Source organism: Vibrio sp. 10N.222.55.B11 (genome assembly GCF_041473705.1).
GTDB lineage: Bacteria > Pseudomonadota > Gammaproteobacteria > Enterobacterales > Vibrionaceae > Vibrio > Vibrio crassostreae_C.
On sequence record NZ_JBFRST010000010.1, the window covers coordinates 1 to 57,671 of the forward strand.

General features: G+C 44.8%; 38 protein-coding genes (1 of these 38 running past the window's edge). 25 read left to right on the forward strand and 13 right to left on the reverse strand.

Annotated elements, in window-relative coordinates; genetic code table 11:
* Positions 1-260: 260 nt before the first annotated feature.
* From AB4503_RS05390 to AB4503_RS05405, 4 genes are all read left to right on the forward strand, one after another.
* Positions 261-809, forward strand: a complete 549-nt coding sequence (locus AB4503_RS05390; protein WP_017066579.1) for an ECF-type riboflavin transporter substrate-binding protein — start codon at positions 261-263, stop codon at positions 807-809.
* A 6-nt stretch (positions 810-815) separates the two neighbouring features.
* Positions 816-2,510 (forward strand): ABC transporter ATP-binding protein, encoded by a 1,695-nt coding sequence (locus AB4503_RS05395; RefSeq protein ID WP_017064242.1) that lies wholly within the window; start codon positions 816-818, stop codon positions 2,508-2,510.
* The gene (locus AB4503_RS05400; protein ID WP_102428531.1) at positions 2,507-3,346 is read left to right on the forward strand and encodes an energy-coupling factor transporter transmembrane protein EcfT; all 840 of its coding nucleotides are present in this window, start codon (positions 2,507-2,509) and stop codon (positions 3,344-3,346) included. Before AB4503_RS05395 ends, AB4503_RS05400 begins: the two co-directional genes overlap by 4 nt.
* A 222-nt stretch (positions 3,347-3,568) precedes the next feature.
* Complete coding sequence (locus AB4503_RS05405) at positions 3,569-4,033, forward strand: TetR/AcrR family transcriptional regulator (RefSeq protein WP_136973659.1); 465 nt, start codon at positions 3,569-3,571, stop codon at positions 4,031-4,033.
* 98 nt (positions 4,034-4,131) lie between these two features.
* Here AB4503_RS05405 and glgB read toward each other — a convergent pair whose 3' ends face one another.
* The 3 genes from glgB to AB4503_RS05420 all read right to left on the reverse strand — a co-directional run bounded on the left by glgB (position 4,132) and on the right by AB4503_RS05420 (position 11,306).
* On the reverse strand, positions 4,132-6,312 hold the full coding sequence (gene glgB, locus AB4503_RS05410; protein WP_372113880.1) for a 1,4-alpha-glucan branching protein GlgB: 2,181 nt from the start codon (positions 6,310-6,312) through the stop codon (positions 4,132-4,134).
* 174 nt (positions 6,313-6,486) lie between these two features.
* The gene (malQ, locus tag AB4503_RS05415; protein WP_372113882.1) at positions 6,487-8,667 is read right to left on the reverse strand and encodes a 4-alpha-glucanotransferase; all 2,181 of its coding nucleotides are present in this window, start codon (positions 8,665-8,667) and stop codon (positions 6,487-6,489) included.
* A 185-nt stretch (positions 8,668-8,852) separates the two neighbouring features.
* Positions 8,853-11,306, reverse strand: a complete 2,454-nt coding sequence (locus tag AB4503_RS05420; RefSeq protein ID WP_372113884.1) for a glycogen/starch/alpha-glucan phosphorylase — start codon at positions 11,304-11,306, stop codon at positions 8,853-8,855.
* 567 nt (positions 11,307-11,873) lie between these two features.
* On the opposite strand from AB4503_RS05420, the gene malT reads away from it, so the two are divergent.
* The 7 genes from malT to sstT all read left to right on the forward strand — a co-directional run bounded on the left by malT (position 11,874) and on the right by sstT (position 21,119).
* Positions 11,874-14,582 carry an HTH-type transcriptional regulator MalT gene (gene malT, locus AB4503_RS05425; protein ID WP_372113886.1) on the forward strand — a complete coding sequence of 903 codons (2,709 nt, stop codon included), beginning with the start codon at positions 11,874-11,876 and terminating at the stop codon, positions 14,580-14,582.
* Between the two features lie 606 nt (positions 14,583-15,188).
* On the forward strand, positions 15,189-16,109 hold the full coding sequence (locus tag AB4503_RS05430; protein WP_017064236.1) for a DUF368 domain-containing protein: 921 nt from the start codon (positions 15,189-15,191) through the stop codon (positions 16,107-16,109).
* A 203-nt stretch (positions 16,110-16,312) separates the two neighbouring features.
* Positions 16,313-16,753, forward strand: coding sequence for a hypothetical protein (locus AB4503_RS05435; protein WP_372113888.1), 441 nt, complete (start codon positions 16,313-16,315; stop codon positions 16,751-16,753).
* A complete protein-coding gene (locus AB4503_RS05440; RefSeq protein WP_004732104.1) occupies positions 16,750-17,346 on the forward strand; it encodes an SCO family protein in 597 nt (198 codons plus the stop codon). The genes AB4503_RS05435 and AB4503_RS05440 overlap by 4 nt, the downstream gene beginning before the upstream one ends.
* Positions 17,347-17,431: 85 nt before the next feature.
* On the forward strand, positions 17,432-17,890 hold the full coding sequence (locus AB4503_RS05445) for a copper chaperone PCu(A)C (protein WP_372113890.1): 459 nt from the start codon (positions 17,432-17,434) through the stop codon (positions 17,888-17,890).
* Positions 17,891-18,380: 490 nt separating this feature from the next.
* Positions 18,381-19,445 carry a ribosome small subunit-dependent GTPase A gene (gene rsgA, locus AB4503_RS05450; RefSeq protein WP_372113891.1) on the forward strand — a complete coding sequence of 355 codons (1,065 nt, stop codon included), beginning with the start codon at positions 18,381-18,383 and terminating at the stop codon, positions 19,443-19,445.
* A gap of 459 nt (positions 19,446-19,904) precedes the next feature.
* Positions 19,905-21,119: a serine/threonine transporter SstT gene (gene sstT, locus AB4503_RS05455; protein WP_004732110.1), complete on the forward strand. Its 1,215-nt coding sequence runs from the start codon at positions 19,905-19,907 to the stop codon at positions 21,117-21,119.
* A 164-nt stretch (positions 21,120-21,283) separates the two neighbouring features.
* Here the strand turns inward: sstT and AB4503_RS05460 are convergent, their stop codons facing one another.
* The 3 genes from AB4503_RS05460 to AB4503_RS05470 all read right to left on the reverse strand — a co-directional run bounded on the left by AB4503_RS05460 (position 21,284) and on the right by AB4503_RS05470 (position 25,333).
* Entirely contained in the window at positions 21,284-22,504 is a 1,221-nt protein-coding gene (locus tag AB4503_RS05460; protein WP_193840975.1) for a tetratricopeptide repeat protein, read from the reverse strand.
* A 343-nt stretch (positions 22,505-22,847) separates the two neighbouring features.
* Entirely contained in the window at positions 22,848-23,450 is a 603-nt protein-coding gene (locus AB4503_RS05465; RefSeq protein ID WP_048609831.1) for a response regulator transcription factor, read from the reverse strand.
* Between the two features lie 11 nt (positions 23,451-23,461).
* A complete protein-coding gene (locus AB4503_RS05470) occupies positions 23,462-25,333 on the reverse strand; it encodes a PhnD/SsuA/transferrin family substrate-binding protein (RefSeq protein ID WP_372113893.1) in 1,872 nt (623 codons plus the stop codon).
* 221 nt (positions 25,334-25,554) lie between these two features.
* Here AB4503_RS05470 and dsrO point away from each other — a divergent pair, with 221 nt between their 5' ends.
* The 5 genes from dsrO (at position 25,555) to AB4503_RS05495 (ending at position 32,867) form a co-directional block, all read left to right on the forward strand.
* Positions 25,555-26,391, forward strand: a complete 837-nt coding sequence (gene dsrO, locus AB4503_RS05475) for a sulfate reduction electron transfer complex DsrMKJOP subunit DsrO (RefSeq protein ID WP_229648270.1) — start codon at positions 25,555-25,557, stop codon at positions 26,389-26,391.
* Positions 26,388-27,539, forward strand: coding sequence for an NrfD/PsrC family molybdoenzyme membrane anchor subunit (nrfD, locus tag AB4503_RS05480; RefSeq protein WP_372113895.1), 1,152 nt, complete (start codon positions 26,388-26,390; stop codon positions 27,537-27,539). The genes dsrO and nrfD overlap by 4 nt, the downstream gene beginning before the upstream one ends.
* A 14-nt stretch (positions 27,540-27,553) precedes the next feature.
* Positions 27,554-30,646 carry a tetrathionate reductase subunit A gene (locus AB4503_RS05485; protein WP_372113897.1) on the forward strand — a complete coding sequence of 1,031 codons (3,093 nt, stop codon included), beginning with the start codon at positions 27,554-27,556 and terminating at the stop codon, positions 30,644-30,646.
* A gap of 508 nt (positions 30,647-31,154) precedes the next feature.
* Positions 31,155-31,796 (forward strand): c-type cytochrome, encoded by a 642-nt coding sequence (locus AB4503_RS05490; RefSeq protein ID WP_017064226.1) that lies wholly within the window; start codon positions 31,155-31,157, stop codon positions 31,794-31,796.
* A gap of 9 nt (positions 31,797-31,805) precedes the next feature.
* Positions 31,806-32,867, forward strand: a complete 1,062-nt coding sequence (locus AB4503_RS05495) for a c-type cytochrome (protein WP_372113899.1) — start codon at positions 31,806-31,808, stop codon at positions 32,865-32,867.
* 141 nt (positions 32,868-33,008) lie between these two features.
* On the opposite strand, the gene AB4503_RS05500 is transcribed toward AB4503_RS05495, so the two are convergent.
* Together AB4503_RS05500 and AB4503_RS05505 are read right to left on the reverse strand one after the other, a co-directional pair.
* On the reverse strand, positions 33,009-33,938 hold the full coding sequence (locus AB4503_RS05500) for a LysR family transcriptional regulator (protein ID WP_017058846.1): 930 nt from the start codon (positions 33,936-33,938) through the stop codon (positions 33,009-33,011).
* Positions 33,939-33,964: 26 nt separating this feature from the next.
* On the reverse strand, positions 33,965-34,405 hold the full coding sequence (locus AB4503_RS05505; RefSeq protein WP_009845852.1) for an Lrp/AsnC family transcriptional regulator: 441 nt from the start codon (positions 34,403-34,405) through the stop codon (positions 33,965-33,967).
* Between the two features lie 141 nt (positions 34,406-34,546).
* Here AB4503_RS05505 and AB4503_RS05510 point away from each other — a divergent pair, with 141 nt between their 5' ends.
* A complete protein-coding gene (locus AB4503_RS05510) occupies positions 34,547-35,131 on the forward strand; it encodes a LysE family translocator (RefSeq protein ID WP_017064223.1) in 585 nt (194 codons plus the stop codon).
* A 55-nt stretch (positions 35,132-35,186) separates the two neighbouring features.
* On the opposite strand, the gene AB4503_RS05515 is transcribed toward AB4503_RS05510, so the two are convergent.
* Complete coding sequence (locus tag AB4503_RS05515) at positions 35,187-35,576, reverse strand: DUF1294 domain-containing protein (protein ID WP_017064222.1); 390 nt, start codon at positions 35,574-35,576, stop codon at positions 35,187-35,189.
* A 156-nt stretch (positions 35,577-35,732) separates the two neighbouring features.
* Between AB4503_RS05515 and AB4503_RS05520 the strand changes: the two genes are divergently transcribed.
* The 3 genes from AB4503_RS05520 (at position 35,733) to AB4503_RS05530 (ending at position 43,583) form a co-directional block, all read left to right on the forward strand.
* Positions 35,733-37,505, forward strand: a complete 1,773-nt coding sequence (locus AB4503_RS05520; RefSeq protein WP_372113901.1) for an alpha-amylase family glycosyl hydrolase — start codon at positions 35,733-35,735, stop codon at positions 37,503-37,505.
* 353 nt (positions 37,506-37,858) lie between these two features.
* The gene (pulA, locus tag AB4503_RS05525) at positions 37,859-41,557 is read left to right on the forward strand and encodes a pullulanase-type alpha-1,6-glucosidase (RefSeq protein ID WP_372113903.1); all 3,699 of its coding nucleotides are present in this window, start codon (positions 37,859-37,861) and stop codon (positions 41,555-41,557) included.
* A 259-nt stretch (positions 41,558-41,816) separates the two neighbouring features.
* Complete coding sequence (locus AB4503_RS05530; RefSeq protein ID WP_372113905.1) at positions 41,817-43,583, forward strand: alpha-amylase family protein; 1,767 nt, start codon at positions 41,817-41,819, stop codon at positions 43,581-43,583.
* A 154-nt stretch (positions 43,584-43,737) separates the two neighbouring features.
* Here AB4503_RS05530 and AB4503_RS05535 read toward each other — a convergent pair whose 3' ends face one another.
* On the reverse strand, positions 43,738-44,655 hold the full coding sequence (locus AB4503_RS05535) for a LysR family transcriptional regulator (protein ID WP_372113907.1): 918 nt from the start codon (positions 44,653-44,655) through the stop codon (positions 43,738-43,740).
* A gap of 194 nt (positions 44,656-44,849) precedes the next feature.
* Between AB4503_RS05535 and AB4503_RS05540 the strand changes: the two genes are divergently transcribed.
* From AB4503_RS05540 to AB4503_RS05550, 3 genes are all read left to right on the forward strand, one after another.
* Positions 44,850-46,481 (forward strand): alpha-glucosidase, encoded by a 1,632-nt coding sequence (locus tag AB4503_RS05540; RefSeq protein ID WP_372113909.1) that lies wholly within the window; start codon positions 44,850-44,852, stop codon positions 46,479-46,481.
* A gap of 367 nt (positions 46,482-46,848) precedes the next feature.
* Complete coding sequence (gene malE, locus AB4503_RS05545) at positions 46,849-48,027, forward strand: maltose/maltodextrin ABC transporter substrate-binding protein MalE (protein WP_048610530.1); 1,179 nt, start codon at positions 46,849-46,851, stop codon at positions 48,025-48,027.
* Between the two features lie 30 nt (positions 48,028-48,057).
* Complete coding sequence (locus tag AB4503_RS05550) at positions 48,058-50,883, forward strand: amylo-alpha-1,6-glucosidase (protein WP_372113911.1); 2,826 nt, start codon at positions 48,058-48,060, stop codon at positions 50,881-50,883.
* A gap of 76 nt (positions 50,884-50,959) precedes the next feature.
* Here the strand turns inward: AB4503_RS05550 and AB4503_RS05555 are convergent, their stop codons facing one another.
* The 3 genes from AB4503_RS05555 to AB4503_RS05565 all read right to left on the reverse strand — a co-directional run bounded on the left by AB4503_RS05555 (position 50,960) and on the right by AB4503_RS05565 (position 54,166).
* Positions 50,960-51,787, reverse strand: coding sequence for an alpha/beta hydrolase (locus tag AB4503_RS05555; RefSeq protein ID WP_372113913.1), 828 nt, complete (start codon positions 51,785-51,787; stop codon positions 50,960-50,962).
* Between the two features lie 111 nt (positions 51,788-51,898).
* Positions 51,899-52,765, reverse strand: a complete 867-nt coding sequence (locus tag AB4503_RS05560; protein WP_372113915.1) for a MalM family protein — start codon at positions 52,763-52,765, stop codon at positions 51,899-51,901.
* An 81-nt stretch (positions 52,766-52,846) separates the two neighbouring features.
* Positions 52,847-54,166, reverse strand: coding sequence for a carbohydrate porin (locus tag AB4503_RS05565; protein ID WP_372113917.1), 1,320 nt, complete (start codon positions 54,164-54,166; stop codon positions 52,847-52,849).
* Between the two features lie 434 nt (positions 54,167-54,600).
* Here AB4503_RS05565 and glgX point away from each other — a divergent pair, with 434 nt between their 5' ends.
* A complete protein-coding gene (gene glgX / locus AB4503_RS05570) occupies positions 54,601-56,586 on the forward strand; it encodes a glycogen debranching protein GlgX (RefSeq protein ID WP_372113919.1) in 1,986 nt (661 codons plus the stop codon).
* A gap of 240 nt (positions 56,587-56,826) precedes the next feature.
* Positions 56,827-57,671, forward strand: partial view of a diguanylate cyclase gene (locus AB4503_RS05575; protein ID WP_372113921.1) — the beginning only. It continues 898 nt past the right edge of the window; the window shows 845 of its 1,743 coding nt (coding positions 1-845); its start codon is at positions 56,827-56,829; the stop codon falls past the right edge of the window.

Genomic DNA, 57,671 nt, shown 5'->3' on the forward strand with positions numbered 1-57,671 from the left:
ACTATTGGGGGTCAGTTCATCTGTTCTGGCTTTTTTGTTGCTTGATTAACCATAAAGTTGTGCTTTTTACGCCACATTAGCCTACTAAGGTGGAATTTTAGACATCTAGACACTTATCTTCCCTTATGGAAGGGTTCTACTGTATAATGCGCGCCTTATTTTTTATATTTGCCCAAAAAATGTTCTCATTGAGACGCATATTACTAATGGCGAATATTCGTTCTTTATCATGCTTTATCTTTCAGTATTCGAGGTTATCTATGAACTTTTCAGCTAAAACAGTGGTCGTTATCGCCATTGGCGCGGCACTGTACGGCATTGGTGGTTTACCTATGTTTGGTGTCCCAGTGTTTGCTAACACGACATTGAAACCAGCAATGGCAGTTCTAGCACTGTTTTCTGTTTTGTTCGGCCCTATTGTTGGCTTCTTAGTTGGCTTTATCGGTCACTGGGTAACGGATCTGTTCGCAGGCTGGGGTGTGTGGTTAACTTGGGTTTTAGGCTCAGGTATCGTAGGCATGGTTATCGGCTTATTCCCGATGTTGACCAAGAACCGCCTTCAGCAAGGTGAGTTGCCTATGAAGGACTTCGCGCTGTTTGTGGTACTTGCCCTTGCCGGTAATGTGGTTGGTTACGGCTGCTCTGCATTCCTAGATACCATCCTTTATGCAGAACCGTTTACTAAAGTCTTCACTCAACTCTCTATCATTGCTGCGGGTAACACCGTTCTGATCGCTGTTGTTGGCTTACTGATCCTAAAATCAGTCGCTAAACGCAACAAACAAAGCCGTAACCTGACTGAGGCATAAGCGATAATGACTATAGCATTTTCGAACTTCTCTTTTAGATATGAGTCGCTGGATAAACCGACGCTAAAAAATATCAATCTAAGGATAGAGAAAGGAGAGAAAATCGTCATTATTGGACCAAGCGGTAGTGGTAAATCTACCCTAGGTCAATGCCTTAACGGTCTGATTCCTCATGCTATCAAAGGTGAGGTGACTGGCTCTCTAGAGATCAACGGTAAGAACATTTCTGATTTTTCTATGCACGACTATACCGAGCAGGTTGGCACAGTATTACAAGATACTGATAGCCAATTTGTCGGTTTGAGTATTGGCGAAGACATCGCATTCGCACTGGAAAATCAGTTAGTGTCGAACATTGATATGTACCCTCTGGTTAAGTCGACAGCAAAAATGGTCGACTTAGCAGATATGCTTGATCGCTCGCCACATGATTTATCCGGCGGCCAGAAACAACGCGTGTCATTAGCGGGCATCTTAGTTGATGACGTTGACATCCTGTTGTTTGATGAACCTTTGGCTAGCCTTGACCCGAAAACGGGTAAAGCGACTATCGAAATCATCGACCAACTTCATAAAGAAACCAACAAGACTATAGTCATCATCGAGCATCGCCTTGAAGATGTACTACATCGCGATATCGATCGAGTGATCTTGATGGAGCGCGGTGAAATTGTCGCGGACATGACACCCGATGAAATCTTAGCTTCTGAACTGCTTGAAACACACGGTATTCGTGAACCACTTTATTTATCTGCTCTGAAGGCAGCGAAAGCACCTTTGACCAGTGAAGATAAGCTATCAAACCTCAAAGCTCTCGATTACAAAAGATTCCGCCCTGCGGTTCAGGCTTGGTTTGCAGAGCGCCCGACTCCAGTTGCCGAGAAGCAGTACCAACCTTTACTTGAGGTCCACGGCCTGACTTACTCTTACGATGGTGAAAAGAACGCTCTCGAAGATGTCAGCTTTAAGATTGGTAAGGGTGAGTTCGTTTCAATCTTAGGCAAAAACGGTTCAGGCAAATCTACCATCACTAAACTCATCATGGGTGTGATCGATGCCGATTCAGGCTCTTCCTATCTAAATGGTGAAGACCTATCTGAGCTTTCTATCTTTGAAAGAAGCCAGAAAGTCGGTGTCGTGATGCAGAACCCAAATCATATGATCTCTCATCATATGATTTTTGATGAAGTTGCATTCGGTCTGCGTAATCGTGGGGTTGCAGAGCAGGAAATCAAAGAGAAGGTGGAAAACGTTCTTGAGCTGTGTGGCTTGAGCAAGTTCCGCCACTGGCCAATCGAAGCGCTAAGCTACGGTCAGAAAAAACGCGTAACGATCGCTTCTATCTTAGTATTGGAGCCAGAGCTTCTGATCTTGGATGAACCAACAGCGGGTCAAGATTACCGCAACTACACCTCAATGCTGGCGTTTATCCAAAAGCTTAACCGCGAGTTAGGTATCACCGTCGTGATCATTTCACACGACATGCACCTTGTTCTAGAGTACACCACACGCTCAATTGTCATTGCTGACAGCAAGCTGATTGCCAATGCCGCGATGACGGAAGTATTCAGTCAGCCATCACTTCTAGAACGTGCAAATCTTTGTACCACCAGCATTTATGAACTCGCGACTATGATGAAAATCGACGACACCAATGCGTTTATGCAGTACTTCATCGACTACGAGAGAAGCGCTCAATGAACGCATCAAAAGTAAAATTCGGCATCAATTACATTGATACAAAATCACCGCTTCATGCACTTAACGGCATCACCAAATTTGCGCTCTTCTTAGCTTGGGTAACCGTGGTCTTAACTACGTTCGACCTAAGATTGATTGCACTGCTTATTGTGACTGGTTTATACCTGCTAAAGCTGACCAATGTGCCTGTACGCGTATATAAGCCTCTGTTATTGGGTACGGCGAGTGTATTGAGCCTAAATGCTTTGTTCATGTATCTGCTGGCTCCACAGCAAGGTACTGAGCTCATCGGCAGCAAAACCTTATTGCTGACATTGCCGGGTAACTACTCGTTGAGCCAAGAGACTCTGTTTTACTTGGTTACTGTGACGCTCAAATACATGAGCATGTTCCCGATAGCGTTGATTTTTGTCTTCACAACGCATCCGACTGAGTTTGCAGCTAGCCTCAACCGTATCGGTGTTCCTTACAAGATCGCCTATGCGGTCAGCTTAACACTGCGTTACTTGCCAGAAGTTAAGAAAGACTTCATCAATATCATGCATGCTCAACAGGCTCGTGGTGTAGAGCTCTCAAAGAAAGCGCCTCTAATTACTCGAATCAAAAATGTGGCTAAGGTTCTAGGCCCGCTCATTTTCTCTAGCTTGGACCGAGCAGACGAGATCTCTAACGCAATGACGTTACGAGGTTTTGGCCGACACAAAGCTCGCACTTGGTATAGCTATGCACCTTTGAAACGTATCGACTTTGTTTGTTTAGGTGTCATCGCTTTTATCGTGGTGTTAGCCATTGCGAAACGCATTCTAGAGCCGCAGTTATTTTGGTATCCGTTCTAGTCATCTGAATTAGCATAGATAAACAAAGACTTTAAATAACACACCGCTCAATAGGGCGGTGTTTTTGTTTATGCCAAATCTGATTGATAATTGAACCAATGACACAATACTGACTATATTTAACGATAAATTGACCAGTTATTTACCCTTGGAGTTTGAGATTTAATTCATAAGCTCTTAATATACTCGTTTACAGAATGTTACACTCAATAGAGATTTGTAATGGCTCGAATTACTCAAGTACAGAAACTAGAAAATCAAAAAAACTACGATGAGATCGTACTAAACCTTTTTCTGGCTGAAGGACATGAAGCACTAACTTATGCAAGGATTGCTCAAGAGATTGGCATTAGTTTAACGACGCTTCAGGGCTATTATCCGTCGACCCGCGCTATTCGCTCAGTACTTCACGAACACATGCTATCGATCGTTATAGACAGTCTAGACTTTTCATCGGAAGCGCTTTTTATCCAATCTTGGCAAGCCGCTCTAGATAATGAGCAGTTTCGATACGTGATTAAATTGATGTTTTTCCATGCTTCGCAAATAAAGAACCCTGAGCAATTTAACCTCAGCTCGAACGGCGAATTTCGTGAAAAGATGTTGGACAGTTTAGGCAACGACTCAGTTCGAATCCTTGAAATGGTAGTCGGACGCTCAATGTTCTATCTCACCAACTTCAAGTAACGCTAACCGGCTTACTGAAATAGAAAAAGGGAACCCTAGGGTTCCCTTTTTTAGACTTTCAGAAAAGTGAGCAGCGATGACCTGCTCAACTTATAGACCTAATTTAGCTTGTAAAAAACGGTCGATAACGGCGGCAAACGCAGCTCAATCGATGCGTCTAGCCCTTCGCTCTCTACAGATTCAATCTCAGCAGTCTGCTTCACTTCAAAACCGCTGCCTGCATAGTCGACAGAGTCTGTATTCAACAACAATGCGTATTCACCTTTTGCAGGAACACCTAAGCGGAAATGCTCGTGAGGCACTGGCGTAAAGTTAGACACTATCAATACTCGCTCACCAGATTCACTGATGCGCTCGTGCGCAAGAATGCTCGCTTCAGCAGAGTCCTGTAGACGCCATTCAAAGCCTTTCGGATCAAAATCAAGATCGTGCATTGCAGCTTCAGAGCGGTACAGATTGTTCAGGTCTTTCGTTAAACGCTGAACACCTTGATGACGCTCGTAATCCAGCAAAAACCATTGCAGCTGGTCGTCATGGTTCCATTCAGCCGTCTGACCAAATTCTGCACCCATGAAGTTCAGCTTCTTACCTGGTTGCGCATACATGTAACCCATATAAGCACGTAGGTTTGCCGTTTGCTGCCATTCATCACCAGGCATCTTGTTGTGGATAGAACCTTTACCGTAAACCACCTCATCGTGAGACAGAGACAATACATAATTCTCACTGTGTGCGTAAACCAGTGGGAAGGTAATCGTATCGTGGTGATATTTACGGTTGATTGGGTCTTCTTGAATGTAAGACAAGCTGTCGTGCATCCAACCCATGTTCCACTTAAAGCCAAAGCCTAAGCCGCCCATAAAAGTCGGTGCTGAAACACCAGGGAAAGCCGTTGATTCTTCAGCAATCGTCATCGCATTCGGGAAGTGTTTATACACTTCTTCGTTCATCCACTTAAGGGTTGCGATAGCGTCGTAGTTTTCGTTGCCGCCATCCGCATTCGGGATCCATTGGTCATGGCTACGCGAATAGTCGAGGTACAACATCGAAGCAACCGCATCAACACGGATGCCATCGATATGGAATTGTTCGAACCAGTAAAGAGCGTTTGCTACCAAGAAACGACGAACATGCTCTTTGCCTAAATCGTAAATGTACGAGTTCCAGTCTTGATGCCAACCACGACGTGGATCTGGATCATGGAACAATGGCGTACCATCGAAGTTTGCTAGGCCGTGATCATCACTTGGGAAGTGAGCAGGAACCCAGTCCAGAACAACGCCAAGACCCGCTTGGTGACATTGATCGACGAAGTATTTGAAATCATCTGGAGAGCCAAAACGGCTAGTCGGTGCAAATAGACCTACAGGCTGATAGCCCCAAGAACCGTAGAATGGATGTTCTGAAACTGGCATTAGTTCAACGTGCGTGTAGCCAAGCTCCGTTAGATATGGGATCAGCTCTGCCGCAAGCTCGCGATAATTTAAGAATTCACCTTCAGCGTTACGCTTCCAAGAACCTGCATGCAATTCATAGAACGAAAGCGCTTCTTTGCGCTTTTGCGTTACCGGGCGATTTTGCCATTGAGTATCTTGCCACTGGTAACGAGCGTGATCGTAAGTTACAGATGAGAACGATGGGTATTGCTCAGAGTAGAAACCCCATGGGTCAGCTTTGTGTGGTAAGCCTTCGCCATTTGGTCCTTTTAATTCAAACTTGTATTGAGCGCCTTCTTCCAGTTCAGGAATGAATAAGCCCCACATACCGTAATCTAGGCGTTGCATTGGGTGGCGGCGACCATCCCAAGCGTTGAAGTTACCCACCAAGCTTACCGCAGTTGCATGCGGTGCGTACACCAAGAAACGCGTACCTGAAATCGTCTGTCCATCACGCTCTAGCGTAATAAACTGAGCCCCCATGTGATGATACATATCTTTCGGTGTATGAAGATCTTCATAACTCGCGTACAGATCGTGGTACTGGTAAGGATCATCGATGATCTGTTCTACGCCAGCCCAATCAACCGCAAGCTTATAGTGAGTAAAACGTAAGTCTCTCTCTTGCTTAAGAATGAAACCACTTTCACCCTCTCGCGCTAACTCAATACGAGGTTCCTTTCCAACAATCAACTCGACTTTATCTGCCCCAGGAATCCACACACGTAATGCACCTTGCTCAGAAGGTAGGTATGGCCCTAAAAACGCGAATGGGTCTGTGAAACAAGCCTGTGATAGTTGGGTATATATTTGTTTTTGCTTTGAAATCGAACTTAGTTCCAAAACGTTTCTCCCTAACCAAACATCCAAAAAACATAATACAAAAATGCCCGCTATTAGTGCGGGCAATATAACGACGGTTTATTCTACCAGATGAGCATTCATTATTGAGTGACCGAGGTTGTAGTTTCGTACGGCGTAAGCAAAAAACCACCTAATTTCAAGTCACTCACGTCATTACTTACCGGCTTTTTCTCGAACGTCAGTCAGCTTAGAAGCGATACGATTAACGCCTTCGTGAGCAAATATTTCGTCCAAGTTCATTGATAGTTTACGACGCCAGTTAGGGTATTCATCAACCGTGCCAGGAATGTTTACTGGCTTGTCCATCTCTAGCCAATCTTCTAGCTGAACGCTCAGTAGTGTTGAACCACCAGCCGCTACGTGCAGTTGAAGTGCCTCAGCAAGGTAAGAGTCCATCGGTACTTGGCTCGCATCGCGGCCCACACCTTCTGGTAGGAAACCATGCCATGCTACTGAATCTAAGATACCTTGCTTGCACTCTAGGCGGTCATCGAACAAGGTTTCTAATTGTTCTGCATCTGGGTATAAGCCAATCTCTTGGCCCATTTTCAGGTCATCACAGTGCCAGAACCCACGAAGCGTTGGCATATCGTGAGTACACAGTGCCGCCATCGATTGTGATGCGTAGTGTTTTGGTGAGATGAAACCACCGTCATCTTCTGATGTTTCGAAGAAGAACACTTTGTAAGAGTGCACGCCAGCATCTGCAAGGATGTCGACAATCTCATCCGGTACCGTTCCTAAATCTTCACCGATAACGCTACATTGGTAACGGTGAGATTCAAGCGCCAGAATAGACAGCATATCTTGTACTGGGTAGTAGATGTACGCGCCCTTAGTTGCGTTCTCACCCTTTGGAATCCACCACAAGCGCAGTAGACCTAAAACGTGGTCAATACGCAGTGCACCACAATGCTTCATGTTTGCACGAAGTAGCTTGATATAAGCGTCGTAGCTTGTTTCTCGAAGCACTTCTGGGTTTAGCGGAGGTAGACCCCAGTTCTGACCCAAAGGACCAAGAATATCAGGTGGAGCACCAATGCTCGCATCCATCACTAGGTTGCCTTCGTCAGCCCAAGTCTCGCTGCCTGAATCTGCAACACCTACCGCTAAGTCACGGTACAGGCCAACAGCCATGCCCTTCTCTTCTGCAAGAGACTGTGCATCGTTGATCTGGCAATCTGCTAGCCATTGCAGGTACATGTACAGATGAACGTTTTCTAAGTTCTCTTTGATGTATTTCTGTGTCGCTGGGCTGTCGAATGTACGGTACTTCTCAGGGAATACCGGCCATCCCCACATGCCAGAATCTTCTGCATGCAGTTCACCATGTAGAGCATCAAACGCCGCTTGATGCATCAGGCTATCGCCACCCTCTTCTACGAAGGCTAAGAACGCTTGTGCACGGTCGCTGTTTTTGTCTAGATGACGAGTCTTAAATTCTGCGAATAGCAGAGGCAAGATGCTCATCTTAAGATCAGACACTTCGGTGTAGTTTACCCAGTGTGCTTCACGCGCTTTTTGTAGACGCTGTTGGAACTCTGCGCTGCCGACTGTTTGTTGTGCTTCAGCACTTAATGCGAATTCAGGAACTGAACTCACATCAATGTATAAGATGTTCAACCAGCGACGAGAAGATGGGCTATATGGGCTCGCACCTTCAGGGTTCGCAGGGAACAATGAGTGAATGGGGTTTAGACCAACGAAGTCACCACCACGAGAAGCGATATCCGCAACAAGCTGTTTTAGGTCACCGAAATCACCAATACCCCAGTTATGCTGAGTTCTTAGGGTATAAAGTTGAACACTGGGTCCCCAAAGCTTTTTGCCTTGCTCGATTGGTGACTGCTTGAAACACGCTTTTGGCGTAATAATCAGTGTCATCTCGTAAGGCTTCTTACGGCGCTTACGGCTCACAATGAGCTTGTGATAACCCCATGCCAAATCACTTGGCAATGCAAACACTAAAGGGCCACCCTCGGCACGCTCATCACGAATGACTTGAGATTGAAGATAGCCTTCAAGTACCTCTCCTTGCTCGGTTTCTAAGCGCCAGCTGAACTCACTTTCACGAGCACTTACACCTAGATTAAGCGCCACTTCTACTGGCTCACCGTCACGCAAGATAAGAACTGGGTCTAGTACATCTTTTTTGTGTTTTCTTTCTGCTGACTTAAGCAGTGCATCATCGCTGCTTGTATCGTAGCCCAACGAAGCCAATAGAGACGTGATCGTCTCGTCTGATACTTGTGCTTCATCGCCCCACGCACTAACGTAACTGTCGGCAATGTTTGCCATTTCTGCGACTTGTTTTAATACGGTCTGTTCTTTCATCGCTCTCTCCGAAAACGTTCTGACGCTTTCTATTTTGTAGGGTTGTTAATTTAATTTTTACTAATCAATTAGCTTGTGACAATCGGTTTGTAAGCAGCTTGTTTATAAACGAAACCTTTAAGCCTTTCGTTTGCTCACAAGCTAATTGAGCCAAGGCAGAAACTGCCTTGGCTACTTTGGAAGTATTAACGGTTAACCGCTTCAAGTTTCCAGATGTTGTTCACGTAGTCGCGGATAGAGCGGTCTGATGTGAACTTACCAACCAATGCTGTGTTAAGAATTGCTTTCTTAGCCCAACCTGCTTGGTCTTTGTATTGCGTGCCCATGTCTTCGTGCGCTTTCACGTAAGATGCGAAGTCAGCAAGACATAGGTAAGGGTCACCACCGTCTAGCAGGCTATCAAACGTTGCACGTAGAAGGCCTGGTTGACCTGGAGTGAACTCATCGCCAGTCAGTAGGTCTAGAGATGCTTTCAGTAGTGGGTCTGCATTGTAGTAGTCGTATGGGTTGTAGCCTTGAGCTTTCAGAGCTTGAACACCATCAACGTCTAGGCCGAAGATGTAGATGTTTTCATCACCCACTTCTTCACGAATCTCAACGTTTGCACCATCCATCGTACCGATAGTTAGCGCGCCGTTTAGAGCCATCTTCATGTTGCCCGTACCAGATGCTTCTTTACCCGCTAGTGAGATTTGCTGAGAAACGTCTGCTGCAGGGATGATGATTTCAGCCATGCTTACACGGTAGTCAGGAATGAATACCACTTTCAGTTTGTTACCGATGCGAGGGTCGTTGTTGATCTTCTCTGCAATCTTGTTAACCGCGAAGATGATCTCTTTCGCTAGGTGGTAACCCGGTGCTGCTTTCGCTGCGAAGAAACATACGCGTGGCTCACACTCGAAACTAGGTTCGTTAAGAATACGGTGGTACAGAGATAGAATGTGTAGCAAATCTAGGTGCTGACGCTTGTATTCGTGAAGACGTTTGATTTGAACGTCAAAGATAGCGTTAGTATCTAGCTCGATACCCATGTTCTCTTGAACCCAATCAGCTAGGCGCTGTTTGTTTTCTTTCTTAACAGCCATGAATTCTTTTTGGAATTTCGCGTCTGTTGCAAACTTAGCAATGCCTTCTAGCTGCTCAAGTTTTGCTGGCCATTCAGTGCCGATCTTACCCGTGATTAGCGCAGATAGACCTGGGTTACAGAACTTCAACCAACGACGTGGCGTGATGCCGTTCGTTACGTTAGTCAGTTTACCTGGGAAGATTTCGTTGAATTCAGGGAACAAGTCTTTCTTAACCAGTTGAGAGTGAAGCGCAGCTACACCGTTTACTTTGTAAGAACCAATCACACATAGGTTTGCCATGCGAACCATACGGTGGAAACCTTCTTGGATGATAGAAAGCTTCGCTTGCTTCTCACCATCACCAGGCCACATCTTGCGAACTTCTTGCATGAAGCGGTGGTTGATTTCAAAGATGATTTCCATGTGACGTGGAAGAAGACGGTTGATCAGTGATTCAGACCAAGTCTCTAGTGCTTCAGGAAGTAGTGTGTGGTTCGTGTATGCGAACGTATGAGCACTGATTTCCCATGCTTGGTCCCAAGATAGACCTTTCTCGTCAATCAAGATGCGCATTAGCTCAGGAATCGCAATCGTTGGGTGCGTATCGTTAAGCTGAATCGTTTCTTGCTTAGGCAGATCTTCTAGAGAGAAACCTGCTGCTTCGTGACGACGTAGAATATCGCGAACAGACGCTGCTGAGTGGAAGTACTGCTGCATTAGGCGCAGAGTCTTGCCTTTCTCGTGGTTGTCGTTCGGATAAAGTACTTTAGTGATGTTACCTGCATCGATTAGCGAGTGTTGCGCTTCGAAGTAGTCACCGTTGTTAAAGCTTGCTAGTGAGAATGGTGCAATTGCCTGACATTCCCAAAGACGCAATGGGTAAACCGTGTTTGACTCGTAACCTACGATAGGTAGATCCCAAGGCATTGCTTTCACTTCCATACCTGGAACCCAAGTACGTACTTCTTTACCGTCGATGAATTCAACTTCTACATGACCGTAAAAACCAATGTGTTGTGCTAGTTCTGGACGAGCCACTTCCCATGGGTAACCTTCAACACCGCGCCATGCGTCAGGTGCTTCTTGTTGGCGACCGTCTTGGAAAGACTGCTTGAATAAACCGTATTCGTAGTGAAGACCGTAGCCTACTGTTGGGTATTCTTGAGCGGCACAAGAATCCATGAAACAAGCAGCTAGACGACCAAGACCACCATTACCTAGTGATGGGTCACGTTCTTCTTCTAGAAGGTCAGTTAGGTTTTGACCTAGCTCTTCCATTGCATGAGTGATCTGTTCGTATAGACCCATGCTGATCAGGTTGTTACCTGTTAGACGGCCAATCAAAAACTCAAGTGATAGGTAGTTAACGCTCTTCGCGTTCTTAATTTTTTCGTCATTTTCAGTTTCTAACAGATCAAATGTTGTGAGTTCTGCTAGCGCACGCCCCATTGCTAGGTACCATGCGCGGCTATCTGCGTTTTCAATCGTTGTTGCGTAGGTTGCAGATAAATGTTTCTTAACACTCTCTTGGAATGACACTTTATCGAAAGTTTTTTGCTGAGTTGGTTTCATTTCAGAAATCTCGCTTTTAATAGTTCTAATTCATCTGTGACATATCGTGCATGGTCACCATAAACTAAACATCCTCCCGCTAATGCAACTGACTAGGAGTAGATGGGAGGGCGTAGGGGGCGTACCGACTTAGGGTTAGTGATCTGACTCTCATGTTCTGACTGCGAACAAAAACTTGGAGTGACTAAGATCACAAGCTCCCGTTCGATAACTTAACTTCAATTGATGTGACTTTTATTTAACCCATTTAAAGTCATTGCCAAATCTGAGTTTCAGATCACGAAAATAATTTCCAACTCTCATCTTTTGCATTGATTCCCGTGTAGGGATGAACGAAGTCACATTCACAAACCAACCCGCAATGTGAGCAAAGTCTCAAATAAAGGGCGTAGACACCCAAAAACATGCAGGAGTGCAAGGTTTCTGAGGAGGATCGTAGTCGGTAACGTTTGGCTTCACGTAATATGAGTAAAGACTTAAGTAATTAGGCTCATGTCATTGGAGTGCACTCAACGATAGATTGGGATATTCCAGAACATAGCCACGGAATAGGTGTAAAACTTCGATATGTGGATCCCTTCGAAACTGACTCGTCCCGGCCGCTTACATAATGCAATCCTACGACCTAGGGTTCTCGATCTGCTTCACAATGCAGATTGCTATAAGCTTGTGTTGTTCCGCTCTCCAGCGGGCTACGGCAAAACCACCATGGCTGCACAATGGTTGGTAGATAAACCTAATGTGGGTTGGTACAGCATTGATGATAGCGACAATGATGCCTTCCGCTTTATCAACTACCTACTTCAATCACTTAATAAAGCGACTCAAAATGCCTGTCCGAATGCCCAAAAACTGGCAGAAAAGCGACAGTTTTCATCGCTGCATTCTTTATTAAGTGAAGTATTTGCCGAGATGTCGGAATTCCATCACGAGTGCTTTCTGGTGTTGGATGACTATCACTTGGTCAACAATGACGACATCCACGAAGCCATGCGCTTCTTCCTCAAACACATGCCCGATAACCTAACGTTGGTTGTCACCAGTCGTGGTACGCCACCACTTGGTACAGCCAACCTGCGCGTTCGTGACTTAATGATCGAATTAGGTAATGACTCGTTGGCGTTTGATACCGAAGAAACCACACGCTTTTTCAACCAACGCGTAGCCGACGGCATTGATGACACCACGGCAGATAGCATTTGTAGTTATGTAGAAGGTTGGCCTTCTGCACTACAACTTATCGCGCTACAAGCACAACACCAAAAACGCACTCTTGCACAGTCCGCAGAGTCATTCTCTCACTTTAACCATGCCCACCTTTGGGATTACTTGGTTGAAGAAGTATTCGATCTACTGGATAAAGAAACCCGACAGTTCTTAATGCAGTGTTCAGTACTTGATCATTTCAATGACGAATTAGTCTGCGCACTTACACAGCGTGAAGACGCACTGGGTATGATCGAATCACTCAACCGATTTGGCTTATTCATCTACCCGCTTGAAGGCGAGAAAAACTGGTACCGATTCCACAATCTATTTGGTGAATTCCTCGCACATGAGCGCCAAGCTCGAATTCCTCAGCAAGAAGCAGAACTGCATCGAAGTGCTGCAAAAGCGTGGATCAAGCAAAACACACCGCACCAAGCACTACGTCACGCACAGCGCGCTGAAGATCCAGAACTGATCATTCAAATCCTTACTGAGCACGGTTGGCCGATGTTCAACCAAGGTGAGCTGTCGTCACTAGAGATGGCGATCAAGCAACTGACTACGGATCAACTATACAGTGAGCCGAAGCTATCAATGCTGCGCGCTTGGCTGGCACAAAGTCAGCACCGTTATGACCAAGTGGGTACTTTGTTGGAAGAGGCTGAGACTCAATATCAAGCTCGAAACATTGAACTCGATACTCAGCAGCAAGGCCAATACAACGCCTTACGCGCACAAGTTGCCATCAACAGCAATGAGCCTGAGAAAGCATTGGAATTGGCTGAGCTTTCGTTGAGTCAGTTGAACACCACCGTTTATCGTAGCCGCATTGTCGCAACCTCGGTTGTAGGCGAAGTGAATCACGTAATGGGTAACCTAAGCCGTGCGCTACCGATGATGCAACAAACAGAAAAACTGGCACGTCAGTATCAGGTTTACCATCAGGCCCTGTGGGCGATTCTGCAACAAAGCGAAATCTTGATTGCTCAAGGTTATGTTCAAGCTGCATTTGAGCTACAAGACAGTGCATTCAAATTGATTGAAGAACATCAGCTGCAATACGTACCTCTGCACGAATTCTTGCTGCGTGTTCGCGCTCAGATCTTCTGGTGTTGGAACCGACTAGATGAAGCGGAAGAGTGTTGCTACAAAGGCTTAGATATCCTTGGTCACCACTCTCCGAGTAAACACCTGCACAGCTATTCTATGTTGGCTCGTATTTCATTGAGCCGTGGTGAGATTGATAAAGCGTCGAAATTTATCGACCAGATTCAGCACCTATTGCGTCAATCGACTTACCACGTAGATTGGACGGCAAATGCTTCTCTTTCTTTGATTCTGTTCTGGCAAGTAAAAGGCGATAAAGAAGCTATCCGTGATTGGCTGAGTGTGGCTGTTCGACCTGAATCGGCAAGTAACCACTTCTGCCAACTTCAGTGGCGAAACATCGTTCGTGCTCACATCATCCTTGAGCAGTATGAAGACGCAGAAGAAGCGCTGACTTTCCTTAAGAGTGAAGCCCAGCGTTCGCACCTGATTACAGACACCAACCGCAACTTGATCGTTGAAGCCGTGTTACGTACACAAATTAACGATGAAGACAGCGCACGAATACTACTCGAAGAAGCGCTTCATATGACTAACCAAACCGGTATGGTCGGTAACTTCTTGGTAGACGGTGGGACTATCGGGCATATCTTGGATAAGTTGAGCAACAGGCCAGGCTTAGGTGATTTAGAACGTCACCGCGCACAACAAATCATGAAAGATATTTCCGCGACCCAACGCAGTCGCTCGGTTCACTTCGATGAAGACTTTGTTGAGAACTTGGTTAATCACCCGAACATTCCTGAGCTTGTGCGTACTAGCCCACTCACCCAGCGTGAATGGCAAGTACTTGGTCTGATCTACTCAGGATTCAGTAATGAGCAGATCGCTCAAGAACTCGATGTAGCGGGTACCACAATCAAGACTCACATCCGTAACCTTTACCAAAAGCTCAACATTGCTAACCGTAAAGAAGCAATCAGCACAGCGGAGAACTTGCTGCAGTTGATGGGGTACTAAAACGGATTCGAGATTCGAGATTCGAGATTCGAGATTCGAGATTCGAGATTCGAGATTCGAGAAAAGTTTAAGCTAGTCACCTATGGTGGCTGGCTTTTTTTCATCTGAAGTTTAGAGCCTAAAAGTGTAGGAACGGGAAATGAAAAAAGACAATCACCAAATGACAAGCAAAAAAATAGCCAACCGCAATAATCGCGATTGGCTCTATATATTTGTGAACAAATCATAAGTTCACTAACAACGTCAGTTGGCTAGGTGACCCTCGGCTTAAGAAGGGTCAATGTATATAATGCAGTTAGCGTGCCAACTTTTATTCGACGTTTTATAAGCCCTGCATCGCATAAAAACCATGAATTTGTCATGCGAATTGCAAAGTGCATTTGCATAATGCAACCAAGATGCAATATCGATAAGAGATCAGTTTCATCGCTGCTCTTAATGACAAATCACTAAGTGGTTGTTATCTAAATGTTAGGCAAATATTCACTTCAACTTATTGCCTTACAATTAATAGAGTAATAAAAGCCCTTCCCCAAAAGCATATTCATACTTTTTTTACACTAAAGTTTGTATACTGCACAAAATCATCCTCAACTCTATGAAGCAATGAACTACTTAAGTACTTTTTTCAAAGGCATGGCTATGGGCGCAGCAGACGTTGTTCCTGGCGTGTCGGGCGGAACCATCGCATTCATCACTGGTATCTACGATACGCTGCTAGAAAGCATTCGCAGAATTAACCCTAGCGTACTTGGCTTATGGAAACGCGAAGGCTTCAAAGCCGCGTTTAATCACATCAATGGTTTCTTCCTAATTTCACTGTTCGCGGGCGTATTCACTAGCATTGCGACATTCGCAAAATTGATTTCTTGGTTATTAGTCACCCACCCTGTTCCACTGTGGTCTTTCTTCTTCGGCCTGATCTTGGTCTCGGTTTTCCATATTCTTAAGCAAGTAGAGAAACGCGATATGATTCGCTTCGTGTTTTTGCTGCTTGGCGTTGCTTTCGCTTATAGCATTACCGTGCTTAAACCGCTGCAAATGGAACCAACCAGCATCAACGTATTGATTGCGGGTGCGATTGCTATCTGCGCGATGATTTTACCCGGTATTTCAGGCAGCTTTATTCTGCTCCTGATTGGCATGTATGGCCCCGTGCTTGGCGCCGTTAAATCATTTCAAGTCGATGTACTTGCGCTATTCCTTGCGGGCTGTGTGATCGGACTGCTGACTTTCTCACATGTACTGTCTTGGCTATTGCGTTCATTCCGCGACTTCACATTGGTATTCTTAACCGGTTTGATGATCGGTACGCTGCCTAAGATCTGGCCTTGGAAAGAGACCATCAGCTGGCGCACAAACTCAAAAGGTGAACAAGTTCCTCTGATTCAAGAAAACCTATCACCGTTTGATTTTGAAGCGGTAACCTCTCAGCCTTCTCAGTTGGTCATGGCGATTGTGATGATGTTTGCTGCGATTGCATTGGTTTTAGGCCTGGAGAAGTTCGCAGAGCGTAACGCTGACTAATCATTCAACGTATTTCTGGAACATGTTCAAAATGGATAGAACTTAGAAATACTAAGCTCACATATCTATTAAACAGACAAAAGCGAAGCCAATGGCTTCGCTTTTTTAGTTCTACCATACGCACAAAATTGCTTTTTGATACAAGCACGTATTGAGGGGTGTGATAACATCGCCGCTCTTATAAAATTAAATGAGAACACGACATGCACTCTGCATTAAAGGTTGCTGCTGTTGGGATCGCTCTCGTGGCAGGCTTTTATGGGCCGCAAGCAATTCAGCAGTTTAAATCAGCGATGGAGCACTCAACTGCCGACGTCAGCTTGGATGATTACTGCATGCTTTCAACCACATCGTGTGAGCAAGACAGCGTTGCTATGACCCTTGAGCATGAAACAGCTCAACCTCTAGTCCCAACAAAAATCAAAGTGGTGTGGGAAGGCGCGGCCTCTGAAACCTTGATGCTATCGCTGACCGGTTTAGAGATGGAAATGGGATCAGCGCGTTTTCAATTAAAGAGCATTGGCAACAATACCTATGAAGGTGATGTGATTTTACCTGTATGTACTTTAGATAAAATGACATGGATCGGTGAACTCACTGATGGTGTCGATACTGTAAACCCTGCAATAAGGATGGCAAGATGAGTAGAAATTGGTCGTTAGCATTGGTTGTCGCTTTTGTACTTGGCTTTGGTGTCAAAAGCTATCTTGATGGGCAAAACGAAGTTCAAGAACAACACGCTGCAAAACAAGAGTTCTCCGCAACGACTCTTTTCGGCAAAGACAACCAACCAACGGAAATCTTTGACCAAACCGATGACAGAATTCGTATCGTTTACTTCGGTTTCACACGCTGCCCAGATGTGTGCCCCACTTCTTTGGCTATGTTGGCCGGAGCACTTAACCAAGTCTCTGATGAAGCAAAAGCCAAGATTCGCCCGATGTTTGTCTCTCTCGACCCTGAGCGTGATGCAGCAGAGGCCTCATACGAATACGCGCAGTACTTCCACCCAATGATGGAAGGATTAAGTGGTCCTTTGGATGTGACAACCACGCTTGCACACAACTACGGTGTTATTTTCAGAAAGACCAAGCTGGAAGGTTCAGAGTTGGAATACACCCTTGACCACAGCTCATATTTTTATTTTTTAAAGCCCGACGGTACCTTGATTACCAAAGTGCCGCATACGTTAACGCCAGCACCAATTGTTGAGGCTATCAACAAGCTGACGCAGTAAAACGTAAAAACAAAGAACTTAACTAATAAAGTTCGAACAAAAAGTCAGGTCCCAGACCAAAAACATAAAAATTAAGGACAACAACATGAAGTTAAAAGCACTTGCTCTAGCGGGCTTATTGCTAACCCCTTTTGCTCAGGCTAGTAGCGATATTATGGTTCATGACGCGTACGCTCGTGCAACCCCGCCTTCAGCAGTGAACAGCGCGGTGTTCACGACTCTGATAAACCACAGCGATAAAGATCGCGCTATTGTTTCTGCAACAACACCTGCAGCAGGTAAAGTAGAACTTCATGATGTAATCATTGATGGCGATGTTATGAAAATGCGCCAAGTTCAAGAAATCACCATCCCTGCAAACGGTGAAGCGGTACTTAAACCTGGTAGCCTACACATCATGTTGTTCGACCTAAAAAGTAGCCTAAAAGAAGGTGAGCAAATCGAGATGACTCTGACTTTCGCTAACGGTGAAACGCAAACCTTCGACGCACCAGTGAAGAAAGTGATGAGCGGCATGAAAAAGATGAATCACGATCATCACTAATTCTAGAAACTGATGCTCAATGAGGCTTATCAAGAGCCAAAGCACTCAGTGAAAAATTAGACAAAATAAGCCACGATGACTTCTCGCCATCGTGGCTTTTTGTTAAACTGCACTCGCTTTTTATGCAAAGCCTAACCATATTAATAACCAAGGAGAAGAGAAGATGATTGTAATGAAAACACTAAAACTGGCAGTAAAAGTAACGCGTTAATTTTGTTTGGTTAAACCAACTTTAATTCCGAACTACCAACATTGAGCCACCAGCTGGCTACCGCACACTTTTACCCGGTTTACGTTTGATCGCACATGGTCAAAGCATGCTCACAATCCGGGGTCCTATCTATTGAATTCGACCCAAACTCTAAAGCAATTTTGACGTCTCGACGCTTTTTTAGCTTTTAACGCTTCTGATCTCACCAACAATAAGAGATCTCACAAGAAGTTAATGCTCTCATAAGAAAAGAAAGCTCGCACGTCTGGGTAAATAGACATGAATTCACAAACTGCATTTTCTCATCCAATGTCACTTCAACAACTTGGATGGCAACCTGTATTTCAACAACAACTGACACTTGAAGACTACGACCATTCAGTGATCGCCCGTATCACCGCGCACCATCGCAGTGGCTACACATTTGCGTCTGAACAAGGCGAAATCACTCTACCTATTCATCACAACCAACCTGCAATGACGGTTGGCGATTGGGTAATATTGAACTCTGAACTGCAATTCGATCGCTTACTAGAACGCCAATCGCTCTTTAGCCGAAAAGCTGCAGGCAGTCGTGTGGCTGAACAATATATTTCAGCCAATATCGACACAGTGTTTATCGTGGTTTCATTGAACAACGACTTTAATCTGAGTCGCATTGAACGCTACCTGGCACTCGCAAATGAAGCACAAGTTGAAGCGGTTATCGTCCTGACGAAGAAAGACTTGTGTGACGACTACGAAGACAAAGTACAACAGGTACAAAGCTTAGACCCGATGCTGATGATCGAAGCGGTCAACAGCCTAGATCAAGACTCAACCCAAGTACTTTCACCTTGGTGTAAAATCGGCAAGACCGTCGCGCTAATGGGCTCTTCTGGTGTGGGTAAGTCGACTTTGGTTAACTCATTGCTAGGTGAAGCATCGCAGGCAACTGGTGGTATTCGTGAAGACGACAGTAAAGGTCGTCATACAACCACATCACGATCACTCCACTTGCTCGCATCAGGTGGCTTGCTTCTCGACACTCCAGGAATGCGAGAGATCCAACTTGCAGACTGCGCTGAAGGCGTGAGTGAAACTTTTTCAGACGTCGAAGAGTTAGCAATGCACTGCCGCTTTTCTGATTGCAGCCATGAGTCAGAACCAGGATGCACAATACGCAAGGCCATTGAAAGCGGTGAGCTTTCTGAAAGACGATTCTCTAACTATGAGAAGTTACTCAGAGAGCAAGCAAGAAATAGAGCCTCATTGGCAGAGCAGAGAGCGAACAGTAAACAGCTTTCTAAAATGTACAAAACCGTGCAGTCAGAGAGCCGTAATATCAAGAAATCGTCTAAATAGCCGATTATTGGATTAGGTTTACAACACGTAAATAAGCCCCATGTCCCTATCGCGTATTAGCTCATTAATTCCTGAGCTCTTTAATGCATTGGGCTGGGGCTTTTTTGTATCAGCGAGGCTTCTTTGTATTAACAGGTCTTCTTTATATCAACAGGAACCCAATGGGATCATTTCTGCACACAATGATCTTGCTAATCGACTCTGACGGCACCAGAACCAGAACATTGACCCGAATGAGTATTATCATGCAGATTTATATCTCAACAAGAGTACAAAAATTTAACATTTAGCTCTAAAAACACCACGTAGCGCAAACAATCACCCTAAAAGTAAACTATTCCTAGACACCTTCTTAGATCCCGCTAATATGACCGCCCATTCCACTAGTGTATAGTTGGATTTGGTACAACTTTATAAAAAAATACATCACTATAATAAATTAACAATTGCAGGTATTTTATGCAAAATCACAACATGCTCGCCCGCATCGCTCGTGGAAATCTCGTTCTACAGATCCTTGCTGGTATTGTTTTCGGTGTCGTTCTCGCCATGGTTTCTCCTTCAGCAGCTCAAGATGCAGGCCTATTAGGTAGTCTGTTTGTTGGTGCTCTGAAAGCTGTTGCCCCAATTTTAGTATTCATTCTTGTTGCAGCTTCTATCGCAAACCAAAAGAAAGGTCAGCATACTCATATGCGTCCAATCATTGTGCTTTACCTGATTGGTACGTTCTCTGCAGCACTAACTGCTGTAGTACTGAGCTTCATGTTCCCAACCACTTTGACACTGGTTGCTGGCGCTGAAGGTGCTAACCCTCCTCAAGGTATTGCAGAAGTTCTTCATACGCTTCTATTCAAGCTTGTAGATAACCCAGTTAGCGCACTAATGAACGCTAACTACATCGGTATTCTTGCTTGGGCTATCGGTCTTGGTCTTGCACTGCACCACGCATCTGCAACAACCAAAGCGGTTTTCGAAGACCTTAGCCACAGTGTTTCACACATTGTTCGCTTCATTATTCGTCTTGCGCCATTCGGTATCTTCGGCCTTGTTTCGACTACATTCGCAACAACGGGCTTCGATGCACTAGCAAGCTACGGTCAACTACTAGCGGTTCTACTAAGCTCAATGCTGATCATTGCTCTTGTCGTTAACCCACTGCTTGTCTTTGTAAAGACAAAACAGAACCCATACCCACTTGTACTGCAATGTATTCGTGAGTCTGGTGTAACGGCATTCTTCACTCGTTCAAGCGCTGCAAACATCCCAGTGAACATGAACCTTTGTAAGAAGCTAGAGCTAGATGAAGATACTTACTCTGTATCAATCCCTCTAGGCGCAACCATCAACATGGCAGGTGCTGCAATCACCATCACTGTGTTAACGCTTGCAGCTGTACACACAATGGGTATTGAGATTGATATCTTCACTGCGATTCTACTAAGCCTTGTTGCTGCAATTTCAGCATGTGGCGCATCAGGCGTTGCCGGTGGCTCACTGCTACTGATTCCTCTAGCTTGTGGCCTATTCGGTATCTCAAACGATGTAGCGATGCAGGTTGTAGCGGTTGGTTTCATCATTGGTGTGATTCAAGATTCGGCTGAAACAGCGCTTAACAGCTCAACTGACGTAGTGTTCACTGCGGCTGTATGTAAAGCTGAGCAAAACAAAGCTTAACAGCTCTTGGGTATTAGGCTTTAGCTCTAAGCTCTAAGCTCTAAGCTCTAAAAGCAAATAGCACATAAATAAAAAGGGAAGCATCAGCTTCCCTTTTTGTTGTCTTGAGTTTCTCGATTAGAGCTAAAACGACCTATCAACCGTACACAACTAATGAGTGCAATTTACTGGTTTCTGTTCCAGTTAGACTCAACAGCAGACTGACTGAAATCTAGAGGATCACTATTTGGCGTCGCTTGTCTCTCTGTTGATGCTTGTTCGCTGTTAGGTTGCTGGCTGTAATCAACATTCGTATCTTGAGCACTCGCCGTTTGAGTATCTAAATGGCTCGCATCTACATTTAGCGCCTCACCTTCTTCATCAGACGCTTCTTTCACTTTCTTCGGAATCGGTATATTACGCTTGTAGAGCTTATTGAGCGCTTTAATGATTGAGTGCTTAGTGATTGCTTCTTGGGTCAGCTTAGTCATTATCGGCTTAGTCAGAGCCTGTAAGCCCACGACGGCATCCACACCAAGTTCCCCGCCGACTTTATCCCTCAAGTGCTTGGCTTCTGAGTAACCAAAATGAGCCGATAGAAATAGCCAGATATAAGCAATGGCATTACCGTGTTCACCATGGTCAATCCAAGCTTCACCTGCTCTAAACATCGCTTCTGCACTGTTCTTTTCTGCGGCCGTCTCAAACCAGTAAACAGCCTCGCCATGGTTAGGCTCAACACCCACACCGTTCAAATAACTCATACCAAGTTTGATCTTGCCGTCTAAGCTATTCTTTTCCGCGGCCTTTTGGTACCACTCGACAGAGCTTTCGGCAGAGTAGTCTGGGTTTTCTTTATCTAGACACCAGTCACCAATGAACAGCATCGCTTCAGTATTACCACCAGCCGCAGACTCTTCAATATAGGTATAACCCTTAGGGATGTTCTTATCGGTTCCGCGACCAAAGACAAGCGCTTTGCCCATCTCAAATTTCGCAGACACGTCATTGTCCAATGCGGATATCGCAAGCTGCCAAAAGTTGGCTTTTTCTCTTAAAATCAGGTCTTCTTTACGCTTCATGCTTAGGCGCACAATGCCGTACATGCCATTGATATTATCGAGTTGCGCTGCTTTGTCGTACCAATACAGAGCTTCCTTTATATTGTTACGTTCAGCTTCTTTTGCCAAATACAGAATCGACGGTACATGACCGGTTTCGGCTTTGAAGTGACGCTCTTTTTGCTCTTGTATGCGCGCTTTTTCAATCGCTTTTCGGTAAGCAACAGCACGAGCCTTACGTTCTTGTTCCAAGCGCTGCTTTCTTAGCGATAAAGAGATCAGCCACACGGCGACAAGTATTAACGAAAGAGCCGTCGCACCAATTGCGATTCCCATTGTACTCATAAAATATTTAACCTAACTCGGCAGATACAAGACTCGACGTTGAGAGTGTGTTCTACCCATAGTGAATGTTATGTTTCGAATTACAGGGAAAAGTGCAGTTACTGGCACGTTCCGCCTTAAAATGAACTTAGTTCAGTATCTCAGGATTACATTGCGATAAGAAGCCTAGGAGGTTCAATCCGTATGCAGTCCATAGACGATGTGATCTTGCTTCAATATAGATAAATTATGAAGGCTGCCTTTCATCAGGAAAGTCCTAAAGCTTGGTGACGAAATTGATGTTTTTCCCATCAACAATTTCGTGCAACTGCCGTACAACTCTCTTACAGGAATAGCTCTATACCTAGGTCAATTGACCGTATATGTAAGCCAACTCGGCAACCGTCTTCGCTGAAAATTTCTTCATCAAGCTTGCTCGGTGTACTTCCACTGTTCTCATGGCAATGCACAATTCATCGGCTATTTTCTGGTTACGCTTACCGTCGATAATTTGTTTGAGGATGTCTATCTCACGCTCGGTTAACGACGCGTACGCTTGGCGATACACATTCATGTGTAAGTGCTTTTCTGAAGCGTCCAAACCTTGCTTGATCGCCTCAGCTAACTCATTGCCTTTAACTGGCTTTTGAAAGAAATTCACCGCGCCGGCTTGTAAGGCTTCAACCGCCATTGGCACATCACCGTGCCCCGTCAGGTAAATCACCGACAGTGGGCTCTGCGCTTTTACCATCAACTCATGAACTTGCTGCCCTCTCATCTCTGGCATTCGGCTGTCTAAAACCACACAACCCGGCGCACTCAAGTCCACTGAGTCTAAAAAACTGGGGCCATCTTCAAAAGCTGACACAGTGAAATCATGCTCTTCTAATAAGAACACCAACGAATCGCGCATCGACTCATCGTCATCAACCACATAGACAGGAAGCCTTTGATGAAGTTCAGACATAACAAGATTCCTTATGAATCATTTGAAAGAGAGAAAGGCAGTGTCACCGCAACATGACATCCATGTGGGGTGAGTGACGTGATCGTCATTTGACCACTGTGATCTTCAATAACATCTTGGCAAATCGCGAGCCCAAGCCCCAAGCCATTTTCTTTGCTGCTCACAAAGGCTTGAGTCACTTCTTGTTCAGTGAAATCTAAACCGGTGCCGTTATCGATAATCGACAACATTATTTTATCCGGTTGATACTCGGTAATCACTTTAATTGTCGATGGTTCGTTGTTTTTGTTACCAATATCAGACGTAGCGCTTTGTTCGCGATGCATCTGAGCATTACACGCATCAGTCGCATTGTTGATCAAATTTACAACCACCTGCTGCAATCCGACGGGGTCAACATGTAGCGTGATAGGTTTACCCACGACATAACGTTCAATGGTTATCTTGTGTTTCTGTAATCGAAATTGCAGTAGCTCGATGGTATCTGTAAGAAGAGCTTCTATATCAGTTTGAGATTTATCTGATGAGCGTTTTTTGATCATGTTTCTTAAGCGCTGGATGATCGCATCAGCACGGTCCACTTGCGACTGGATCTTCTCAAATACAGGCTCTATGTCAGTCAACGGTTTGTTCTTCGAAATCCGCAGTAAACCACCTTCGCTATAATTCCGAATAGCTGCCAAAGGCTGATTAATCTCGTGTGCCAAGCTACTTCCCAGTTCACCAACTACCGCGATTCGTTGTGAATGTTCTAGCTGTTCACTCTTACTTTTCAGCTTGTGCAGCGTGGCTTCCAACTGCTTTTTGCTGCGGCTGAATTTGTATTCCAACCAAAAGTGGTAAGCATTCAGTAACACCACCAGAATAAAGAATGCCCATGCCCACTGTTGATTGTACTTGAGCCAGATTAACGCTTCCTTCCACCAAGGTTGTTGCAGTGGATGCATGTCGAGTTGTTGGTATAGCTTGTCGATCGACAGCAGGCTTGTCGGTGACGTCCAGCCCGATGCATTCGCTGCAATGGCTGGCGCACTGCTTTTTGGCATCGCAAATAACACCTGACTCATTTTTTTCGCCAGTGTAGAAGACGCTCTCTCTGTTTTGGCAAACGACCAGTTAGGGTACAAAGGCGTAGACACCTGACATCGGAACCCTTCTGGTGCTTGATTGTCGATAACACGATATTGACTAGCCACCAGCAAACCTTCACTGATCATGCTCTCGACCAAACACGCAGGGACGACTGCCGCCTCAATGTGTCCTTCACGCAGTTGATACAGGCTGGCATCAATAGGGAAACCTAAGAACTGAGTATTAGAGAAAAAGTGATTAGGGTTGAGCCCTTGTTGCATCACTTGGTAACGCATAGTGAGGTAACCACCAAACGCATTTTCCGAGACCGCCGCAATCGGCTTACCGCTCAATTGTTCGAGCGAAATATAAGGCGACATTCTTCTCACCACCAAGGCCGAACCAATACTTTGCGTATTGCTGGCTCCCGACTGTTCAAAGTTATGACTGGTCATGGTGGCCATCCAAGAGAGCGCATACTGGCGTCCTAAGCGAACCGCCTGACCGGGGTTGGTGATAACAAAGTCGACCTCAACACCTTTTACCGCGTCGGCCATCTCTTCCAAGTTGAAAGGCTTGAGAACAAAGTGTTTTCCGGGAATGCGCTCCGACAACCAATCCATTGTCGGCTGCCAACGCTGTTGAGCGGAAAGCTTGCCTCGAATAGCCAATACACCGACCTCAATAACCTGTTTCGACTCAACAGTGCCTGTCGTTGTAATCTCTTGCTCCGTTTGAGCGGCTAAACACATTCCTGCGGTTAAGCTCAACCAACAAAGGCTAACGATTGATATTAGGTTTCGGACTGTCACTAAAATCTCTTTCTCCACACTGACGGCATATCCACACTCAAATAACGCATTGATGACACGTTAAATAGAGCCTTGATACAAAGCATAACAGCTAGATTGGTAAAACCACATTTGTTCTAGATCAACTTTGATCTGGGTATGTGGAAATCCACAATACCCCGCGTACGCCCAAAATCTGACAATGAGCCCAACAGATAGAATACCCATTTATAGGTACCAACATGGACTCATTGAAAAGACGGTTTCTCAGCCAATTCGGCAAGGTTTCCGCTGGTGCTGCGCTCATTCCCATCACCGGAATCAACACCGTAGTCGCAAGCACAGCCATTCGCAATAACAACCAACCTGACCGCAAAGGCGAAGTAGGTAAACGCTACGCCATGGCGGTTGATTTACGTAAGTGCGTTGGCTGTCAGGCGTGCACTGTTGGCTGTAGCGTTGAAAACCAAGCACCAATTGGCCAGTTCAGAACCACCGTAAAACAGTATGAAGTCTCCCTGGATGATGGTTCGACTGCTCAACAAGACGTGAAATCTTTCATGTTACCTCGCCTCTGTAATCACTGTGACAACGCTCCCTGCATCAAGGTTTGTCCAGTTCAAGCGACCTTCCAACGCGAAGACGGCATTGTCATGGTCGACAATGAACGCTGCGTAGCCTGTGCTTACTGTATTCAAGCTTGTCCTTACGATGCTCGTTTCATTAATAACGACACCCTTACCGCAGACAAATGCACCTTCTGCGCACACCGCCTTGAAGACGGCTTACTGCCTGCTTGTGTAGAAACCTGTGTCGGTGGCGCGCGTGTCATTGGCGACCTTAAAGATCCAAACAGCGAGATCAACCGTCTGCTCAATGAAAACCAAGACGACATCAAGGTGCTTAAGCCAGAGCAGAATACCAACCCCCATGTTTTCTATATCGGCATGAACGAGCGATTCGTTAGCCACATTGAAGGCCAACCTGCGATTTATGATCCAGCCGCCATCGATAACTCATCCTCTAGCAAACAAGAATTGGCAATCGCGACACAAGGCAAACAAGGAGAGACAGCATGAATATCACTGAGGTGTTAGTCCCCGCTCAAGAGATCGCTTGGCTACCGTGGGCGGTTCAATATTTCTTCTACATAGGTTCGGCTTACGCGGCCGCTATTCTGTTTTTGATTGCACTGATATTTAAGAACTCAACCAGCCACCAATTTCGTTCTGCCCTTGTGCTTGTGATGGCAATCGGTGCGATTGTTGGGCCATTAGCGCTTACTGGTGACTTGCATCAACCCGGACGTGCGTGGCATTTCTATGCTCACATCACACCTTGGTCATGGATGTCATTGGGCTCTCTGTTTCTACCTTTGTTTTCTGGTCTGGCTGTTGCGACTGCTTGGGTTTACCTGCGTGATGACATCGCACAGCTTAAAGAGAGTGAAAACCCACTTCTAAAACGCCTGTCTTGGTTAACACTGGGCCAGTGGCAATTATCGAAAAAACTGATGATTGCTTTAGCCGCCACAACTGCGTTATCAGGCCTAAGCATCGCACTTTACACAGGTGCCGAGATTGCGATTTTGGCGAGTCGACCGCTTTGGCATCAACCAGCGTCTCCATTGCTTTGGTTCACGACCGCATTCTTTGCCGCAACGGGTTTAACTCTGTTGATTTGGGCTCTGCTGCCTTCAAGCAAACCAAGCTTAAAACCAACAGACCTAGCTCTGATACAAAGAACCATTACCTTAACAGGTGGCCTTGCCATCATTCTCACGTCGATTTGGGCATCTAACCATGGTCACTTCAATCTCTATGAGAACGACGCTTGGGGCATCAATTTAGGCATCATGACCACCAGCATTTTGGTGTGCATGATCTTGGTTCTTCCGCTGCAACGTTTATCTCAAAGCAAGTTAGGAATTGTCTGTGTTGCACTTGCGACCATCGTTTCAGCATGGGCGGTACGTTGGGTCACCATGATGGAAGTTCAAACCATTCCCCGTTTTGATGTGGGTGCATTCCCTTATGAACTGCCTATGGGTAGTGCAGGATTACTCGGCATCGTTGGTATGTGTGGTCTTTGGTTAGCACTTGCGTTGTTCGCCTCTGAGATCGTGTCTACTGGTTCTACACGAACAACTGGTTCTGCACCAAAGACAACATCGAAGCCAAACCAAAATACATCATCGTCACCACTTAACCGCTCACATAGCTTGTAGTCTGAGGAATCATCATGGATAACAAACGTCGTCAATTTTTGAAAACAGGCCTTGCTGCCGGTGGTGTTGGAGCCTTTGCTGCAGGTTATGCGACAACCACAAAGCATATGGTTCACGGTGCTATTGATGGCACCGCAGGTAAGAAAACCAATCACATCCATCACGGTAATTCGTTAGAGACAGAATACAGTGTGGATGAGCAAGGTAAGATCTCGCCGAATCCAAACCAACGCGTTGCACCCTCAATGTGTTTTGGCTGCTGGACACTGTGTGGCTTACGTGTGCGTATCGATAATCGCAATGACGAGATTTTGCGAATCTCGGGCAACCCGTACCACCCGCTATCAAGCGACCAACAGATCCCGTTCAAAACACCGGTAAAAGACGCCTACATTGGCTTGTCTGGTGAGTCAGGCATCAATAACCGCTCGACAGCCTGTGCCCGTGGTAACGGCATGTTGGAGATTCAAAACAGCCCATACCGAATCACTCAACCGCTCAAACGCGTTGGTAAGCGTGGTGAAGGCAAGTGGGAACCAATCAGCTACGAACAACTTATCTCTGAGATCACCGAAGGTGGTGACTTATTCGGTGAAGGTGAAGTTGAAGGCTTACGATCGATTCGCGACATCGAAACGCCACTTGATCCGAACAACCCTGAATACGGACCAAAAGCCAACCAACTGCTTGTGACCAATGCCGGTAATGAAGGCCGTGATGACATCTTGAAGCGCTTTGCATTCAACAGCTACGGTACTCGCAACTTTGGTCACCACGGTTCTTATTGTGGCTACGCATTCCGCGCAGGTTCTGGTGCGATCATGAATGATCTAGACAAATTCTCGCACTTAAAGCCTGACTTCAACAACGCAGAGTTCATTCTTTTCATCGGTATGTCTCCGGCTCAAGCGGGTAACCCGTTCAAGCGTCAAGCAAGACAATTGGCTGAGGCTCGTACCAACGGAAAACTCAGCTACACCATAGTGACACCAAGCCTTCCAGCAGGATCGTCAAGCCTTGCGGCGGGCGATCGCAATAACTGGCTACCGATCAAACCGGGCACCGATTCAGCATTAGTTCTGGGCATGATCCAATGGATCATCGACAACCAGCGCTACAATCGCGACTTCTTGTCTCGCCCAAGTGCGCAAGCGATGAAAAAAGCCGGCACCACACACTGGTGTAATGCATCTCACCTTGTGATCAGCGACGAGTCGCACCCACAAAATGGGCGTATGCTTCGTGCATCGGATATAGGGTTGCTAGAAACAGGCGAACCGATGTCTGACGATGACGGATTCATCGCACTCAATATGACAACGTCACTATTATCATCGCATATTCAGGTGAATGAAGCGGCTCTGTTCGTCGATCAAGATGTAGAAATCGATGGTCAGACTGTTCGCGTTAAATCTTCTCTGCAAAGATTGAAAGAAGAAGCCTTCAAATACGACCTTGCTTACTACAGTGAGCAGTGTGAGATCCCGCAGGACCAAATTATTGCGTTGGCAAAACGCTTCACCAGCTACGGGACGAAAGCAGTCGTGGATACTCACGGTGGCAACATGCACACCAACGGCTTCTACAACTCGTTCTCTATTCTGATGCTAAACGCGCTGATCGGTAACATCAACGCGAAAGGTGGCGCGATGGCGAAAGCGGGCGGCTACCCAACTTCGGTTGCAGGTCCACGTTACGACTTTACCAAGTTCAAGGGTAAGACTAAGCCTCAAGGTGTATTCTTGTCCCGCAGCAAGTTCCCGTATCAAAACACCAGCGAATACAAACGTCGCGTTGCCGCAGGCGAGTCACCTTACCCGACCCGCGCGCCGTGGTACCCAATATCAGCTCCGCTTTTAACTGAGCACTTATCAGCTGCGATTGACGGTTACCCTTACCGTGCAAAAGCGTGGATCAACCACATGGCGAACCCACTATATGGTGTCCCAGGCTTAGACAACCTGCTAGGCGAGAAGCTTAAAGATCCCAAACAGCTTGGCTTGATCGTGTCTATCGATGCCTTTATCAATGAAACGACTGCCTTATCGGATTACCTAGTGCCAGACACAGTGACCTACGAGAGCTGGGGCATGGCAACACCTTGGCATGGTGTCGCGACCAAAGCGATCACCGCTCGTTGGCCGATTGTTGAGCCTAAAACTTCCCGCACTCAAGACGGACGTGCCATCAACCTAGAGAACTTCTTTATTGATCTAGCGAAAACGCTTGGCCTAGGTGGCTTCGGCGACAACGTAATCAAAGACAATCAAGGTAACTGGCACGGTATTCATAGCGCTGAAGACTTCTACCTGCGCTCGGCTGCTAACTTAGCGTTCGTAAAAGGTGGCGTGCCGAATGTGGATGCGGAAGATATTGTTTGGTCTGGTCTTGAGCGCCTAGTGCCTGTGATGAACAAAACGCTCAAGCCTGAAGAGATGCTCAAAGTAGCGTACATTTTTGCGCGTGGCGGTCGTTTTGAAGACGCAACCAATGCCTACACCAATGAAACCATGAAGTACAAATGGACCAAACCACTGGCTATTTGGAATGAAAAGCTTGGTACCTCTCGCAACACCATCAGTGGCGAGCAGTACATGGGGTGCCCGACATGGTATCCACAAAAGCTTGCAGACGGCACACCTTTGGCAGAGCAGTTCCCAGCAAAAGAGTGGCCGTTCACCCTAACCAACTTTAAGTCCAATATTCACAGTGCGGTGTCTAACTTGTCACCACGCTTAGAATCAATCAAGGGTGTGAACCCGGTGTACATTCACCCGCAAGACGCCTCTTCAGCGGGTATCAAAACCGGTGACGTGTTTGCGATTGAAACACCGAGCTCAACCACACATGCGTTGGCGATGGTGATTGATGGCATCAAACCGGGAACATTAGGCTTTGAACACGGCTTTGGTCATAAAGAACTCGGTGAGCGTGCGCACTGGATCGGTGACACACAACAACCTGTGAAGATGAAGTCGAACGATGGCGTTAACATCAATGATATTGGCTTAATTGACCCGACGAGAGAAGGAAAAGGCGTCATGTTGGATTGGGTTGTGGGCGCAGCAGCAAGACAAGCGCTTCCGGCTAAGATCTACAAGGTCTAGCTTAAACTCAGCAAGCTATAACTTAATCACTGAGTCAAAACACTTCTTTATCTGATTTGCAGATGAGAACACAACAGGGCAACTTCGTCATTCGAGGTTACCCTGTTTTTTCGTCCTCTTGATCTAGAAAAGCACCCTATTTGGATAAACGTCCAATCTACATAAAGCATCCGCTCTAGATAGAGTAATCAACCCAAAACCATTAGGTAATCTTCATTTCACCACAACTTTTTTAGCCCGCATCCATAAAGCAGCTATGCTTATACAATCGGTGCCATGAAAGAGCCTTAACAAGCAGTTATACCGAGGCGAACATGGCAGTTCCCTTGCATTTCATAAACGGCAGTTGGATCAACCTATAGAAGTTCACATCAATACCATTATGGTAACTGAGGTTATTAATGTGAGACTCACCTCAAGTTCCAAGTGAATTAATGTGGAAATCCACAATAGCGCGAACAACCAATTATGTCGAAAATGCGTGCATTACAACCAATAGCGACGCCTCATGACTAAGCTGACAATTAAAACTCAAACTCTAACGCTTTGCATCGCTGCTCTAGGAAGCCTTTCTTTATCCGCTTTTGCACAAGCAGCACCCAATCCAATGCCAGAAGCCGCAGAAACTTGTAGCGGCTGCCATCAAGCCGACGGTAAAGGCATGCCCAACATTGCCCCTATGCTTGCAGGGCTCAATGCTGACTATCTAGAACATCAACTGGTTCTGTTCTCAAGTGGTGAGCGTCAAAGCGCGATCATGAAGGGAATGGCTGACGGTGTATCTGATCCCGCTGTTCGTCGTGAGGTCGCAGAATACTTTGCATCACTACCTTCATACGAATTTACCGATTTAGAGCAGCGCGGCTCACAGGCTGATATCGATAACCCCTATCGTAAACTTGTATTCCAAGGCGATTGGGATCGAAACATTCCTGCTTGTGCTACCTGTCATGGACCAAGTGGTATGGGCGTAGACAAATTTCCTCGCCTAGCAAGCCAGCATGCCGACTACATTCAGACTCAGCTCAACGCTTGGAAAAACGGCACTCGTAAGGGTGATGATTTGAACATGATGGGTAATATCGCGGGCAAGTTAACCGACGATGAGATCAAAAACCTGTCTTACTACTTCGCCTCTTTCCGATACTAAAGGGCTCGCATGAAAACATTACTTCTAATTACCTCAACCCTTGCCTCTGGAATCGCTTATGCCGAAGCAGAGTTGCCAGATCGCCAAACCGAACTGCCAGCCGTTGAGAAGCCTCAAGATAACAAATATCTGGTGCCACGAGACTTGGTTGATATCCCTGCTGGGGAATTTGGTGACAAAGTAAAACTGGGCTATTCCCTGTTTGTCGATTCACAACAGATGCGTGGTACGTTCGTCGGCAATGAACAAAACTGTGTCAACTGCCACATGCAAGCGGGCATGAAGCCTAACGCTGCCCCTCTTTGGGGTGCGTACATGGCCTACCCTGCGTATCGTTCTAAGAATGACAAGGTAAACAGCTACGCAGAACGTATCCAAGGTTGCTTCACCTACTCAATGAATGGTCTGCCACCGGCTGAGGGTTCAAAAGAGATGGTCGCACTGACGGCGTATTCATACTGGCTGGCGATGGGCGGCATCTTAGACAAGAACGGCATGCAAGATACACCCGTTCCTGAGATTAGCGATGCCGACTTACAAGTCGGTGGTAAAGCGGAAAGCTTCCCTCTCCCTGAAGAGCTGTTAAGCAAATACCCAATCGATGGCCGCAGTAAGTTGGCAGGGCGTGGCTATCCTAAGATTGATAATCCTGAACAAGAGCCATCGATAGCGCGTGGTGAAAAGGTTTACCAAACCAGCTGCCAAACCTGTCATGGTCAAAATGGTGAAGGTATTAAAGGGGCTGACGGACGTTCATACTTTCCACCATTGTGGGGCGAAAACGCGTATAACTGGGGCGCAGGTATGCACCGTGTAAATACAGCAGCTTACTTCATCTACGAAAACATGCCGCTTGGAAAGAGCCAACAGCTTTCAATTCAGGGTGCATGGGATGTAGCCGCATTTGTGAACAGTCATGAACGCCCACAAGACCCTAGATACAAGGGTGATGTTGCCGGCAATGCTAAGCGTTACCACAACCACCAAGGTTACTATGGTAAAGAAGTTGATGGTCATGTACTAGGTACCAAAGCTTATCCGAGTGGTAAAGAAGTGATTCATGAGCATTAATAGGTATTAGTGAATATGAGCCGTTCACGCCAGCTATAGCTAAGCTTTACATTGTAAATCAGTGATAGCCGGAACAATTAAAAAGGAGCCAGATCGTGTGACGATCTGGCTCCTTTTTAGTTTGAACTATTAGAAACACAACTAACCTTGCTGCATCTTCTCCCAAATGGTCGGAGAGCCAATATAATCTTGAACTGTAGTAATAAACTCTTTGACCAGCTTGGTCTGTTTACGGTGCGGATACACAGCGTAGATTGCAGTATCAATCGTTGAAATCGGGTAATCTGGAAGCAACGTAACCAAGCCCAGATCTTTCATTGAGGCATACAGGTTTGATTGGTCAAGGAAGCCATAGCCTAAGCCATCTTTTACGCAAGAGACCATGGTGCGAACATCACTCACCTTATAGTTGCCACGAATCGTCAGGCTTTGAAAGGTATTACCATGCGGCTCTTCACTGATACGCAAGTGATCGACTGTCATATCGCCATTGGTATAAATCACCGCGGGTAGCGCGAGTAGATCTTGTGGCGTCTTCGGCTCTCCGTGCTCCTTCACAAAATCGTTCGATGCGACCAACATGAAGTTACTGTCGGCAATCTTCTTCGCAATCAAATTCGATTCAACAAGCTTACTGAAGCGAAACGCGATATCAAACTGCCCGGCAATGATGTTGGCGATCTTATCGTCTAGTGAGAGTACGATCTGAACATCTGGGTACTTTCTCATGAACTGAGTGATGATAGGTTGCAAATATTGCTGCCCAAAATAGATCGGTGAAGTAATTCGTAGCACACCTTTGGGTTCAGACTGGTATGAATCTGCAATTCCTTGGATCTGATTGATAGTGTCTTTCAGCACATAGGTTTGTGCGAGAATATCTTCCCCGGCCGACGTCAACGAAAACGAGCGTGTAGAGCGGTTAAGCAGCTGAACACCTAAATCTTGCTCGAGCTTTTTGATCTGTTTAGAGAGTGATGAGTTGTCCATATCGTGCAAGGTTGCCGCTTTGGTAAACGACCCTTGTTGAACCACATCTAAGAACAATAACAACTGATTGGTATTTGGCACTGCGCCTCTCCTGAAATAAAACTCGACTAGCGTTCGTCTTTAGGGGTATCCATCACAACCATAGTCGTAATAGATTGCACCTGAGCACATTCCCCAAGCACATCGGCATGAAACTTCTTATAGCCCGGTAGATCTTTGGTTTCTACCCTTAGCAAGTACTCGTTGGCACCGGTAATGTTGTGGCACTCCACCACCTCTTTTTCCATACTGACATGCTGTTCAAACTCTAGTTGAGCCGCTTTGCTGTGGCTCGATAAACCAATCGAAACGTAAGCAATAAAGCCAACGCCCATCAGGCCATTATCCAGAACTGCACGGTAACCTTGAATGATCCCTTTACGCTCGAGATCTTGTACTCGCCTTAAGGTCGCTGAAGCCGACAAACCAATTCGTTCAGAAAGCTCAATATTGGAGATTCTGCCGTCCAATTTAAGCTCTTGCAATATCCTTTCGTCAAATCTATCCATAAGTACTTATTATTGTGCATTAAGTGATAATTGAGGAAATAAAAGCACATAATTGCCTCACTTTCCACCTACTATGTTTCTCAACACGTAAAAGTCATGACCGGTCAGTCACTTCGTTCATTTTACTGCTGGAGAACCATAATGCCTTTAGAACAACTTAGCGCACTTGCCTTGTTTGCGTTTGTCTCGACCTTCACACCAGGTCCAAATAACATCATGCTCATGACATCAGGAGCAAATGTTGGCTTTGCCCGTACTATTCCACACATGCTTGGCATTGCTCTAGGGTTTGCAGCCATGTTGCTGCTGGTTGGCTTCGGTTTAATGGGCATTTTCAACGCGTACCCAGTTACTCACCAAATACTGAAATACCTGAGCCTTGCTTACCTCGTGTACCTTGCAATCAAGATAGCATTGAGCGGCAAAGCGAAAAGTACTGAAGCTTTTAAACCAATGACCTTCCTCGGCGCTGCCAGTTTTCAGTGGGTGAACCCTAAAGGTTGGTCAATGGCGCTGACTGCGATTTCAGTTTATAGCAGCGGCAGTTCATGGTGGGAGCTTGCAATCATCGCAGGTATCTTCACGCTAGCCAACTTGCCTTCTGTGACCTTCTGGACGGCAGCAGGCAAGCAACTACAACACTGGTTAACAACACCAGTCCGCATTAAAAGCTTCAACTACGGTATGGCTGGCTTGCTTCTAGCATCGACCATTCCGATGCTCTAGTCGAATAACTTCTGTATTTTAACAGTTGGTACTCCTGTGCTAACCGTTATTCTCTTTATAAATAACCCACAAGTTCACTAAGCCAACGACCAAACATCGTCTGCCCGCTCGGCGTTAACGTCCACACAAACGCCGCAACATTCACTGCCACTGTCACCCAATATATGGCTCTGAACGGCTGCTTCTGCGTTTTATGACGCAGCTTATCTTGAGCAATCAACGCCCCTAGCCAGCCACCAGCAACAGAAAAAATATGCAGAGTTTTCTCTGGCACACGCCAATTGCCATTGATCGCTGCTCGCTTGTCCTTCGCGTACACAAAAAACGTCACGAAACCGATAACCAAATACCACACCAACAGCGCTTTAGAACTTTCCGCAAACAACACAGACACCGCCACCAGAACCAAATAAGTGATAACGATTTGAATAGATGAAGACAACATGACTCCTTTTGAGCAACAGCTCACATACTGTAGCAATTACGCCCTGTAGATTTTGATAAGGATGAGTAAGGCATATTGTAATTCGGTTAGCCTGCAAAGAATAAACAAGCCCTTTCATCCCTACATAACATGATGGAAGTTAAAGGAATTATAAATATGTACAACCAAAAGTACGCCATCTACCAAGTTTTTACGCGTTTATTTGGCAATAAAAACACCCAACATGTTCCATGGGGCACAATCGAGCAAAATGGCGTCGGTAAGTTCAGTGATTTTACCGACAAAGCGCAGTCTGAAATCCGCAAACTCGGTATGACTCATATTTGGTATACCGGAGTGCCACATCATGCGCTCATCAATGACTACAAGCACCTTGGTATTTCAGACGATCACCCTAGCGTGGTAAAAGGCCGTGCGGGATCACCATATGCCGTCAAAGACTACTATTCCGTAAACCCAGATCTCGCAGACAACCCTGAATGCCTACTAGAGGAGTTCGAGGCACTAATCAAAAGAAGTCACGACAATGGTTTAAAAGTGATTATCGATATCGTACCGAATCACGTTGCGCGTCATTATAAAGGCTTAAACAACCCAGAAGGTGTCAGTGACTTCGGCGCTCAAGATGACACAACGCTGGAATACCACAAAGACAATAACTTCTACTACATTCCCAACAGCACCTTTGAATTGCCAGACATAGAGCCCGCCTTTACGCCGCTAGGTGGTGAACAGCATCCCAACCTAAACTCCCCGTTTATAGAGACGCCCGCCAAATGGACAGGTAACGGCTCACGTTTAGCCAAGCCTAGTTTCGATGATTGGTATGAAACGGTGAAAATCAATTATGGCATGCGACCAGACGGTTCAAAAGACTTCCCTGAGATCCCCAAAGACTATGCCCAACGCGATTACCGAGAGCATCACCAATTCTGGGAATCGGTCGCTGTGCCTAGCTCTTGGGTTAAGTTCCGAGACATCGCCTTGTTCTGGTTAGACAAAGGCGTTGATGGATTCCGTTACGACATGGCTGAAATGGTGCCAGTTGAGTTTTGGAGCTACCTCAACTCATCAATAAAGATGAAAAACCACGATGCCTTTCTGATGGCAGAGGTGTATCAGCCGGACTTGTACCGTGAATACATTCACTTAGGCAAGATGGACTACCTCTATGACAAGGTAGATCTGTACGACGGCCTCAAAGCCATCATGCAAGGCAAGGCTTCAACGGCAATCATCCCTGAAATCCAACATCAAATGCACGACATTGAACATCATATGCTGCATTTTTTGGATAACCATGACGAGCAACGAATCGCCTCACCAGAGTTTGTAGGCAATCCACATATCGCAAAGCCTGCGATGCTAGTTAGCGCTCTATTGAGCAGCTCTCCAACCATGATCTACTTTGGGCAAGAAGTCGGAGAACCCGGTGCGGAGAATGCAGGCTTTGGACAGCCCTCACGAACTTCCATATTTGACTACATCGGAGTCCCACAACACCAAAAGTGGATGAACCACGGCGCATTCGATGGTGAGTTACTAAACAATAACGAAAAGCAACTGCGTCACTTCTATCAAAAGGTAATGAACTTTTCGCTAGAGCACTCGTCGATGACAGGTGATTACCAAGACTTACACCAGTGCTGTAACTTAAGTGATTCAGTCTACGCATTTCTGCGCTCTGACCACCAAGAGCTAACCATTGTTGCAGCTAATTTCAGCCAACATACCACTGAAAATATTCACTTAAAGATTCCAAGTGATGTAATCCAAAAACTCAAATTAGTTGATGGTCGTTACATACTCAATGAATATATTGAAGGCATAGCGCAACAAGTGCTCGACATTGAGAACAGTGTTGGCAGTTTTAATATTGAATTGAAACCGCTGGCGTCTTTGGCTTGGGTGTTATCCTTAAATGGATGATATACCTATCAATATAAATTACCGAACAGCTCGCTTTTAGCTAATTGATAAATAACTTAATTTCCATATTAAATTAACACTCTCTCAATTCGATATATTACTCACAATAATAAGGATGAGCTCTCATCCTTATTAACTACGCCTAGCCTCTACGCCTTACATTATTGATATTATGCAAATGAGTCATTGATCCAATTAATTTAACAATAACCAAATACAAAGCGTGCTATTGACACTAGGTTTCCTATATTTACGAATTTAAAATAACTTTATACATTGCCATCACAAATAGTTGACCTTGGTTAAAGCTAGGATATTCATCTTCATAAAAAGTGAAATATGGATATTAAAACGTGAACAACATAAATATTAATAAAATTATCTCTCTACGAAATACCTTCAACAATACCAAAAAGAAGAGCTTCAAACGCTCTACATTGGCCAAAGCAATGTTACCGCTCTTCACCGCTACTTTGATCGCGGGTTGTGGTAGTGATAATGATAGCGACAACGGTACAGCCCCTGGCAACAGTGGTTTATACCCTGCAGCTGAAAACGAAGTCGTTATTTACTACAAACGCGATGTTGCCGCTGCCAGCTCATCTGGCTCTACTTACGACGGTTGGGGACTTCACCTGTGGAATGGCGAGGGCTGTACTAGCACAGACTTAGTCGGCATGGGGTTGAGTGAAACCGGAACCGATTGGAACAGCCCTTACGAATACGATGGTATCAGCGATACTTACGGTGCCTATTATGTGTTGAAAGTTGACCCAGATGCCTCTGACCCACACAAATGCATGAACTTCATCTTGCACAATGGTGATGAGAAAGCATTTGGCAGTGCGAACTCAAAAGTCGAGTTAACTAAGCTTGGCGATTCACAAGGCGTATTTGGTTTCCATGGCAGCAGCGAGTTGTACTACGACCCAATTTCAGAGCGCCCAGTCAATATTGATGGTCAAAAAGCACACTGGCTAGATGCAACCACAATTGGTTGGGAAGCGGCTAGCAATGCAGACTCTGTGAAGCTTTTCTATGCACTAGACAACAGCATCACAATGAACGATGACAAAGAGATTGTCGGTGGAACTGCAATTGAACTAAGCAAAGACGGAGAACTATCTTCTGAATTGAAAGAGCGTTTCCGACACCTTGCAAGCTTACCTGCCCTAGCTATCGATGTTGACGACAGCACACTTCGCACTATTTTAAAATCTCAGATAATTTTTGTTGCCTACAATGCCAATGGCGATGTTATCTCTTCAACTGAGGTTCAAAAACCTGGTGTGCTTGATGCGGTATTTGCTAGCGAAGATGCTGGTAATGCAATGGCTGAAGAACTAGGCGCAATTGTTGAAGGCAGTGCGGCGACCTTCAAGCTTTGGGCACCAACCGCGCAAGATGTAGAGCTAGTTCTTTACAGCGAAGACCTGAAAAGCTCACAAGTTTTTCCAATGACAGAAAGCACTGAGACGGGTATTTGGGCGACTGACGCGGTACCTAACGCTGTCAACAGTTACTATCGCTACCAAGTGAAGGTTTACCACCCAACCACAGGCAACATTGAGACTCGCCTAGTGACAGACCCATATTCTCTCAGCTTATCGAAGAATTCGGCATACTCTCAAGTGATTGACCTAAATGATTCAACCTTGAAACCAGCGAACTGGGACAACTACCAACGACCAACCGTAGAAAAAGACGAAGACCACGTACTTTACGAATCACACCTACGTGACTTTAGCTTCAGCGATAAGCTCGGCACAGCTAGCCTAAATGGCAAGTACCTCGCTCTTACAGAAGCCGATCGTGAGTCGGTCAAACACCTACAAGCTCTCCAAGAAGCAGGTTTAACTACGCTGCATATCTTACCAGCATTTGATATCGCTACCGTCGATGAAGATGCCGCGAGCCGTGTTGATATCACCGACACCGTAGGAAAACTGTGTGATGTAAAACCGACAGCTACCTTATGTGGAAGCGAAGACGAAAACAAAGTCATCGAAGACGTACTCGATGGTTATGACCCTTCAACGGGTGACGCACAAGCATTAATGAATGACCTTCGTATGCTTGATAGCTTCAACTGGGGCTACGACCCATTCCATTACACAGTGCCTGAGGGAAGTTACGCGACCGATCCTAATGGTTCTCAGCGTATTCTCGAATTCCGTCAGATGGTCAAAGCTACGCACGACATGGATCTTAAGCTGATCATGGACGTGGTATACAACCACACCAATGCGTCTGGTGTGAACGATAAGTCGGTACTGGATAAGATTGTCCCTGGGTACTACCACCGTCTTAACGTCAACACTGGTGGCGTAGAAAACTCGACTTGTTGTGACAACACTGCGACCGAAAACCTGATGATGGGTAAATTGATGGTCGACTCACTTAAGGTGTGGGCTGACGACTACAAAGTGGATGGTTTCCGTTTTGACTTGATGGGCCACCAGCCAAAAGATGTAATGGTCGAAGCATTGGAAGAAGTGCGCAAAATCGACCCGAATACTCTGTTCTACGGGGAAGGCTGGGACTTTGGTGAAGTCGCCAACAACGCCCGCTTCGATCAAGCAAACCAAATCAATATGGCAGGTACAGAAATCGGTACCTTCTCAGACCGTTTGCGTGACGCCGTTCGTGGTGGTAGCCCATTCGATGGTGGTGTCGACTCAGAAGGGAACCACCCACTTCGCTTTAACCAAGGCTTTGGTAACGCAGCGATTGCCAACGAAGAAACCAAAGTTGATCAAGATTCGATCAATGGTCGTTTACATAACCAAGACCTTGTTCGTTTAGGTATGGCAGGTAACCTCGCAGAATACGTACTGATTGATTACAAAGGCGATACCAAACTGGGTAAAAACGTTGATTACAACGGCGCGCCAGCTGGTTACACCAAGATGCCTTCCGAGAACATCTCTTACGTTTCCAAACACGATAACCAAACACTTTGGGATAACAACGCTTACAAGATCGCCACTGGTACTAGCTCTGCAGAGCGTGCGCGTATGCAGTCTGTATCGCTTTCTACCGTGATGCTAGGCCAAGGCATACCATTCATCCATATGGGTTCTGAACTGCTACGATCTAAGTCTATGCAGCGCGATTCTTACGATTCTGGTGACTGGTACAACCGCGTCATGTTTGATGGGACGGACAACAACTGGAATGTTGGCTTACCTCGTGAAGATAAAGATGGTGCAAACTGGGATCTGATTAAAACAATCATTGCTGACAGCGCGGCTAAACCAGACTCAGACGACATTGAGCTGACTAAGCAGCAATTCCTAGAGCTATTAAAGATCCGTAGCTCAAGCGAACTGTTCCGCTTAGATACAGCTGACGAAGTTATGAAGCGTGTCGACTTCCGTAACGTTGGCGAAGATCAAGTCGAAGGCCTGATTGTCATGTCGATCGATGATGGCGTGTCTGCGGGCGACGATCTTGACCCTGCAAATGATGCGATTGTGGCAGTTGTAAACTCAACTAATAAATCTCAATCATTCAAAATCACAGGAGCAACCGGCTTTACACTTCATGACGTTCAACAAAACTCGGCTGACGACACAGTGAAAGGCGCAAGCTTTGCCGCTGAAACCTTCACAGTCCCTGCGCTAACTACCGCTGTATTTGTACAAGCTCAAGGTGATGCACAAGGTGCTGGTTTGCCGGTTGATAACTCAGACAAGGATGTATCTAGCATTCCTCCGTACGGTCAAACAACCGTGTACGTGCGTGGTGATATGAATGGTTGGAACCCTGTTGATGATTGGGCGATGAGCTTTGTTGCTAATGGGGTTTATTCTGTAACAGGCAATTTGGAAGCAGGTAACTATGGCTTCAAGTTTGCAGATGCTGATTGGAAAACACCTAACTTTGGTTGCGATTCTGTAGAGCTTGCAAGCGGGTCAATCGATATTGGCACAGGTGGCAATTGCCAATTGAGCGTAACGGAAGCGGGCAGCTACACATTCACTCTGAATGCGATTCATGAATTAGATGACAATGTGGAGAAAGCTGTAGTTTCTGTGACTAAACAATAGATTCAACAACAAACAATTAAAAACATACTCGTTTGTTAGGGGAGACATGATCTCCCCTTTTTAACGACTGTTGATCCCAATACATTGAAGTAAATGACAAACAACAGTACCTCCCTTCTTTTTGAGTAGCAGCTCACATACCACAACAACTACGCCCCGAATTTCTTAACTAAGGAGGATAAAGCAGCATTCTGATTGAGCTAGCCTCCTACCCAAACATAAAGGTCTACACCTCTACTTCACGAGATGGAATATAAGTATGTACAACAAGAAACATTCAATCTATCAAGTTTTTACACGTTTGTTCGGTAATCAGAAAACACAAAACACACCGTGGGGAACCATTGAACAAAATGGTACTGGCAAGTTTAGTGACTTCACTGACAAAGCCCTTTCAGAAATTAAAGAACTCGGCATCACACATATTTGGTACACCGGAGTGCCGCATCATGCAGTGATCAACGACTACAAAGACATTGGCATCTCAGACGATCACCCAAGCGTTGTAAAAGGGCGAGCAGGCTCTCCTTATGCCGTCAAAGATTACTACTCCGTAAACCCAGATCTTGCAGACAACCCAGCGCAGCGCTTAGAAGAATTCGAAACATTGATAAAAAGAAGTCATGACAATGGCTTAAAAGTCATCATAGATATTGTCCCTAACCACATCGCTCGTAATTACAAAGGATTAAATAATCCAGAGGGAATAAGTGACTTTGGTGAGCAGGACGACACAACTATTGAATACCACCGAAACAACAACTTCTATTACATTCCTGGTAGCTCATTTGAACTCCCCGAGTTCGAGTCCGCTTTTATCCCACTAGGAGGAGAACAACACCAGAATTTAGCCTCATCATTCCTTGAATCGCCAGCAAAATGGACAGGGAATGGGTCTCGCTTAAGCAAACCAAACTTCGATGATTGGTATGAAACGGTAAAGATAAACTATGGTGTGCGCCCAGACGGCTCAAAAGACTTCCCTGAACTACCAAATGACTATGCTACACGTGACCACCTAGCTCACTACCATTTCTGGCAGCAAGTTGACGTACCAGATTCATGGGTTAAGTTTCGAGACATTGCCTTGTATTGGTTAGACAAAGGCGTTGATGGATTTCGCTACGATATGGCAGAAATGGTGCCTGTCGAATTCTGGAGCTATCTAAACTCATCAATAAAAGTAAAGAATCAAGACGCATTTTTGATGGCCGAAGTATATCAACCGGACCTTTATCGCGATTATATTCGCTTAGGTAAAATGGACTATCTATATGACAAAGTCGATCTCTATGACGGTCTAAAGGCAATCATGCAAGGTAAGGCTTCAACTGCAATCATCCCTGAGATTCAACATCAAATGATGGACATTGAACACCACATGATGCACTTTTTAGACAACCACGATGAACAGCGTGTAGCATCTCCAGAGTTTGTCGGTAACCCACACATCGCTAAGCCAGCCATGTTGGTTAGTACGCTATTAAGTAGTTCTCCAACCATGATTTACTTCGGGCAAGAAGTCGGCGAACCAGGTGCGGAAAATGCAGGTTTTGGACAACCCTCTCGCACATCTATATTCGATTACATCGGTGTTCCTCAACATCAAAAATGGATGAACGGAGGAAAGTTCGATGGTGGGCAACTCAACAATGATGAAAAGCAACTCCGACTCTTCTACCAGCGAGTAATGACGTTTGCACTGAACCATTCATCTATGACTGGAGAGTACCAAGATTTACACAAATCCAATCAGCTAAGTGATTCTGTTTATGCTTTCTTGCGCTTTAATAACGAAGAGCTTGTTATCGCAGCTGCTAACTTTAGCCAAAGCATAACGGATAATATCGAGTTGAAGATTACTGCAGAAGTGATTCAAGAGCTGGGAATCGCAGACGGAAGCTATGTGCTCAAAGAACATATTGAAGGCGCCCAACAACAGACACTATATGTGGAAAGTGGCGTCGGTTACTTCAGTGCTGAATTAAATCCCCTAGCTGCTTTCGCTTGGGTGTTAGCTATCTAATATACTGACTCTCGGAGTCATTAATTATTGCAGCTTCGAAATAAGGATAAACGGTACTTAACGTAAATATCAAACATGTTAAGTACCTAAATGCCATGAGCAGTGGAGATGTTGAACCATCGAAATTGCACAAAATCCTATTAGTTTTTATAGCCTAATCAAAATTAGCCTTTTGTAGAATTTCAATGAAGGTTTTAATCTTCAGATCGTCCGCTCCCTGCTTCGCGTAAAGACCAACATTCCCTCGCTTAGAATCATCAATCAATAAAGTTTCAAATCCTCTTTTTCTCATCCAATCACACATTTTATGACTGTATGGCATCACTGCATCTGACATTCTTAACATATCTAAGCTCGCAAAAAGAGAATCAACATCATAAACATCTCTTCCTACTACCTCAGAATCTCGCCCACCAGATTGTGAATTTACGTGATCAGAAAGTACGGAGTTATGTCTCGAGTGATCGGGAGTCACTTGGAGTATTGGATAATCCAACATATCACGCCTTAACAAGCTGAAATCTAGATATTTCTTTGTTAACAATGGATGACCATTTCGAACAAACACGGCTTCTTTGTCTTGAAATAGTGGGTAGAAAGTCACTTTACATCGCTCATGCAACCCATAAATTTCATGGCCAACAAACAGATCTATATCCCCTTGAACAAGGTGATGCATCAAAGATAAATTATTTCCGAACTCTAAATGTAGCGAACCCATTTGTTCTTGTTGTTTGTACTCTTCAACAGCCTTACAGACAAATTGTTCCCACCAAGCTTCGCCTGTGCCGAGCTTCAATTTACCTAATTGGCGCTGCTGCATATCGGTAAAACGGTGCATTAGCGACAGATGCTTTTCTTGCTGCTCTTGCGCAAACTCCCGAAACAGCACCCCATACTCGGTAAGTTCAACGCCTTTTGACTTCCGAATAAAAATAGCAACACCAATATCACTCTCTAATTTCTTAATTGCAGCAGTCAAGGAAGGCTGGCTTATATTCAGTTTTTCTGCAGCACCTTTAATGCTACCGGTATGCGCAACCATCAGAAAATATCGATATAGCTTATTCATAAGATTCTCTTAGTTTGCATTCGATCACAAAATGCGAGGTTAGAAATTCGACAAATTACCCCACTGATGTTTGCACACAGCGGATAGGCAACATGATATAGGATTTTTCTATATAGGGCATTAGTAATGCTATTTCCCACTCAAAGGTGAAATCACTATAGTAAAGGCAATTAACTAATTAAGTGGAAATTGAGATGGAACAGAAATGGTGGCATGACGCGGTAGTCTACCAAATTTACCCGCGTAGTTTTTTAGACTCAAATAATGATGGTATCGGCGACCTAAATGGGATTATCAGTAAGCTCGATTACCTCAAGGAACTTGGCATCAATGTCATTTGGTTATCGCCTGTTTACCAATCTCCAATGGATGATAATGGTTACGACATCTCTGACTACCAAGCGATTGCTAAAGAATTTGGCAGCATGGAAGACATGCAACGCCTTATGGACGAAGCAAAAAAACGTGACATCAAGATTGTCATGGACTTAGTGGTAAACCACACGTCAGACGAACACCGTTGGTTCGAACAAGCTCGCTCTTCAAAAGATAACCCATATAGAGATTATTATATCTGGCGTGATGCAAAACCGGATGGGAGCGCACCAGACGACCAAGAGTCTATCTTCGGCGGTAGCGCTTGGCATTGGGATGAGCTAACACAACAATATTTCTTCCACCTATTTTCAAAACGTCAACCAGATTTAAATTGGGAAAACCCGAAGGTACAAGAAGAAGTTCATAATATGATGAACTGGTGGATTGACCTTGGCATCGGCGGCTTTCGATTAGATGTGATCGACCTTATCGGTAAAGAGATCGATAAAGGAATTACGGGCAACGGGCCAAGACTACACAAGCTATTGCAACAAATGAATCAGGCTACCTTTGGCAATAAAGATTTGTTAACAGTTGGAGAGACTTGGGGCGCAACACCAGAGATTGCTAAGCTATACAGCGGACAAGATAGAAATGAACTATCGATGGTATTCCAATTTGAACACATCACACTGACATGGGAAAACGGTGACAAATGGAATCCTATTCCGCTCGACCTTAGAGAATTCAAGAATGTTCTGACGAAATGGCAGCTAGAATTGGCAGATGGTGGCTGGAACTCTCTATTCTGGAATAACCACGACTTACCGCGCTTGGTGTCAAAATACGGTGATGACAAAAACTTCCGGATCGAGTCAGCAAAAATGCTCGCGACTTGTCTACACTTCTTGAAAGGCACACCCTATATCTACCAAGGTGAAGAAATTGGCATGACGAACGTTGCCTTCGACAGCTTGGATCAGTACAAGGATATTGAGACTCATAACTTCTACAAAGTAAAAACAGAGTCTGGTGTCACCCATGAACACATGATGGATGCCATTCACGAGAACAGCCGTGACAATGCCAGAACACCAATGCACTGGAACAATCAAGCTAACGCAGGGTTCTCTAACGGAACGCCGTGGATTGAGCTCAATCCAAACTACCCGGATATAAACGTCGAAAGTGCATTAGCCGATTCAGGTTCAATATTTTACCACTACAAGAAATTAATTGAGTTACGCAAAGCTCATCCAGCAATTGTCTACGGATCTTTCATTCCTGTTTTTGAAGAACACGATAAGGTTTTTGCCTACGTTCGTGAATTGGATGGTGAACAGCTTTTTATCGTATGTAACTTCTCAGGAGAGTCGTTAACTCTTGAAGTTCCTGAACAATATCGCACCCAAACGCCGACTTGCCTAATCAACAACTATGGTGAAGTTTCAAGTGTAGATACGCTATTACACTTAGCACCTTATGAATCTTTTGCTTTAAAACTATAGCCTTCTAAGCCCAACCCCCGCACAAAGGCAAGGTAATTCCTTGCCTTTTTTATTGTTCCTAATCAGTGGTTTTAACTCACACAGCATAAACCGACATACGCAACTCCCTCCTTAGCTAGCTATAGCTAAATGACCAGCAATTTGTTTGAGCCCACCCTCACATTTCTTTTCATGTTCAACATCACAAAAGCTTTCCATCTTCCTCTAAAACTCTAGCCTCACCTTAATGATATAGATTTTTACTATATCTTCTGTTTGTTTACCTATTTCTCAAGGCACAAGGAAACCGATAAAATCACTCCAAGATAATAAGAACTGATAGAAGTGATTATCGTTATGGATAACCTTCTGAATATGGAATGAAACTATGAAACCTCTATTGAAAACACTGTCTATTTGTACCCTTGCTGCTCTTTTTAATGCACCAGCTTTTGCTATGGAAGAAGGTGAAATTACTATCTGGATCAACGGCGATAAAAGTTATGCCGGTCTCGCTGAAATTGGTAAGCAATTTGAAGAAGATACGGGCGTTAAAATCAATGTTCAGTATCCAGATTCACTGGAAGCAAAATTCCAACAACACGCTGCGACAGGCGGCGGGCCAGATATCATCTTCTGGGCACATGACCGTTTTGGTGGTTACGCTGAATCAGGTTTACTTCACGAACTAAACCCAAGCAAAGAATTCAAAGAAAAGCTTGTCGACTTCAGCTGGGATGCGGTAACGGTGAACGGCAAAATTGTAGGGTACCCTCTAGCAATCGAAGCACCTTCTCTAATCTACAATAAAGATCTACTTCCAAACCCACCAAAAACATGGGAAGAACTTGCTGCTATTCAAAAAGAGATGGCTAAACAAGATAAAAAAGCCATTATGTGGGATGTGAAAAATGCTTACTTCACATGGCCAATGATCTCTGCCGGTGGTGCATTCGCTTTTGAGAAAACAGAAACAGGCTATAACGCAAAAAGCACTGGTGTTAACAACGAAGCAGGCGTTCACGGTCTTCAATTCTTAGTTGATATGGTAAACCAAGGGGTTGTTAACCCGAACATGGATTACTCAGTAGCTGAAGCTGAGTTCACCAATGGTAACGTTGCGATGACCATTAATGGCCCTTGGTCTTGGGGCAACCTAGATAAACTTGGCGTTAATTATGGTGTTGCAGAATTGCCGACATTAAATGGTGGTAAGGGTAACCCGTTTGTTGGAATCCTAAGTGCGGGCATCAATGCTGCAAGTCCGAATACTGATCTTGCTGTCGAATTCTTAGAAAACTACTTATTCCAAGACGATGCTTTGAAAACCATGAATGATGATAAGCCTCTTGGCGCCGTGACACTAAAATCATTCCAAAAGATCCTTGAGAGTGATGAACGCATCAAGTCAACTATGACGAACGCTGAAAACGGCGAAATCATGCCTAACATCCCTCAAATGACCGCTTACTGGTTCGCTGAGGGTGCTGCAATCGATAACGCAATGCAAGGTAAGCAAACGGTTAAAGAAGCACTAGACACAGCAGCTAAGCAAATCACCAAATAACCTTTCTTCTTATTAATATCCTATTGTCCTTTGGCACAGCGCATGCTGTGCCTTTTTTGTTTTGGAAGGCACCTCGTTATGCAAATCCCTACTCTTTATCTCAAAGGTACATTTAATGGTTGGGGGTTAGACACCCCACTTATCAAGGAGCAAGATGGCTCGTATAGAGCAAGCATATGCTTATCAACCGATCTTTATCGCTTCAAGATCTCTGATTCCGATGGAACGAAGCAATGGACACTTTCTGGGCATGAAAGTGAAGCAACACTTTGCGAGTTCGAACAAGCAATCTCTCTTATCAATACACAAGGAATTGGCAATGACCTACTACTCTCTCCCACTGAGGCAGGTCAGTACTCCTTGAAGGTTAGATTCTCCTCGTCGACTCCAACCCTCACCATAAGTAAAGGTGAATACAACACTCAATCAACACCTCAACGAAAGCGCCTTGATACTAAGCTCATTGGGATTGAGGGCGTATTTCCTGACTGGAAGCACCCTGAGTTTGCAATACCACACGAGCAACTATTCCAAGTACTAGCCATCACAGAAAAACAGTCATTCCCGTTTGTATTCGGGGATAACGTCGATGGTTATTATCACGGTACTACCTATAACTATGTAAACAGTGGAAAATATCGCCACCACCAAGGTTGGATACTAGGCTCCTTCGCCAGCTATACCAACAGCAAGTTTAATAATAAGCTAGAAGCTCAATGTGCTCGCCTTATGCCTTATGGAATTGAGCATCATTACGACAATAGTCAGGAATCGCTAAGCCTTGTTCAAGGTTCGAGGCTTGTATCGCTCACGGTTTCGTCAAACAAACCAAGCATTTTAAGCCTAATTCCAGAGCTCAACATACCGACTGTTCACTCTACAGTTCATGCCTCAAGCTCAAATGTAGTCTTAGAGCTCAGCCCTCAAGTTTGCCCTGAAGGCAGCCCAAGATTTGTAGCAATTGCTAGCAACCATTCAATACATGCGAAAGAGGTCTCACTAGACAATCACCATGAACTACGCGATCTAGCTCAACTCTCAGAGGGTAATGTAAAACTGATGCTCTCAACGTCGAATAAACAAACAGACCTTATTGTCTATTTAGGCTTTGCTGACACTCTTGAATCCGCTAGTTTACTGGTAAATCAAGCTGTCAAAAATAACGAGCACGTTCTTCACCAGCAGCGAGTTTATGACTTCCTGACCAATAATTATTTGTGGACCAACGACCTAGAATACAACCGAGCGGTTATGTGGTCACGTCTTGCCAGTAGAGCCTTTGTTAGCCATGAATTTGGGACCGGCATTTGGGCTGGGCTACCTTGGTTCAAAGACTGCTGGGGCCGCGATACGTTTATCGCTTTATCAGGAACAAGCTTGGTTAATGGCTTATTTAGCGAAGCCAAAGAGATAATTGAAAACTTTGCATCAATGCAGATGCTCGACGAAAACTCCGTGAATTTTGGCCGAATCCCCAATCGCGTGACAAGTAAAACGAACATCATTTACAACACTACTGATGGCACACCGTGGATGATTCGAGAAGCTCTCGAATACATCAACTATTCTGGTGATGTCGCGTTCGCTAAGGCTATTTACCCAACCCTGAAGCGTTTCATCACAGGTGTCGAAAAACACTACTTAAGTGAAGATAGCTTGATGGCACATCGCCACCCTGATACATGGATGGATGCAAAAATTGATGGGATGACACCTTGGTCTCCTCGCGGACCTAAAGCCAATGACATCCAAGCTTTATGGTTTGAAAGCTTAAACTGTGCCATTCAACTCGCAACTTTAGTGGGCGACTCCGAAGCAGAAAAGAGCTGGAAAATCCAAGCAGGAAAAGTGAAGGAAAACTTCGCAACCAAATTTTGGGATAATGTACATAATCGATTAGCCGACCATTTATCTGAAGGTGACGTTCCAGATTATAGCGTGCGTCCAAACCAACTCATGACGATTTCAATTCCTCAGAAAGTTGAGCTTAATCAGAGTGAAAAAGAGCAATACATCGTCAAGAATGCTGTCGAAACGCTATTGTTCCCATGGGGGATCTGTTCGTTACAACAAGAGCACGTTGATTTTCACCCATATCATGACAATCAAGTCATGTACCACAAAGACGCGGCTTATCACAATGGTACGATCTGGGGGTGGAATGCAGGCTTTACCATCACTGCTCTCAACAAGTTTAAGAAGCAAGACCTCAGTTACCAACTATCTAAAAACTTGGCGAGACAAATCCTTAAACAAGGCTGTAGAGGAACAATGAGTGAGAATTTGGACGCCTACCAAGTCGATGACCGCAATCTTGTAGAATCAGGCACATTCGCTCAAGCTTGGTCTGTTTCCGAATATGCTCGTAACGCGCAACAGGACTATTTGGGGTACTGCCCACGCTTATTAGATAATGAGATACACCTAACACCCAACCTTCCAAGTTGTTGGCATAAATTAGTTGCTACGCTGCCTTTTGGGAAAGGAAATCAACTACGGTTAGCATTTGACTCTAAAAGTGGTATTTCTCACTACGAGATTCGGTCAAATTTAGAAGGTACAATGAGTTCCGACATAACATTAGTTCTTAAACTGGATATAGACCAAAAATCTGTGGCTGTTATCTCAACACCATTGACGGAGCAGTTGGAAATAATGATCGATAGTCTCCAAAGTCAGGTCACTGTAAGCAATAAACAGGCGCATATTGATATTCAACCTAAACAAAGTAATACCATCTTAAATGACTTAAAATTTGCTAAACCAGATTTTTCCAGGAAACACCGAAGCATGTTTAACAATGACTACTTGTTGAACAAACGGAATAAACAACAGCTATCAGTAGCAAAAGACTAATTTCATTGTTAGCAAGCCGATATAAAGAAAGCCTAATCCACTTATTACTCGAAAGAGAATGGAATTAGGCCTTCTTTTATTGTCCAAAAATAAAGTTGATGAAATCAGGGAATCGTAGAGACCAAGCCATTTCATTATGCTTGTGATCTTTACCTTCTTGATAAAACAGTGTCACGTTCCGTTTTTGAGCGAGTAACTTATTCATTTCCCGCGAACCACTTAGATATACATCCGCGAAATCCACTATTGTGCCTTCGCGAGCTTCATCCGTTCCCATATCCATATATATTTCTGTTGGATACCTAAAGTTCAACTCTTTCATATATTCGAAGTATGAGGTTTTATTGAACCAAAACGCTGGAGAGAATACCCCAAGTCCGCCAAAGGTATCCTGATATAGAGAACCTCCGTACAAACTGATTAATCCCCCCATGGAGCTACCAGCAAGATACGTAAACTCTCGGCTAGGCTTTGTTCTGTATGTTTGGTCTATATAAGGCTTCAATGTTCGACAGATGAAAGCCATGTAATCGTCACCTTCACCACCAAATTTAAGTAACTCATCACCCACGCCCATTTCTTTTATGTCTCGATGTGCTTTCCAAGGTGAATACTCGTTATAACGCCCCATCTTATTAAGCTCATCACTACTGTCGATTGCTACGACAATTAACCCAGATAATTTACCAAGTCTCTGCATCTCATCAAGGGCCGTTCGTGCATCCCAACACATCCCATATGTCGCTGTGGACTCTTCAAAGACATTCTGCCCATCGTGCATGTATAAGACCGGATAAGCTTGTTCTGATTGTCGGTAACCCGCAGGAAGATAAATACGAAGTGTGCGAGTTCGATTAAGTTGTGGGATTAGGAACTCATCAATAAGAATCAATTCAGATTGCATAACTACCTCTAAACCTGAAATATATGAATACATATAGAAAAAACGCCCCTTAAAGGAGCGTTCGATCTAAGCTACTGGCTACTCAACCTACTAAGCTATTGAGCTATTGAGCTATTTTGCGTTGACTGCTCGCACAAAGGCTTCTTGTGCACCTTCAACATTGAGAGCTTTTGCTTCATCCAACAAACTTAAAGCTTTAGGTACATCACCAGATTTAACCGCATTTTGTATAGCAGATAAATAGAAGTCTTTTGTCTCTTGTTGTACGCGAATCTGTGTATCAGCTTTGTTAGTTGTCGCTACCACAGGAGTGGCAACAGCAGCCACTGGAACTACAGCAGCTTTAGCACGGTAAGGGCGAAGCTTTAGAGTTTCAACTTCTAATACTAGACGACCAACTAGTTGATTGGTGTATACAGGGTCAGTGACCATAGGCATCACTTCACCAAACTCTTTCGCACGAACTTTCGCAGGGTGATCAACTCTAATCGCTTTTCCTAGCTCATCAGCTGGTGTGTAAATAATAATGTAAGGTGTTTTACTTGCATCAACACGTAAGCGCTCAATGTAACTAGTGCGTGTAAACGCATCGGATGCCTGAACCTTAAAGTCTTCAAACTTCAATGTTTGTACTGGCTTAAAGTTCTCATCAAGAAGCATAGCTTCTGGAGCGAAAACAGAATCATCGATCATCAAACTAGAGAGCTTAACTAACATCTCACCAGAGCGATCGCTGAACTTGAACGCTGCAAAGTGGCTATTACCGGTCGTAAATGTACCGACAGGTGAACCCAGGTCGATATCAAATTTTAAATCTTCATTGTCATTTAATCGTGCGTATGGGAACTGAGAAAAATCGCTGCAACATACTTCTGCGTTGGTAGGGGCATCTAATTTAGTTTGAACTTGAGCATCTGAAGCACAACCGCTTAGCAAGGCACCTAGTACCACGGCTAACATAGAGCTTTTATTTGTCATTTTAATCTCTCTCACTATTGGTTGTTGTTTTGGGGAAAGCGGGAAAAGGCAGCCAATTGGCTGCCTTATACTGTCAATGGTTTAGAACCAAATTTCAGTGTGCACACCGAATACAAATTGATCATCGCCGTTTTCGATACCAATTTGCTTAGCACTTGCTTCATCGTCAGCTTTGATGTAGCTGATATAAGGCTTAACTTGTGGACGACCAAAGTAATCTGAGTTTGCTGTAAATGCTGTAGCAATCTCTAAGTTCATGATGTTACTTTCTACATCATCACCAGTGCGACCCCAGTAACCTTCATCACCTTCTTCGTGTGCGTAAGAAGCTGTCGCCTCTAAACGAATATTGTCGTTAAGCTTGTAAGAAGGACGAGCTGCAACAATATAACGTGTTAGGCCTTCAGCGCCCCAAAGTTCATCAAGAGCTGTGATATATGTCGCTTCTGTACCTAGTTGCCATCTTTCTGAGATATTTAGGACACCGTAAGAAGTCAAGAATAGAGACTCGGCATCATCATTACCGCCTGACCAGTTACCGAAGTTCACGCCACGGTTTTGCATTACACCTGTACCGTATGCAATCGCGTTTTGAGTCCAACCATCTAAGCCGTAGTAGCTAGTATTAAGAGTCACAGATGCACCGAAGCCGTCGTCATTTTCTCCGTCAAGAGCTTGTTGGCCGTATTTCAAATCAAAATCTAATGAACCGATACCTGCGTCAACACCGTAATAGTAAAGGTCAAGAGAAGAAAGTGTTGCACGGTCAGTACCATTATTGATGGAATCATTTGTATCAGCCATCGTGTATGCAATACCTGCAGTATTTCCGCCTAACTTAGTTTGGATACCAGCACCAACACCTGATGATTGTTTCCAGAACTCACCAGACAAGATACCTGCAGCACGATTTAGGTAACGTTGACCAGCCCAAATTGATGTGTCTTCTCCAAGAACGCCACCTAGTTCAACAAAGGCCTCTTTTACTTCAAACTGAGAGTCAGTATTCTGCTTCTGTCCACCTTCAGAAGAGTATGCGTAAGAGTTACCATTACCATATTCAGTACGTAGAACGTAGTCAGCCCAAACACCATTTTGGTATTCAGAGTGCTTCTTAATTACGAATTCAACTTGGTTAGTGCTCTTACCATGTGTACCCGCAGTTTTGTAATCTGGCTTGCCAAATTCAGTATCTACTGTTTTACCATCTACAACACGTACGTTAGAAGACATGTAACCGTGAACTTCCCAACCATCAGCAATAACTTCCGTTGGGTTTTTAACCTCAACTTCCATTGCTTCATCACCACTTGTTACATCAAGAGCTACTTCTTCTGCATATACAGAACCAGCCATAAGTGCAGTAGTCACCGCTGCAGCAATCAAACTTACTTTTTTCATTCTTAACTCCATTAAGGACGATTTATTTTAGGTTTTTATATTTTTGCTCTCTTGCGGCAACCAAAGGCAGTAATGGTAGTCGTAAGATAGAGAGGTTTAGGGTTTCCCCTGATTCGTTTCAACGGGGTCAATATTAAGAGGGGATGACAAGTTTGACTTCCTCCGCCCCTAAGTTAATTAAGGGGGACTAGAGGGGAGTAGAAAATATACAGAATGGTGTTTTAAAGAGGTAGATCACTTAATATAGGAGGAGTAGACAGCACACAGATCTAATTATTCAACATAAGTGAGATCTAGCTCAAATATATAATTTGAACTTCATCGATGAATTATTTTTTTTACCGTAATTAATCTGTGAAGTTGCTTGACCTTACTGTGACAAAGCCTTTTACTAATAGTTCACTGATGTTGATAAACGAACAAGAAATCAAGCAATGACTAGAACGCTCGCTCGCCCTTATCCGCTAGGCGCAACGCTAGGTAACACTGGCTGCAACTTCTCTATTTATTCTCCTGACTGTAAATCTCTTTCACTCGCTCTTTTTGACGAGAACGACGAATTCACCACTTATAAATTGGAAAATGAATACGCTGATATCAGATATGTCTTTATTGATGGTATTAAAGCGGGGCAAAAATACGGCTTCATTGCCGAAACGGACAATGGCCCTATCCTGCTTTCAGACCCGTATGCCAAAGCAATAAGCGAACCGCTCGATTACGTCACGCCATATACCAATGAAAAAAGCTTTGCTATGGCGAAATGTGTCGTTGTTGATGACACCTTCGATTGGCAAGATGTAGAAAAGCCACGCATTAGCCGCGAAGATACCGTTCTTTTTGAAACGCATGTAAAAGGTCTATCTCAACTGCACCCAGAAGTGGCTGCCAATACTAAAGGACGCTACTTAGGGTTAGTGAGCCCTGAAATGCTTGCGTTCTACAAACAGCAAAATATCAACTCTCTACAGCTTCTACCCGTTGCTGCGTGCATGCATGAGCCTCATCTCTTGGACATGGATAAAGTGAACTATTGGGGATACAACCCATACTTGTTCATGGTGCCAGACCCACGCTACGCAGAAAAAGACGCCGTTAATGAACTCAAAACCGCCATTCGTGAACTTCACCGCAATGGCATCGAAGTCATTCTAGACGTGGTGTACAACCACACGGCAGAGGGTGGCGAAGGTGGTATCACCTTCAACCTCAAAGCGCTAGATAGCCGCTACTACATTAAACATGGCTGCCATTACGCGAACTTCACTGGCTGTGGAAACACCGTCGACCTTACCCACCAGCCAGCACTCAACTTAGTAATGGATACGCTTCGTTACTGGGTAAGCGAATTCCAAGTCGACGGCTTCCGTTTTGACTTGGCAGCGACACTGGGGCGCGAAGGTGACAACTACAACCCTGAGGCTGCTTTCTTTAAAGCCGTAGCTCAAGACCCTGTACTTAAAGAAACTAAGTTAATCGCAGAGCCGTGGGATATTGGCCCTAATGGTTATCAAGTGGGTAATTTCCCGCTTGGTTGGAATGAATGCAATGACAAGCTGAGAGACATCACACGTAGCTTCTGGCGCGGTGATCAGGGTTACCTAAAAGAGTTTGCTACACGCCTAATGGGCTCTCGTGATATCTACAGTGCAGCGCACTGGCCTTACAAACTCACCGTCAACTACATCACTTACCATGATGGCTTCACCATGCAGGACCTTGTCTCGTACAAGCACAAGCACAATGAAGAAAATGGTGAGAATAACCGCGATGGGCATGGTGATAACCGTTCTGAAAACTACGGTGTTGAAGGTGAAACCGAAAACCTGTTAGTTATCGCAACACGTGAAAAGCAGAAACGCAACTTCATGGCGAGCCTGCTGTTTGCTTTTGGTATTCCTCATATTTTGACGGCCGATGTGTTATCTCATACTCAAAAAGGTAACAACAACGCTTACTGCCAAGATGGCGTGACCAGCTGGCTTAACTGGGAAGATTCAGAGCGCAAGACTTACTTCAAGACTTGGTTATCTGAAATGATCTCTGCTCGTCAGCAATACATGGTGCCGTTTATTAAGGCATTCAGTGGCGAAAAGCGTAACTCTAACCGCATCTTCTGGAGCCGTGTCGATGGCACACTTATGGAGCATGACGACTGGAACCGCTTAAGCTCAGTCGCTTTGCATTTAGGTATTGGTAAAGATGGCGACGAGTTAATTTATCTTATCAACCAAACCAATGCGCCAGCACGTTTCTCGTTACCGAATGACCGTGAACAAAACTGGGTAACCATCTGTGATACCAACTTGCGAAACGTTAAACCCGGTCATGCAGAAGGTGAAATGTTGTTGTCGCCAACTTCGATGGCAATTTTGCACTATTCGCCAGTTCAGGCTGATTTGATTAAAGCAAAAGCTTAGTCAGCTTAATAAAACACCGAAAACCATAGAAGCCAGTTATATTTACAGCTGGCTTTTTTGTTAGCTGAATATCACAAAAATCATTCATCCATATGGAATCATTTGCATTGATGTGGTTAATGAAACTGTTTAGTATTGCCGTACTATAAAAATGAATCTATAACGTCTTTGGATATCATGGCTTTACCTAAAACATTAATTCGGCTTTTTAAACCATACATTATTTTATTAACTGGAGGGATGCTCTATCTTGCTATGACTCAGCTTGAAAAAGTAGAAACAGCAGCAACAGAACAATCATCATCAAACATTCGTATCGCAAGCTCTACCATTCGTTCCAACATCGAAGCCACATTCGGCAAACTCTATTTTTTAGAAACCAGTCTAGGCTTGCCTAAAACGGCTCCAATCGGTGATAAAAAATTCAGAGAATTGAGCGATAATATTCTAAAAAGAACGCCAAACTTCTCCGATATCGTTCGATACCAACCACAATCCCAACAATATATATCAAGTCGTGGATTACCTCTTTCCCATGAACAAATCGACTCCATAAAATGGAACTCAATAGACAGTGTGGTTGAAGATTTCTACATCTCTTCGATTTACCAGAAAGCAGATGGTCGTTGGGTATTCGCAGTTAAACACACCGCCGAAAGATTGAATGAAGAAATATGGATTGAGTTTGACCTTTTACACACCACACAAGGCTTAAGAGACTTAAAAACGCTTAATCACGGCTATGTGTTTGTCGTTGACCGAGCAACAGAACGACTGGTCTTTCACCCAGATCCAAAACGTATCGGATCTAAATCAGTCAGCTATCACGCGGGTATCAGCCACCAACTCTCACAAGGTGAAACCGTAGGTAAGCACGAATACTACTATCAAGATAACTTCAAAATATCGGTGTTTGACGCTGACAACAGCTTGAGTTGGGTATTCATCGCAGGCACCGATCGCCATGATATCTTAACCAGCTCACACCAATTTATGCTAACTGGCTTGGTACTTGGTTCACTGCTTCTATTGTGGATTGGCGCAAACTATTTGGCTTATCGTTTGAACGTGTCCTTGTCACAACT

Coding starts and splice junctions, on each gene's coding strand:
- AB4503_RS05390 (WP_017066579.1), top strand. CDS start 261: ATGAACTTTTCAGCTAAAACAGTGGTCGTTATCGCCATTGGCGCGGCA.
- AB4503_RS05395 (WP_017064242.1), top strand. CDS start 816: ATGACTATAGCATTTTCGAACTTCTCTTTTAGATATGAGTCGCTGGAT.
- AB4503_RS05400 (WP_102428531.1), top strand. CDS start 2,507: ATGAACGCATCAAAAGTAAAATTCGGCATCAATTACATTGATACAAAA.
- AB4503_RS05405 (WP_136973659.1), top strand. CDS start 3,569: ATGGCTCGAATTACTCAAGTACAGAAACTAGAAAATCAAAAAAACTAC.
- malQ (WP_372113882.1), bottom strand. CDS start 8,667: ATGAAAGAACAGACCGTATTAAAACAAGTCGCAGAAATGGCAAACATT.
- AB4503_RS05420 (WP_372113884.1), bottom strand. CDS start 11,306: ATGAAACCAACTCAGCAAAAAACTTTCGATAAAGTGTCATTCCAAGAG.
- malT (WP_372113886.1), top strand. CDS start 11,874: ATGTGGATCCCTTCGAAACTGACTCGTCCCGGCCGCTTACATAATGCA.
- AB4503_RS05430 (WP_017064236.1), top strand. CDS start 15,189: ATGAACTACTTAAGTACTTTTTTCAAAGGCATGGCTATGGGCGCAGCA.
- AB4503_RS05435 (WP_372113888.1), top strand. CDS start 16,313: ATGCACTCTGCATTAAAGGTTGCTGCTGTTGGGATCGCTCTCGTGGCA.
- AB4503_RS05440 (WP_004732104.1), top strand. CDS start 16,750: ATGAGTAGAAATTGGTCGTTAGCATTGGTTGTCGCTTTTGTACTTGGC.
- AB4503_RS05445 (WP_372113890.1), top strand. CDS start 17,432: ATGAAGTTAAAAGCACTTGCTCTAGCGGGCTTATTGCTAACCCCTTTT.
- rsgA (WP_372113891.1), top strand. CDS start 18,381: ATGAATTCACAAACTGCATTTTCTCATCCAATGTCACTTCAACAACTT.
- sstT (WP_004732110.1), top strand. CDS start 19,905: ATGCAAAATCACAACATGCTCGCCCGCATCGCTCGTGGAAATCTCGTT.
- AB4503_RS05460 (WP_193840975.1), bottom strand. CDS start 22,504: ATGAGTACAATGGGAATCGCAATTGGTGCGACGGCTCTTTCGTTAATA.
- AB4503_RS05465 (WP_048609831.1), bottom strand. CDS start 23,450: ATGTCTGAACTTCATCAAAGGCTTCCTGTCTATGTGGTTGATGACGAT.
- dsrO (WP_229648270.1), top strand. CDS start 25,555: ATGGACTCATTGAAAAGACGGTTTCTCAGCCAATTCGGCAAGGTTTCC.
- nrfD (WP_372113895.1), top strand. CDS start 26,388: ATGAATATCACTGAGGTGTTAGTCCCCGCTCAAGAGATCGCTTGGCTA.
- AB4503_RS05485 (WP_372113897.1), top strand. CDS start 27,554: ATGGATAACAAACGTCGTCAATTTTTGAAAACAGGCCTTGCTGCCGGT.
- AB4503_RS05490 (WP_017064226.1), top strand. CDS start 31,155: ATGACTAAGCTGACAATTAAAACTCAAACTCTAACGCTTTGCATCGCT.
- AB4503_RS05495 (WP_372113899.1), top strand. CDS start 31,806: ATGAAAACATTACTTCTAATTACCTCAACCCTTGCCTCTGGAATCGCT.
- AB4503_RS05505 (WP_009845852.1), bottom strand. CDS start 34,405: ATGGATAGATTTGACGAAAGGATATTGCAAGAGCTTAAATTGGACGGC.
- AB4503_RS05510 (WP_017064223.1), top strand. CDS start 34,547: ATGCCTTTAGAACAACTTAGCGCACTTGCCTTGTTTGCGTTTGTCTCG.
- AB4503_RS05515 (WP_017064222.1), bottom strand. CDS start 35,576: ATGTTGTCTTCATCTATTCAAATCGTTATCACTTATTTGGTTCTGGTG.
- AB4503_RS05520 (WP_372113901.1), top strand. CDS start 35,733: ATGTACAACCAAAAGTACGCCATCTACCAAGTTTTTACGCGTTTATTT.
- AB4503_RS05530 (WP_372113905.1), top strand. CDS start 41,817: ATGTACAACAAGAAACATTCAATCTATCAAGTTTTTACACGTTTGTTC.
- AB4503_RS05535 (WP_372113907.1), bottom strand. CDS start 44,655: ATGAATAAGCTATATCGATATTTTCTGATGGTTGCGCATACCGGTAGC.
- AB4503_RS05540 (WP_372113909.1), top strand. CDS start 44,850: ATGGAACAGAAATGGTGGCATGACGCGGTAGTCTACCAAATTTACCCG.
- malE (WP_048610530.1), top strand. CDS start 46,849: ATGAAACCTCTATTGAAAACACTGTCTATTTGTACCCTTGCTGCTCTT.
- AB4503_RS05555 (WP_372113913.1), bottom strand. CDS start 51,787: ATGCAATCTGAATTGATTCTTATTGATGAGTTCCTAATCCCACAACTT.
- AB4503_RS05560 (WP_372113915.1), bottom strand. CDS start 52,765: ATGACAAATAAAAGCTCTATGTTAGCCGTGGTACTAGGTGCCTTGCTA.
- AB4503_RS05565 (WP_372113917.1), bottom strand. CDS start 54,166: ATGAAAAAAGTAAGTTTGATTGCTGCAGCGGTGACTACTGCACTTATG.
- glgX (WP_372113919.1), top strand. CDS start 54,601: ATGACTAGAACGCTCGCTCGCCCTTATCCGCTAGGCGCAACGCTAGGT.